Below are 55,553 nucleotides of genomic sequence, written 5' to 3'. Positions count from 1 at the left end.
CCGTGGTCACCCCGGGCTGCCGCTCGCGCAGGGCGGGCGGAGCAACGGAGCCAGGGTCGCCTGCCGTACGGCTCTGGCGGCGGGGGCGGAGGCGGTCGTCGCGCTGGCCTTCCCGCTGCACCCGCCGGGGAGGCCGGAGCGGTCCCGGGCGCAGGAACTGCGCGGGGCGGGGGTGGACGTGCTGGTGGTCAACGGGGACCGCGACCCGTTCGGGGTGCCCGAGGCGGCTGACGCCGCGCGCCTGGTGGTGCTGGCGGGAGAGGGCCACGACCTGAAGAAGGATCCCGTCCGGGTGGGCGAGGTCGTGGCGGGGTGGCTGGGGGAGAGGATGCGGCCGGACGCCGGATGAGCCCGCGGCCCGAGGGACTCAGGGGCGCGGGCGGGCGTCCGGTGCGCCGCCGGGCGGGGCCGCGCGGCGGCGGCCGACGGCTCCGGCCTTCCGGCGGGGGCCTCTCAGGAGGCGCCGACCAGGGGCCGGTGCGGCTCGATGACGCCGCCGTCGGGCAGGAGCTCACCGGTGTCCTCGAACAGCACCACGCCGTTGCAGAGCAGGCTCCAGCCCTGCTCGGGATGGGCGGCCATGGTTCGGGCGGCTTCGCGGTCCTTCGCCTCGGCGGACGGACAGGACGGCTCGTGCGGGCACATCGGCGTGCCTCCGGATCTCTCGTGTCGGCTCGCCGGGACCGGCATCGGATGAGGGGGACACCGTCACCGATGGGACCCCGTTCCCACGTGTGACGGGGACGAGCATCTGGATGGACATATGGCCGTGCGCGCCTCGAACGGGGTGGGGCGCGCACAGTGGACAAGGTCAAGTGTGCGACGGGTCACGCCCGGGCGACATAGTCAGTTAGGGCCGTTTGAGGACCACTGGGGATGGTCCTCCGGGACTCCTTCGGGGGTGTGACCTATAACACAGGGTGCCTTATGTAGACATAACAGGCCAAGTGCGACACGCCGTAACGTGGTAAATGATTGGTTACAAGTTTCTGGCATCGTGTCCTGCCTGGTCAGGGCCCTGTCGCAGACCGGTCTCGTTCATCTCTGCGCGAGACCGGCCAGCAACGCGTCGAGACCGCGCTCGAAGTCGGCGTCGGCCGCCGGGTCGCCGCCTCCCTGCGACGGAGGCCGCCAGGGCTCGCCGCCGTCGCCCGGCGGCTCGGCCCAGCCCGACTGCTGGACCTCCACCGCCACCGCGCCCAGCACGTAGGCCCGCAGCGCCCGCACGGCCTCCGGCGCGTCCGCCAGCCCGGCCTCGGCGAGCTGGTCGGTCTGCTCCCGCAGGGCCAGTGCGGCCTGGCCCTTGGGCGGTTTGGTGAGCGCGAGGGCCAGCACTCCCGGGTGCTCGCGCAGCGCGGCCCGGCTCGCCCGGCACCACGCCCGCGCGGTCTCCCGCCAGTCGGCGCCGGGCTCGGCGTGCACGGCGGTGACGTGCTCGGCCAGGGCGTCCATGAGCGCGTCCTTGCCCCGGGGCAGGTGGTGGTAGATGGCCATGGCCTCCACCTGGAGCGCGTCGCCCAGGCGGCGCATCGTCAGCCGGCGCAGCCCCTGGCCGTCGGCGATGTGCAGGGCCGCCTCGATGATGCGCTCCCGGGAGAGCGGGATCGGAGGTCGTTTCGCAGGCATGGGATCATGCTGCCACCTCTTACCTTACTGCGTAAAGGGCGACGCGCCGGACGGTGGCGTCCCCGAGTAGGTGGGACGGGGGCCCGCGGCGTAGGCTGCGGGTGTCGATGCGCCGGGAAACGCCCGGCGACGAGTGAGAGAGGGCAGACGATGGCGTTTTTCCGACCGCGGGTGAGCCGGGAGGCGGAGGTTCGCTACCACGCCGACCAGGAGGTCGGGAAGAGCTTCCCCGAGCTTCTGGAGAGGGCGCGGGTGGCCGAGGCCGTGCTGCGCCAGGTGCAGGCCTCCTCGGCCTCCGCCGAGGAGCGGCGGGCCGCCGGCCTGGTCTTCGACAAGGCGCTGACCGAGGCGCTGCGCGCGGCCGAGGCCGGCCTGCGGGCGACCTTCGGCGTCAAGTCCTACGACGACCGGATCCGCCGCCGCAAGGGCAAGGCCACGCCCAGGGGCGCCGAGTGGAGCGCGCAGGTCGAGCGCCTGCGCACCCTGCGCGAGCAGAACCGCCTCACCGGCATCGCCCGCGACCTGCTGCCCGTCGGCACCGCGCACTGACGCGCTGACCTCCGCCTCCTGATCCCCGGTACGGCCCGCCGTGCCGGGGATCGCGCGTTCCGGAGCCCCGGCGGGCGGGGCCCGCCTCTCCCCTCCGGGCTGAGCCGCCCCCGATTGTCACTCACAGTATTCGACATGTCACGATATCGACATATGGGGGTGGCCGTCGGGGGAGGGCCGCGCGCGTACGGCGCGTGCGGACGCCCGGGGCCGGTGCCCCCGGTCTGATCGCTCACGCGGCCGTACGGCCGCGCCAGGGGGGAGTCGAGCGGTGATCAACTCGTCGATGGTGGGGGCCAAGCTCTCGTTCAGGGTTCCCCGGTACCGGGAGTCGCGGGACACGGGATGGGGCGGCCGGCTGGCCCTGCGGACAGCGCTCGGCGCGGCCGTCTTCGCGGTGGTGTGGCTGCTCTGGGACTGGCCCGCGGCTCTGGTCGCCGGGGCGCTCGCCGCCCCGGCCGACCTGGTGTACCGCTGGTGCCTGGATCTGCCGGTCGTCGCCCGGTACCGGGGAGCGGCCGGGGAGCGGGCCACCGCCCGGATGCTCCGCCCCCTGTGCCGCCGCGGCTACACGGTGCTGCAGGACCGGGCGCTGCCGCACGTGGAGGGCGGCGCCTGCCACCTGGTGATCGGCCCGAGCGGTGTCTACGTGGTGGACTCCAGGAAATGGCCCAGGTGCGTCAGGGTCGCCGGGAGCCGGGGCCGGCTGTGGATCGGACGCAAACCGGCCGACCAGGAGGTCCGGGGGGTGGCGGGCGCGGCGCGCGCGGTCGCCGGCGCGCTGCGGCCGGTGCACGGCGGGCGGGTGGAGGCGGTGCCCCTGGTGGCGGTCCACGGGGCGCGGCTGCCCCGCTGGGGGGCGCTCAGGGCTTCGGGGGTCGTGCTGATGCGGGCGCCGAGGGTGCGCGCCTGGATCGTCCGGCAGAAGGTGCGGCTCGACGCCTGCCAGGTCGCGGCCCTGGGCGCGGCGGCCGAGCGGCTGCTGCCGCCGGCCGGTGCGGAGAGGACGCCGCCGGCCGGCGGCGAATGAAGATCATCGCGGCCGCGGAGGCGCCGGCGGCCGGCCCCGCCGTGCGGTCCCCAGGACGCGGAGGAGCCGCCGCGGCCACGGGCCGCGGCGGCTCCTCCTTCCCCGGGCTCAGCTGGCCCAGTCGAGCAGCGGGCGGGTGTTGCTCGGGTGACGCAGCTTGGACAGGGACTCCTTCTCGAGCTGGCGGATGCGCTCGCGGGTCAGGCCCAGGTGCTTGCCGATCTCGTCGAGGGTGTGGGGCTTGCCGTCGACGAGGCCGAAGCGCAGCGCCATGATCCGGGCCTCCCGGGGGGAGAGGTTGCCGAGCACGCCGCGCAGCTGCTCGCCCAGGAGCTGGCGGTCCACCACCTCGGAGGCCTCGGGGGAGTCGACGTCCTCGATGAGGTCGCCGATGGTGGTCTCACCGTCCTCGCCGATGGTGGCGTTGAGGCTGATCGGCTGGCGGCTGGTGCGCAGCAGCTCCTCGATCTGGTCGGGGGTCCTGTCCAGCTCGACCGCCAGCTCCTCGGGCGTGGGCTCCCGGCCCAGGCGCTGGTGCATGTCGCGCTCGACCCGCGACAGCTTGGAGAGCATCTCCAGCACGTGCACGGGCAGCCGGATGGTGCGGGCGGAGTCGGCGAAGCCGCGCTGGATGGCCTGCCGGATCCACCACATGGCGTAGGTGGAGAACTTGTAGCCCTTGGTGTAGTCGAACTTCTCCACCGCCCGGATCAGGCCGAGGTTGCCCTCCTGGACCACGTCGAGCAGGGCCATGCCGCGGTCGGTGTACTTCTTGGCGACCGAGACGACGAGCCGGAGGTTGGCCTCCAGCATGTGGTCCTTGGCGCGGCGGCCGTCCTCGGCGATCCACTCCAGGTCGTCGCGCATCGCGGCGGACAGGCCGGGCTCGGACTCCAGCTTGGACTCGGCGTACAGGCCGGCCTCGATCCGCTTGGCGAGCTCGACCTCCTGGGCGGCGGTGAGCAGCGTGCGGCGGCCGATCGACTTCAGGTAGGTGTGCACCGAGTCGCCCATGACCGAGGACTGGTCGTCCAGGTCGGCGGAGGTCTCGGCCTCCAGCTCGGCCTCGTCGGGGGCGGTCCACTCCTCGCCCTCCAGCTCCATCCCCGCCTCGAGGACGTCGGCGGGCGGGGCGCCCTCCGCCCCGGCCTGCCCGTCGGCGGCCTTCCCCCCGGAGCCGGCGGCCGTCGTGGCGGCGGCCTTGCGGGTGGCGGGCTTGGCGGCACCGGCGGGCTTGGCCGCCTTGACCGCGGGCTTCTTCGCGGCGGGCTTCTTGGCCGTGGTCTTCTTGGCCGCGGCGGCGAGCGTGGGCTCGTTCTCGGCGGCCAGGCTCACGCCCGCCTCGGTCAGCTCACGCAGGATCGACCTGCCCTCGACAGGGCTGATCCCCGCCTCGGCGAAGGCGTGACGCAGCTCCGCCAGAGAAAGGTGACCCTGAACTCGCCCTCGGTCAAGGAGCTGGTCGAGGGTCGTCGGGGCCTCGGAAGATGAGGTCGCGGCGGCGGTTTGGGGCATGAGGACACCTCCTCCGTAACGGAGTCGTCGGTTTGCAGATTGTGGCGGGTGGGGCGGCCTGGGCCGCGCGGCACACCAGTACCAATAACCCCGTCCGGGGTCTTTCTGTTCCCGGCTTGACGGGGAAAATATGATGGGTGGACCGGCCGTCGGCCGGTCCACCCAGGCGGAACGGTTCGGGGCTACTCCGTCGGGCGCCAGGCGCCTTCGCCGGTCCCCTCGAATCCGGGCATCGGCATCGGCTCGGCCTCTTCCATCCGGTGTTCGGTCCAGTAGCGCGTGACCTGCTCGGGGTCGGGGTTGACCTCCTTGGAGACCACGAAGTCCTCCGCCGGCGGGGCCGTCTCCGCGGGGGCGGGCGGGACGGGCGTCTTCTGCGAGGCGGGCTGGTGGGGCTCCGTCGCGGGCGAGGGGCGGCCGTCCTTCTCGAGCCTGCCCGCCGAGGCGGCCGCCGAGACGGACACGCCGCCGACGAGGACCGCGGCGACGACTCCGGCGGAGACCCACATCTTGCGGGTTGGGTTCATCGGCGAGTCCTTCCTGCTCCTGCTACCTCTATGACGCGCGCGGGCCCCTCACGGTTCCCGCTACTGACCATAACGGAGGGCCGAGAGGTCCGGCTTCCCGTTGGGCAAAAGTGGTATTTCGGTCAGGACGACCAGCTCGGTGGGGGCGGCATAGGCCGGCAGCCGCTCCTTGACGAAGGCCCGGAGCTCGGCCAGGGACGGCGGGCCGGGGGAGACGACGACGGCCACCACCCGCTCGCCCCACTCGGGGTCAGGGCGGCCGACCACGACGGCGTCCTCGATCGCGGGATGCTCCGCGACCGCCGCCGCGACCGCCGCCGCGACGACCTTCTCGCCGCCGGTGTTGATGACGTCGTCGGCCCGGCCCAGCACGCGGAGCCGGCCGCCGTCCAGCGCGCCCAGGTCGGAGGTGACGAACCAGCCGCCCTCGCGGGCCCCGGCGGTCAGGTCGGGGCGGAGGCGGTAGCCGGAGAACAGCACGGGGCCGGAGATGCGGATCCGGCCGTCGCCGCCGATCTCCAGCCCTACTCCCCCGAGGGGGCGGCCGTCGTAGACGCACCCGCCGCAGGTCTCGCTCATGCCGTACGTGGTGACGACCCGCCCGCCGGCGGCCCGCGCCGCGGCGAGCAGCTCCGCCGGGGCCGCCGCGCCGCCGAGCAGGATCGTCCGGAAGACCGACAGGTCCGCCGAGACGGCGAGCAGGCGGCGGAGCTGGGTCGGCACCAGCGAGACGTGCTCGGCCCCGGCGGACAGCACCGACTCGGCGGAGAAGCCCTCGTGGACGACCGGCTCCGTCCCGCCCAGCAGGGACCGGACCAGCACCTGCAGACCGGAGACGTGCGAGGGCGGCAGGCAGCAGAGCCAGCGCTCGCCGGGCGCGGCCCCCAGCCGGTCCAGGGAGGCGGAGGCCGAGGCGCGGAGGGCGGCGGCGGGCAGCTCGACGCCCTTGGGCGCACCGGTGGTACCGCTGGTGGCGATGACCACGGCCACCTCGGGGGAGACGCCGGTGCCGCCCGCCTGCCGTACCCCGTCGAGGTGGGTGGGGCGCAGCGCCGCGAGCGTGGCGCGCAGCGCGGGGGCGGGCAGAGCGGGGGAGAGGGGCAGGATGGCGGGTCCGGTGCCGTCGAGTGCGGCGGCGACCGCGCGGAACAGCCCGGGTCCGGGCGGCAGCGTGACGGCGTTCAGCTCCCTCGGCCCCCCCGAAGCGGAAGCGGGGGACGACTCCGCGTGCACGGGGGCAATCCTCACAGTCGTAAGGTTAGTGCGACGGCAGCGGAGAGCGGCCGGGGGAGCACCCCGGCGCGACGGAGGGGGCGCAACCATCGTGACCGGCGACGTGGACGGTCGCGGCGTGCGGGAGGGGACGGCGGGCCGCGACGGCGGCGCGCTCCGGGTCTTCCGGATTCCGATGCGCACGCGTTTCCGCGGGCAGACCGTCCGTGAGGGCGTGCTGATCCAGGGCCCCGCCGGCTGGGGCGAGTTCTCCCCCTTCCCCGAGTACGGCCCCGCCGAGTGCGCGCGCTGGCGGGCGTGCGCGGAGGAGGCCGCGTTCACCGGCTGGCCCGCGCCGCTGCGCGACCGGATCCCGGTCAACGCCATCGTGCCCGCCGTCGGCCCCGAGCAGGCCCACGCGATGGTGCTCCGGGCGGGCTGCGGTACGGTCAAGGTGAAGGTCGCCGAGAAGGGGCAGCCGTTCGCCGAGGACCTGGCCCGGGTGGGGGCCGTGCGCGACGCGCTCGGCCCCGGGGGCCGGGTCCGGGTGGACGCCAACGGGGCCTGGGACGTCGCGACCGCGGTGGCCCGCATCGCCGAGCTCGACCGCTTCGGCCTGGAGTACGTCGAGCAGCCCTGCGCCACCCTGGAGGAGCTGGCCGCGGTGCGCAGGAGGGTCGGGGTGCCGATCGCCGCCGACGAGTCGATCCGCCGCGCCGAGGACCCGCTGAGGGTCAGGGCGGCCGAGGCCGCCGACATCGCGGTCGTCAAGGTGCAGCCGCTCGGCGGGGTGGCCGCCGCGCTGCGCGTGGTGGAGGCCTGCGGGCTGCCCGCGGTGGTCTCCAGCGCGGTGGAGACCTCCGTCGGCCTGGCCGCGGGGGTGGCGCTCGCCGCCGCCCTGCCCGAGCTGCCCTACGCCTGCGGGCTGGGCACGCTGTCCCTGCTCGAGGGCGACGTGGTGGCCGACCCGCTCGTCCCGGCCGGAGGGATGCTCGAGGTGCGGCGCCCGGCCGTGGCCGAGGCTGCCCTGGAACGCTATGAGACGGAGTCGCCCGCCTGGGCGCGCCGTTTCGAGGAGGCGGTGCGGTGAATCCCGCGACGGCGCTCGCGACCGTGCTGGTCGATGAGCTGGTGCGCTGCGGCCTGACGGACGTGGTCCTCGCCCCCGGCTCGCGCTCGGCCCCCCTCGCCCTGGCCGTGCACGCCGACAGCCGCCTCCGGCTGCACGTGCGGATCGACGAGCGTTCGGCGTCGTTCCTCGCGCTGGGCCTGGCCCGGCGCGGCGCGCGCCCGGTGGCCCTGATCTGCACCTCCGGCACCGCCGCGGCCAACTTCCACCCGGCCGTGCTGGAGGCGCACGAGTCGGGGGTGCCGCTGCTGCTGCTCACCGCCGACCGCCCGCCGGAACTGCGCGACACCGGCGCCAGCCAGACGATGGACCAGGTCAAGCTGTACGGCACCGCGGTCCGCTGGTTCAGCGAGGTCGGCGTCGCCGAGGAGCGGCCCGGCCAGGTCGCCTACTGGCGCTCGCTGGCCTGCCGCGCCTACCAGCGCTCGCTGGGCCCGGCCGACCCCGGCCCCGTCCACCTGAACCTCGCCTTCCGCGAGCCGCTGGTCCCCGACGGCGACGCCTCCTGGTGCGAGCCGCTGGACGGCGGGACGACCGGGCCGTGGACCCGCGCCCGGGTGGCGCCCCCGGCGGTCGCCCTGCACCTGGCGCCCACCCGGCGGGGCGTGCTGGTGGTCGGCGACGGCGCCCCCAACGTGCGCCGGTACGTCGCGGCGGCGGGCATGGCCGGATGGCCGGTCCTGTCGGAGCCCAACGGCGGCGCCCGCTACGGCGACCACGCGATGTCGTCCTACCACTTCCTGCTGGGCACCTCCGAGTTCGCCGACGCGCACCGGCCCGAGGTGGTCGTCACCCTGGGACGCCCCGGCCTGTCCCGGCCGCTGCTGTCCTGGCTCAAGCACGCCGACGAGCACATCGTGGTCGTCGGCGACCTGACCCGCTGGCCCGACCCGACCCGGTCGGCCACCCAGGTGGCGCAGGCCGTGGAGATCCCGATCGCGGCGGGCGAGGACGGCTGGCTGCACTCCTGGCGCCGCGCCGACGCCGCGGCCGGGCAGGCGGTCGACGCGGTGCTGGACGCCTCGGGGCTCAGCGAGCCCAGGCTCGCCCGCGACCTGGCCGGCGCGCTGCCCAACGGGTCGCTGCTGATCTCCGGCTCCTCGATGCCCATCCGCGACCTGGACCAGGCCATGCGGCCCCGGCGGGGCCTGCGGATCATGGCCAACCGGGGCGTCGCCGGGATCGACGGGACGGTCTCGACCGCGATGGGCGCGGCGCTGGCCCACAACGGCCCGGCGTTCGCGCTGATGGGCGACCTGACGTTCCTGCACGACCAGAACGGGCTGATCCTCGGCCCCCGCGAGCCCCGTCCCGACCTGTGCCTGGTCGTGGTGAACAACGACGGCGGCGGGATCTTCTCGCTGCTGCCCCAGGCCGCGCTCCGCGACCCGTTCGAGCGGGTCTTCGGCACCGCGCACGGGGTGGACCTGGCCTACGTGGCCGCGGCCACCGGCACGCCGTACGCCTCCGTGAGCGAGCCCGAGCACCTGGACAAGGCCCTGCGCGGGGAGGGGGTGCGGATCGTGGAGGTCCGCACCGACCGCGTGGCCAACGCGGAGCTGCACGCGACCATGCGCGAGGCGGCGCAGGCCGCGATCCTCGCCGCCCTGTGAACCCGCGGCTCCCCCCGGAGGGGAGTCGGGCGGGCCGTCGCCTGAGCCGGGCGGGACGTCACCTGCGCCTTCGGGCACGGGCTCGCGCCGGAGGGGAACCGGCCGGCGCGCCCGGGGACGTCCAGTGGGCCGGGCGGGTGAGCGACGGCGGCAGCTCCGTGGCGGCGTCGCCTCCGGCCGCGTCGAGCTGGGACCGGGTGAGGAAGAGGCTCTCGGCGAGGCGGGCGCCGCGCAGGTCGGCGCCGCGCAGGTCGGCCCCGGTGAGATCGGCCAGTCGCAGGTCGGCGCCGCGCAGGTCGGCGCCGATGAGGTAGGCGCCGCGCAGGCAGGCGCCGCGCAGGTCGGCGCCTTTGAGCTTGGCCCCGATGAGGTCGGCGCCCCTGAGCTCCGTCTTCTTGCGCCGGACGGGGGCCCGCACGAGCTCGCTCGCGCGCAGCAGCAGGGCGTTGACCTGCTGCCGGTGCGCGGACACGTCCACCTCCGCGAGGGTCCCGGGGTCGCCGCCGGTGAGCCGTTCGAGCTCTGTGCGGGCGCGGGCGAGCTCCGCGTGGAGCGGGCCGGCCGCCGGCATCGCCAGTGCCTCGGTGAGGTACCAGAGCAGCTCGTGGAGGTTCCGCATGATCGGGAACACCTCGAACATCCGCTTCGCGGTCTGCGGGGCCTGCCGCCAGTCCCGTCCGCCGAAGGTGACCTGGGAGACCTGCTGCCCCGCGCCGAAGCAGTCGTAGACGGTGCAGCCCGTGAAGCCTCGCTGCCGCAGGCGGGTGTGGATGCCGCACCGGAAGTCGGAGGCCAGATTGGGGCAGGCGCGCCCGGCGGGCTTGTCGATCGCGAAGTCCGCCGAGACCGTGAAGGCCGGCACCACGCAGCACAACCCGAAGCAGCGCTCGCAGTCGGCTCGCAGGCCGGGGCGGCTCTCGTCGGAGAGGGACTGCGTGTGCTCGCGTTCGCCGGACAACCGGGGGGCCTCCTGCCGGATGGGGAACGCCGCCTTCCGGCGTTCGAGGACTGGGATCCCACTGTATTGGGGGAGACGGCCCGGCCGGACCGGTCGCGGCGGGTGGCGGAACCCGGTACGCCCGCCCGCGCCGGGTCAGCGTTCGACGAGGGTGACCTCGAGGGAGTAGTGCGAGGCGCGGTAGACGTGGGATCCGTGCTCCACGGCACGGCCCTGGTCGTCGTAGGTGGTGCGGACCATGGTGAGCAGGGGCGCGCCGCGCCGCTCGCCCAGCAGCCGGGCCTCGGCCGCGCTCGCGGCCCGGGCGCCCATCCGCTGGTTCGCCACCCGCATCCGCACGCCGGCCGAGCGGAGCAGCTCGTACAGGCCGCGCGCGGCGAGGTTCTCGGCGGTCAGTGCGGCCAGGCCCGTGGGCAGCCAGTTGTGCAGCAGCGCCAGCGGCTCCCCTGCGGCGTAGCGCAGCCGTTCCACGCGCAGGACCTCGGTGCCCGGGGCGACGCCGAGGAGCGCGGCGACCGGCTCCTCCGCGGGGACGGGCCCCAGCGCGAGCACGCGCGTGGCGGGGTCCTGCCCGGCGCGGCGCAGGTCGTCGTAGAGACTGGTGAGCTCCACCGAGCGCTTGACCTGGCCGTGCACGACCTGGGTGCCGACGCCGCGCTTGCGGACCAGCAGGCCCTTGTCGACGAGGTACTGGATCGCCTGGCGGACGGTCGGCCGGGACAGGCCGAGCCGGTCGGCGAGCAGGATCTCGTTGTCCAGCCGGGAACCGGGGGGCAGGTCGCCGCGCCGGATCGCCTCGGAGATCTGCTCGGCCACCTGGAAGTACAGCGGCACCGGACTGGACCGGTCCAGATCGATGGCGAGCTCGGCGGTCATCGGCCCCTCCCGGCGGGTACGCTCTGTGACCACGTTAGCGGACATCAGGATGTCCTGACAAATGCCGGACATCTTCGGGCGCGGGTCACCCGGCGGGAGGCCGCCGGGCCCCGAGCCCGGCATCGCGGGCGCGGGCGACGGCGGCGGCGCGGTCGCCCACGCCGAGCTTGGCGAAGATGTTCGACACGTGGTTGCGCACGGTCTTCTCACTGAGGAACAGCCGCCCGGCGATCGCGTGGTTGGTCAGGCCGGTCGCGACCAGCGAGAGCACCTCCGCCTCCCGGTCGGTCAGCTCGGGCAGCGGGCGGGCCCCGGCGCGGGAGTCCGACAGCGCCGCCAGCACCCGGTCTCCCGCGCCGCCGCCGAAGACGACCTGTCCGGCGGCGACCGCGGCCAGGGAGCGGGCGATCTCGGCCGGGGTGGCCTCCTTCAGCAGGTAGCCGCGGGCTCCGGCCCGGACGGCCTCCAGGATCGTGGCGTCGTCCGAGAGCATCGTCAGGGCCAGCACCGCCACGCCGGGATGGCGTGCCCGGATGATCCGGGTCGCCTCGATCCCGCTGATCCCCGGCAGGTGCAGGTCCATCAGGACCACATCCGGAAGCGCGGCCTCCACCAGGGCGACCGCCTCCTCGCCGGTGGCGGCGTGCCCGGCGACCTCCACGCCGTCGAGGTCGCCGAGCAGCCCGATGAGCCCCTCGGCGAACATCGGGTGGTCCTCGACCACGACGACCCTGGTCATCACGCCTCCTCCAGCGGGGGCCGCGCCCCGTGCGCGGCCGGCGGCCGGGCCGTATCCCCGGGGGACGACGGTACCGGCAGGCCGGGCGTCCGTACGGCCCGGCCGGGCGCCGCCTCCTGGAGCGGGAGCCGTACCAGGACGCCGGTCCCGCCGCCCGGCGCGGGCCGGATCTCGAAGGAGCCGCCCAGCTCGGCCGCGCGGCGGCGCATCGAACCCAGGCCGACCCCGGCGCGCGGCCGCTCGGGCACGCCCGCGCCGTCGTCGTCGACCCGGATCTCCAGCTCCCGGCCCGCGCGCAGCCGGATCGCGCAGCGGGACGCCCCGGCGTGCCGCGCCGCGTTGGAGAGGGCCTCCGCGGCGATCCGGTACGCGGCCAGTTCGACCGCGGCCGGGATCGGGGGCAGGCCGCCGCCCGCGTCCACCTCGACGGCCAGGCTCCCGGCGAAGCCGCGCCCCAGTTCCGCCAGCGCGCCCGCCAGGCCGAGACCGTCCAGGGGCGGCGGGCGCAGATCGTCGACGATGGCGCGGACGTCCGCCACCGTCGAGCGGATCCGGGCGGCCAGATCGTCCAGGAGCCGCTCGGCCTCGGGCGAGCGCCCGGCGACCAGCCTGCGGCCCCGGTCGGCCTGGAAGGCGAGGGCCGCGAGCGTAGGGCCGACGCCGTCGTGCAGTTCGCGCAGGAGCCGGCTGCGCTCCTCCTCGCGGGCGGCGAGCAGGCGCTGGTGGGAGCGGGCGAGGTCGGCGCCGAGGCGGTGCGCGCGGACCGTCACCGCGACGTGCGGGGCCAGCTCGGCCAGGACCGCCCGGTCCCGGCTCCGGAGCGGTTCGCCCACGACGAGGGCGCCGATCTCCCGGCCGCGGTGGCGGAGGGGGACGCGCTCGGCGGGACCGCCCGGTCCGCCCCACTCCGCGACGACGGCGCCGTCCTCCTCGACCGCCACGTGGCGGACGCGCAGCGTACGGCCGACGGACTCGGCGACCTGGCCGAGGAGCTCGCCGGGGTCGCCCGTCCCGGAGAGCCGGGCGCCCAGGCGGCGCAGCGCGGCCACCGGATCGTCGCGGTCGCCGAAGACCAGCTGGTTGGCGCGGGCGTGGATCCGCGTGTACGCCGGCTGGACGAGGGCCGCCGCGACGGCCACGCCCGCCGGGGACAGGCCGTCCCCGGCGTCGAGGTACCGGCCCAGCGCCAGCACGCAGCCCGCGTAGGCGGCCAGCAGGGTCGCGGTGAGGGCGGAGAGGGTCAGCGTGCGCGCGAGCAGCAGGTCGACGTCCCAGAGCCGGTGGCGGGCCACCGCGACGGCGATCGCCGCGGGCAGGGGGACCGGCGCCAGCGTGAGCAGGAGCGGCCCGCCGGGCGGGGACGTCAGCGCCGTCCCCAGCAGGGCGACGGTGACGATCCCGGCCGCCAGCACCCACTGCACCTGCCTGCGCACCGCGCCCGAGGCGGTGCGGTGCCGGTGGACCAGGGACGCGACGGCGGCGGCCGTCGCGCAGCCGCCGAGCACCAGCCCCGCCGCCTGCAGGGGAGGGGCCAGCCACGGCAGGACCGGTACCACCCCGGTATGACCGGGCGGGAACATCCCCGCCACGTCGACCTCGGCCACCGGCAGCAGCGCCCAGCCGAGCGTGGCCGACGCGACGGCGGCGGCGGCGAGCGCCGCGGCCGGCCGCCACCGCCGCGAGGGCAGGGCGCCGTCCGGGAACAGCAGCAGGAACAGCGTCGGCACGGTCAGGTACGCGGGTGCCCACAGCCAGTTCGACAACCACATCAGCGGGTCGGCCAGGGGCAGGCCGAGGCCGGGGTCGTTGATGCCGAGCAGGCCGTAGGCCCCCATGGCCAGGGAGACCGCCTGGACGGCGCCGACGCCGAGCATCAGGCGGCCGATCAGGCTCCCCGGGCGGTGGGTGACGACCAGGGCGCCCGGCAGGCCGAAGGCGAGCGCCCCCACGGCGCGGAACGCGTCGAACCGCTCGACGAAGCCGGTCACGCCCAGTTCCCGGAGCCGGGGCTCGACGGCCAGGGCGCCCGCGACGAGCACGAGGAGGCCGGTGGCGACGGCGGTGCCCGGCCAGGCGGGCCGGGCGGTTGTCCGGGAGTGCATGAGCGGCATCGTGCCACCTGCCGGTCCCGACGTCATAGGACGAGAAGTCCCGAGATGACCGTGATGCCTGGCTCATGTGGCCCGGCCGTCCCCACCGCGATCGTGGGACGTGCTCGGAACACCTGCCCGGAACACCACTGTGAGGAGAGACGACATGACAGGTGGACATCCCCACCGGGAGACGCTCGCGAGGACCGCCAGGTCCACGGGGACCACGGGGACCGCGGGAAGCACGAGGGGCACGGGGGCCACGAGGGGCACGGGGGGTCCGGGGAGCACGGAGGGCGCGGAGGGCGCGGGGACCGCCGCGGCGGCGGCCGCGAAGGGCCGGCCGTTCGTCGCGGCGGCCCTGGTGAGCGCGGCCTGCTGGTTCGCCCTGGGGATCGAGTCCCTGGTGAGCCCGCCGCCGCAGTCCTACCGCGACGCGCTGGTCCAGGTGCCCTGGGTCCTGTTCGGCGCGGTCCTGGCCGGGGTCCAGCGGGCGCAGTCCCACCGGACGGGGCGGTTCGCGGCCGCCGCGCTGGCCGTCACCCTGGCGGGTACGGCGGCCGCGACCGTCGGGACCGTGGGAGTGCTCCTGGGCCACGGGGCCGTGGCCGTCGTCGCGTTCCCCGTGGGCCCCCTGCTGTTCTCCACCGGCCTGGTGGCCTTCGGCGTCGCCACCGCCCGCGCCCGCGTCCTTCCCGCCTGGGTGGGAGCGCTGATCGCCCTCTCCCAGTTCGCCGTGATGGCCCTCGGCCTGGCCCTGTCGGTGTGGGCGCCGGTCAGCCAGACCGGCAGTTACACCGGCGGCATGTGGCACGGGGTGACGATGCTCTGCGTCGCCCTGGCCCTGCGTGGAAACGCCGCCCGGCGTTAGTGTTCCGCGGTGTTCCCCGGACCGCTGCGGAACGACGCGGCGCCCCGCGGCGGTCGCGATCCGGAGGACCGCCATGGGGCGGTCGCGGTCCGGAGAGCCGCCGCGGGGCGCCGGCGCGAGGTCAGCGGCGGGGGTGCCAGCCGTCGGTGTCGACGGCCAGGTCGTGCAGATCGGCGACCTCGTCCCATCCGACGAACTTGAAGTTCGTGTTCTCCCGGTCGCCGTCGGCGGGGAGGTTGGCGCCGTCGTGGACGACCAGGACGCCCTTGTCGAACTCTCCGCCGAGCGGCACGTTCAGCACCATCGCGCCGTCGCTGTGCTCGACGCCGTCGACGCCTCCGGCGGCGCGGACGCGGAACCGCCCGAGGTGGGCGTTGGAGCCCTCGCGCCGGTAGACCGAGAAGGTGTCGTCACCCTGGCTGGAGGCCAGCAGGTAGCCCTTGCCGCCCGCGCGGTAGTAGATGGTCAGGCCCTCGGCGTCGGCCGTGAGGTGCTCGCCGCCGAGGCCGGGGTCCTCGCCGAAGGTGCACTCCTCGGTCCCGGGGTCGTAGGTGCCCGGCACCCCGTACCCGCGCACCTTGTCCATCAGCACCGGCTCGCCGGTCAGGTCGGCGCGCATCCTCCAGATGCCGACCGTCTCCTGGGCGGCGTAGAGCACGTCCCGCTGGACGTCGACGACCATGCCCTCCACCTGGGGGAGTTCGTCCGGCTCCAGGCAGGGGCTCCAGGTGGCGCCGCCGGGCAGGTCGAAGGAGGAGGGCAGGCTGATCTGGCGGACCTTGTCGTAGCCGATCCTCCCGCCGGGGGCGGTCTTGAGCTTCAGCAGCGCGACGGTGGTCCGGTGCCTCTGGCTGACCAGGACGTAGGTGCCGGTGGAGTCCTTCCAGGCGGCCAGGCCGTAGGCGGTCTCGGCCTTGTTGACCTGCTCCTGGGTGGTGTTGAACACGAACGGCGCCGCGGGGTCGGTGACGTCGGTCAGCGGGGCGCGGCCGGCGCCGGCGCGCGCCGGGTCGACGGCGTAGAAGCGGATCTGGTCGCGGCCCCGGTCGGAGACCACGGCCAGGTCCCTGCCGCCGAAGCCGTAGACGATGTCGCCGTTGTTGAACCGGCCGGGCTCGTCGTCCCTGCCGGGAGCGGCGGGGGCCGGGACGTGCTGGAGCAGCCGCCCCCTGAGGTCGTAGGCGTACAGGCCGCCCTCCTTGGCGGTGGCGACCACGACGCTCCTGCCCGGCCTGGTGGGATGGACCCAGATCGCCGGGTCGTCGCCGTTGGCGCCGCCTCCCGCCTCGTCGTCGAAGAGGGCGGGGGTCTCCACCTCGGGACGTACGGCGGGCACGCCGGAGGCCTGGGCGGTGCGGACCGCGGGCAGGGCGGTGACCGCCAGGCACGCGGCCAGGGCGGCCAGGGAGAGTCGTGACAGGGGACGCATGGCGCCTCCACGGTGAGGGTCGGGCTGATCGGCGCTCGATCATCGTGACACCACGCTAAGGACCGGTTAACGAGTACGGAACGGCGCCGGCGCACGCCGTGACATGACGATGAAGACCGGGGCGCCGCGCCGGGACCCGCCCGGTCCCGCGGAGCCGGTCCGCCCCGGGTGCCCCGGAGCGTGCCCGCGGTCGATCCCGCGGAGCGGCATAAGTCCTAATGTCACGACAAAGCATTGACAGCACGGTGTCCCGCGGTTACAAACCATGCACGGGGGGTTCCAGCGGGACGACGCGGGAGGGCTACCCATGAAGCGGGCGACAGGGCTGGTCATAGCGGCCATGCTGGGATTCTCCGCGCTGAGCGGCTGCTCGTCGGGGCAGGGCGGGCAGGGCCAGGCGGGGCCGTCGAGCGCTCCGGCGGGCACGGCTCCGGCGGCCGGCGGCGGGAACTTCGCGGTCATCACCCACGCGGCCTCCGGCGACGCCTTCTGGGACGTGGTCAAGAACGGCGCCGAGGCCGCCGCGCAGCGGTACGGCGTCACGGTGAGCTACCAGGGCGACGGGGATCCGGCCCGGCAGTCCCAGCTCATCGACCAGGCCGTGAGCCAGAAGGCCGACGGCATCGTGGTCTCCATGGCCAACCCGGACGCGCTGAAGGAGTCGATCGGCAAGGCCGTGACCGCGGGGATCCCGGTGATCACCATCAACTCGGGGGCCGACCGCTCCCGGGAGTTCGGCGCGATCACCCACGTCGGCCAGTCCGAGGACGTGGCCGGGCGGGGCGCGGGGGAGCAGCTCAAGGCCGCGGGCGTGGGCAAGCTGCTCTGCGTGATCCACGAGGCCGGCAACGTCGGCCTGGACCAGCGCTGCAACGGCGCCACCGAGGGGCTGGGCGGCACCGTCGAGCGGCTCCAGGTGGACGTGGGCAACCTCGCCGACGCCACCTCGAAGATCGCGGCCAGGCTCCAGTCCGACACCTCGATCGACGGCGTGCTCGCGCTGAACCCGGCCGTCGCCATCGCCGCCCGCGACGCCGTCGCCGACACCGGCTCGAAGGCCGGGGTCGGCACGTTCGACCTCTCGGGCGACGTGGTGGCCGCCATCCAGGACGGCGAGATCCTGTTCGCCGTGGACCAGCAGCAGTACCTGCAGGGCTGGCTGCCGATCACCTTCCTCACCCTCTACAAGGACAACCTCAACACCGTCGGCGGCGGCCTGCCGGTGAACACCGGCCCCGGGTTCGTGACGAAGGACAACGCCGCGCAGGTCGCCGAACTCGCCGAGAGCGGCACCAGGTGACCGTCGCGGCCGACGAACGGCTCGCCGGGACCGGCCTGGTCCGGCGGCTGCTGATCCGCCCCGAGCTGGGCGCGGTGGTCGGCGCGGTCGTGGTGTTCGCGTTCTTCGCGAGCCGGTCGGAGACGTTCCGCTCGGTCGCCGGGGTGGCCAACTGGCTGGATCCGGCCTCCACCCTCGGCATCATGGCGGTCGCCATCGCGCTGCTGATGATCGGCGGCGAGTTCGACCTGTCGGCCGGGGTTCTCACCGGCACCACCGGCCTGATCACGGTCATCCTCGCCACCCGGTACGGCTTCGCGATCCCGGTGGCGATGCTCGCCGCCCTCGCCGCGGCGCTGCTGGTGGGGTTCCTCAACGGGCTGATCGTGGTCCGCACCGGGCTGCCGAGCTTCATCGTCACCCTCGGCACGTTCCTGATGCTGCAGGGGATCAACCTGGGCGTCACCAAGGCGCTCACCGGGACCGTCCAGGTGGGCGGGCTGCGCCGGGCCGAGGGGTACGAGCAGGCGCGGGCCGCGCTGGCCGGGACGGTCTCGCTCGGCGGAGCCGACTTCCGGGTGGCGATCCTGTGGTGGCTGGGCGTCACCGCGCTGGCCACCTGGGTGCTCATGCGGACCAGGGCGGGAAACTGGATCTTCGCGGTGGGCGGCGACGAGCGGGCCGCCCGCGCGGTCGGCGTGCCCGCCGGGCGCACGAAGATCGCACTGTTCATGACCACCGCCGGGGCCGCCTGGCTGGTCGGCTCGATCCTGGCGCTGCGCTTCACCTCGGTGCAGGCCAACGCGGGACTGGGCCAGGAGTTCGTCTACATCATCGCGGCGGTGATCGGCGGCTGCCTGCTCACCGGCGGGTACGGCTCGGCGGTCGGCGCGTCCATCGGAGCCGTGATCTTCGGCATGGCCGACAAGGGCATCGTCTTCGCCGGCTGGGACGCCGACTGGTTCACGTTCTTCCTGGGCGCGATGCTGCTGCTGGCCACCCTCGCCAACCGCCTGGTCCGCCGCTACGCCGAGGAGGTGCGGCATTGACCGGGACGGACGAGGCGGCGCACGGAGCGGTGGACAAGGCGCCCGCCGGGACGGAGGAGGCGGGGAAGGCCTCGCCCGGGGCGGGAGGGACGGGCTCCGCCGTACCGCTGCTGGAGACCCGCGGCTGCGGCAAGACCTTCGGCGGCGTGATCGCGCTGCGCGACGTCTCGACCCGGGTGCACGCGGGCGAGGTCACCTGCGTGCTCGGCGACAACGGGGCGGGCAAGTCCACGCTCATCAAGATCCTGTCGGGTGTGCACCCGCCCGACTCGGGCGCGTACCTGGTCGACGGGGCTCCCGCCGCCTTCGCCGGCCCCCGCGACGCCCTGGACCGGGGCATCGCCACCGTCTACCAGGACCTGGCGATGATCCCGCTGATGTCGGTCTGGCGGAACTTCTTCCTCGGCTCCGAGCCGACCCGGGGCCGGGGCCCGCTGCGCAGGCTCGACGCGGCCCGCGCCAGGCGGACGGTCCGCGAGGAGCTGCGTTCCATGGGCATCGACATCCGCGACGTCGACCAGCCGGTGGGCACCCTGTCCGGCGGCGAGCGCCAGTCCGTGGCCATCGCCCGCGCGGTGCACTTCGGCGCCCGGGTGCTCATCCTGGACGAGCCGACCTCCGCGCTGGGCGTCAAGCAGGCCGGAGTGGTGCTGCGCTACATCGCCCGGGCCCGCGACCGCGGCCTCGGCGTGGTGTTCATCACGCACAACCCGCACCACGCCTACCCGGTCGGCGACCGCTTCCTGCTGCTCAACCGGGGCGCGAGCATGGGCGAGTACGGCAGGGCGGACGTCACCCGCCAGGAGCTCACCTCCCTGATGGCCGGAGGAGCGGAGCTGGAGCAGCTCACCCACGAGCTGGGCCGCGACGAGCCGCCGGTGACGCCCTGAGGGCGCGGGCGGTCAGCGGGGGAACAGCTCGAAGGCGACGGCCGGGCGGCCGCCGAAGCGGGCGGCGGCCGCGGAGGTGACCTGGTCGACGAAGGCGCGGCAGTAGCCCTCCGGTTCCTCGTCGGTGAGCGCCTCGATGTAGGTGCGGTGCTCCAGCAGGGAGCGGACCGCGCGCTCCACGCCGCCGCTCACCTCGACGGCGTGGGTCGGGCGGGGGGAGCCGCTCACGGCCACCCAGCGCACGCCGTCCCAGGGGGTCAGCCCGCCGGCGGACAGCTCGGGGAAGATCCACCGGTTGCCCGCGTCGCCGGCGGCGTCCAGGACGGCCCGGCCGACCGCCCGGTGGTCGGGGGTGTTCCAGGCGACTCCGCCCCAGGTGTCGTGGTGGTTGATGGTCAGCACCAGCTCGGGCCGGTGCCTCCTGATCGCCGCGGCGAGGTCCCTGCGCAGCGCCGGACCGTACTCGATCACCCCGTCCGGGTGGTCGAGGAACTCCACCGAGGTCACCCCGACCACCTCGGCGCTGGCCCGCTGCTCGCGCTCGCGCACGGCGGCGGCCTTGACCGGGTCCATGGTGGCGATCCCGGCCTCGCCGCGGGTGACCAGCAGGTAGGAGACCTCGCGGCGCTCGTCGGTCCAGCCCGCGATCGCGGCGGCCGTGCCGTACTCCAGGTCGTCGGGATGGGCCACGATCGCCAGGGCCCGCTGCCAGTCGGTGGGCATCGCGTCGAGCTGTTCGGTCATCATGGCCTCCAGAATGAATCTACATTGTAAAGGAAGCGGGCCGGTCCGGACATCACCGGTCCGGACATCACCGGTCCGGCAAGCCAATCACGCCGCCACAACGGAAGCGAGGCTCCGGGCGGGCCGGGGAGGCGGCGTCGCGGTGCTCTCCCGCCGGGACGGACCGGTGCTCCCCACCGGGCGGCTCCCGCCTGGAGGGGAGGCCGCCCGGCTCACGGCCCTTTGGCCCCGCCGGTACCCTGCGAGGGTGGCCGAGCCGTACCTGACGCTGGATGAGCAGATCGAGCACGAGATCGAGATCAAGGGGTCGCGGTTCATCTGCCTGCTGGTCCCGGTCTCCGCGGAGGAGGACGCCCGCGCGGTCGTCGCCGGGCGCAAGGAGCTGCACGCCGACGCCACGCACAACTGCTCGGCCTACGTGATCGGCGGTGACCGGCGGGTCCAGCGCTCCGACGACGACGGCGAGCCCGGGGGCACGGCCGGGGCGCCGATGCTGGAGACGCTGCTGCGCCGGGGGATCGGCGACGTGGTGGCGGTGGTCACGCGCTACTTCGGCGGGGTGAAACTCGGCGCGGGCGGGCTGGTGCGCGCCTACGGCGGCGCGGTCGCCAAGACCCTGGACCTGGCGGTCCCGGTGACGATGGTGCCCGCGAGGGTCATGACGGTGACGGTGGACCACGTCCTGGCCGGGCGGCTGGAGAACAGCCTCCGGGCCTCGCCGTACGAGGTCAGGGGAGTCCGCTACGGCGCGCGGGTGGGGCTGGAGGTGGCGGTGCGCGAGCCGGAGCTGGCGGCCTTCCCCGACTGGGTCGCCACGCTGACGGCCGGCCGCGCGGACGTCGAGCCGGGGGAGGCGGTCCATCTCCGGCAGGAGGGCGGCTGAGGCCGGCTCCCGCCCGCAGGGACGGGCGGGAGCGTCACGGCGGGGAGGTCACGGCAGGGCGGCGTAGAGCCGGGGGAGCTCCTCGGCGACCTCGTCGGAGAACGCGGTGAACGGCGCCGCGGCCAGGGTGCGCCTCGCGCCGCGGCCGGTGTGATTCCAGGTCCCCACGACCCGGCCGTCGCTCACCACGGTGGGCCGGAACACGCCGTTGCCGCCCGGCACGATGCGGCCGGCGAACTCGGCGGGCAGCGCCGCGCCGCGGTCGCCGTAGCCCAGCATGAACTCGTCGAACCCGGGGAGCAGGAAGACGCCGCGCGCGCGGGACCGGCAGGAGTCGAGCAGCTCGGGGGCCGCGGGGTCCATGAAGTACTCGGCGCCGCCGGACTCCAGGCGGGCGAGCCGGGGGAGGGCGAGCGCGAGCCCGGTCCGGGCGTCGGCCATCAGGAGGTTCGTCCACCGGGCGAAGTCCTTGAGGGTGGCCGGGCCGTGGCCGCGGAAGTAGCGCAGCGCCAGCTCGCCGAGGGCCTCCTCGCGCTCCGGCCGCCGGGGCGCGGGGATCCACTCCTCGGTGAGCACGATGAGCTGCTCGTTCTCGTGCACCGGCCCGAGGCAGAGGACTCCGGTCTGCGCCAGGTGGCCGAGCATGTGGTAGCCGCGCTGCCCCTTGGTGGCCAGGCCGCCGGCGTCCCACACGGCCATCAGGTCGTCGCGGCGCAGCCGGCGCCCGCCGGACAGGGCGTCCACGGCGAGCGTGCGGGCCTCCTCGAAGGAGGAGGCGTCGAGGCCGAGCTCGGCGTGGCGGGCCCGGGTGGCGGCGATGATCCGCGGCGTCATCGTCTCCAGCATCCAGGGCAGGTCCTCGGCCGCGACGACGTGCAGGGTGCCGCGCATCGGCCAGGACCTGACGATCTCGCCGGCGTCGAGCGCGGCCTCGACGGCCCCGCGGGTCCCCTCCGCGGTGCGCAGCGCGATCGAGGTGAGGGCCCCCGCGTAGTCCTGCGCCTGCACGGCGGTCAGCAGGCGGACGGCCTCGGCCGGGGTGGCCGGGCCGGGGGCGGCGAGACGCTGCGCCGCCAGCCTGAGCAGTGCGAGCTCGTGCGGGGTCGTCATGGCTGCGCCGATGGTGTGCCCCGGGTCACTGCTGCGGTCATGAGCCCTCCTTCGCGCGGTCCGGACGCCGCACAGCCTAGATCGTCCGGCCGCCGGGCGGGCGGTCGCGGAACCGCGGGCAGGGCCCGCACCCCGCGTTCCGCGAAACTATGAGATAAGTCACACCGGCCTGCGCCCGGGCGGCCGCCGACGGCCGCGGCGGCGGGCTTCGCCTCTCCCCGGTGGGCCGCCGGCCCCGCCCACCGCTGCCGCCGGGAGCGGGCTGCAACCGTTCTGACGTGCGGAAACATCGACGATGATCCAACCGTCCCGCCGACCGGCGCGGAACGTGCGCCCGTACGGCGGGCGCCTGGGGTTTTCCGCACCCCCGGCCTGGGGCGCACGCCAGGGGAGTCTGGCGGCACGCCTCATGCACGGCATATCCCCGGGTCCCTAGCCTTGTGCCATGAGTTCAACGACTGTCGAAGAGGTCTCAGGAGTCGCCGGGTGGGCGATCAACCTCATGGAGACCCTGGGAGCGCCCGGGGCGGGGATCGCGATCGCGCTGGAGAACCTGTTCCCCCCGCTGCCGAGCGAGGTGATCCTGCCGCTGGCCGGGTTCACCGCCAACAAGGGGGACATGGGCCTGTTCGACGCCGTGCTCTGGACGACGCTGGGTTCGGTGATCGGCGCGCTGGTGCTCTACGGGGTCGGCGCGCTGCTCGGCCGGGACCGGGTGATCGCCATCGCCTCCCGGCTGCCGCTGATCAACGTCTCCGACATCGAGAAGACCGAGGCGTGGTTCGCCAGGCACGGGAAGAAGACGGTCTTCTTCGGGCGGATGATCCCCATCTTCCGGAGCCTCATCTCGATCCCCGCCGGCGTCGAGCGCATGCCGATCTCTATCTTCACCATCCTCACCCTGGCGGGGAGCCTCATCTGGAACACCGCCTTCGTGATGGCCGGGTACCTCCTCGGTGAGAACTGGGACCTGGTCGAGCGGTACATGGGCATCGTCTCCAAGGCCGTGCTGGGCGTCGTCCTGCTCGCCATAGTGATCTTCATCTGGGTCCGGGTCGTGGACCGGCGCAAGGGCAAGCACCACGCCGGATGACGGCACGGGCGGCGCGTTCGACGGTGGCGCGTTCGACGGTGGCGCGTCCGACGGTGGCGCGGGCCGCGGGGTCGCTGGCCGGCCTCGCCCTCGGGGTCGTCTCGGCCCTGGCCGGCCTCGCCTTCCTCGCCGGGGCCGCCCCGCTCCTGCTCTCCGCCCGGGCGAGGCCCCGCGCGCTGGCCGGAGCCGTACGGCTGGCCGCCCTGGAGACCCGGAGGCTGGAGCTGCTGGGCGGGGTGGAGGTCTCCGGCTACGACGGCCGCCGGGCACTGGGCTACCTCGCCCGGCGCGTCCCGCTCGGGCTGCTCGCCGCGGCGGTCCTGCTGCTCCTGGTCTTCGGGATCGGCACCGGGGTGACGATCGCCTGGCAGTGGGGCCGGGGGGAGCCGTTCGACGGCATACCGCCGGATCCGGGGGTGGTGGCCTACATCGCGTTCGCCGGGCTGGTCCTGCTCTTCCTGGAGATCATGGGGTTCCTCGGCCTGGTCGCCGTGGAGCGCAGGCTCGCCCTGGCGGCGCTCGGCCCCAGCCCCACCGAACTGCTCCGGCGCCGCATCGCCGAGCTGGCCGATACCCGCGCGGGCGCCGTGGCCGCCGTCGACCAGGAACGCCGGCGGATCGAGCGCGACCTGCACGACGGGGTCCAGCAGCGCCTGGTCGCGCTGGCCGTGCTGATCGGCAGGGCCCGCAGGGGCCGCTCGCCCGAACGGCTCGACGAACTGCTCGCCCAGGCCCACGCCGAGGCGCAGGAGGCCCTGAGCGAGCTGCGGGAGGTCGCCTGGCGGGTCTACCCGAGCGGTCTGGACGCCCTCGGCCTGCAGGACGCGCTGGCCGGCGTCGCCGAGCGGGCCGCCGTGCCGGTCACGGTCCGGTACGGCCTGCGCGGGCGCCCGCCGGGGCCGGTGGAGACGGCCGTCTACTTCGTGGTCAGCGAGGCGGTCACCAACGCCGTCAAGCACGCGCGGGCCGGCGCCGTCACCGTGGACGTCGGCCTGGAGACCGCCGGGAGCGGTGCGGCGGTCGTGGTGCGGGTGGCCGACGACGGGCGGGGCGGCGCCGATCCCGCGGGCGGCGGCCTGTCCGGCCTGGCCCGGCGGGTCGCCGCGCTGGACGGCCGGCTGCGGGTGGACAGCCCGCCCGGCGGGCCCACCGTGATCGCGGCGGAGCTGCCGTGCGGCTGAGCTCCGTTCCCCCGGCCCCGCTACCGTGATCGTCATGGAGGTGCCATGCGGGTGATCCTGGCCGAGGACTCGGCGCTGCTGCGCGAGGGCCTGGTCCGGCTGCTGGTGGAGGAGGGCCACGAGGTCCCGGCCGCGGTCGGCGACGGCGAGGCGCTCGTCGCGGCGGCGGCCGAGCACGGGCCCGACATCGTGGTCGCCGACGTGCGGATGCCGCCGACCCACACCGATGAGGGGCTGCGGGCGGTGCTGGAGATCCGCCGCCGCCGGCCGGAGACCCGCGTGCTGGTGCTCTCGCAGTACGTCGAGAAACGCTACGCGACCGAACTGATGAGCGGTGAGGTGGAGGGCGTCGGCTACCTGCTGAAGGACCGGGTGGCGCAGGTCGCCGACTTCCTCGACGCGCTGGAGCGGGTCGGCGCCGGGGGAGCGGCCTTCGACCCGGAGGTGGTGCGCCAGCTCCTGGCCCGCACCACCCACCTGGACCCGCTGGCCAGGCTCACGCCCCGTGAACGGGACGTGCTCGACCAGATGGCGCAGGGCCGTACGAACGCCTCCGTCGCCGAGCGGCTGCACGTCTCGCAGAGCGCGGTCGAGAAACACGTCAACGCGATCTTCGACAAGCTCGGGCTGCTGCACGTCACCGGCTACAGCCGCCGGGTGCTCGCCGTGCTGCGCTACCTGGAGTCGTGACCGCCCCTCCTCGGAAGAGGGGATTCCCGCCCGGTCCTCTGCGCGGCGAGGGCGGTGGCCGCGCTGTACGGCGTCATGGCGTGCGGCGGGAGCTGGGGCGGTCACCGGCTGCTGTCGGCCGGAGCCGTCGAGCGCGCCCGGCAGGGACAGGGCGCCTGCGTCGACCTCGTGCTCGGCGCGGGCCTCGGCGGCGAGACCGAGATCGCGCTGGGCTACTGGCTGAGCGGGGAGCGCGGCTCGTACGGCCCCAACCCGCGGGCGTTCGGCCACGACGGCTACGGCGGCTCGTGCGGACTGGCCGACCCCGAGGCGGGGGTCTCCATCGGCTACGTGATGAACCGGATGGGACCGCTGATCTCCGACGACCCCCGGAAGACGGCGCTGGTCGAGGCGGTATACGCCGCGCTGTGACCGCCGGTCCGGGGTCGCCGGTCGGCGACCCCCATCCGGTCGGTGGGGGCGACACCCGGTCATCGACCAGGAGCTCGCATGCTTCGGCCCGAGGGCCGTCCTCGCCGGCGCGCGCCGGACACGGCGGCCCTCAGCCCTCCAGGGCGTACTGCATGACGCGGATCTTGGCCTGGGCCTCGGCCAGCTCGGCGGCCGGGTCGGAGCCGGCCATGATGCCGCCGCCGGCGAACAGCCGGGCCCGGGATCCGGAGATCTGGGCGCAGCGCAGGGCGATGCCCCACTCGCCGTCGCCGCGGGCGTCGACCCAGCCGACCGGCCCGGCGTAGCCGGCGCGGTCCATGCCCTCCAGCTCGCGGATGACCTCCAGCGCGGTCCGCGTGGGAGTGCCGCCCACGGCCGCGGTGGGATGCATGGCCGCCACCACGTCCAGCACCGAGATCCCCGCGGTCAGGCGGCCGGTGACCGGAGTGGCCAGGTGCTGGACGTTCGGGAGCACGAGCAGCTCGGGCTCCTCGGGCACCTTCAGCTCCGCGCAGAGCGGGCCGAGGGTCTCGCGGACCGACTCCACCGCGCAGGCGTGCTCCTGGCGGTCCTTCTCCGAGGCGAACAGGGCCGCGCCGCGGGCCACGTCGTCGGCGGTGCCGGTGCCGCGGGCGGTCGTTCCGGCCAGGACCAGGGACTCGATGGTCTCGCCGGTGTGGCGGACCAGCAGCTCCGGGGTGGCGCCGACCAGGCCCGCGCAGGAGAAGGCGTAGCACTCGGGGAAGCGCGCGGCCAGGCGGGACAGGAGCAGCCGGACGTCGATGGGGCGCTCGGCCACGGCGGTCAGGTCGCGGGCGAGGACGACCTTCGCCAGGCGGCCGGAGCGGATCCGCCGCACGGCCTGGGCCACCGCGTGCTCCCACTCCGGGGCGGTCAGGCTGCCGTCGCCGTACCGGATCCTGCCGGGGTCGCGGATGGGGGCGACCGGGTCGAGGAGCTCCTCGCCGATGGTGGTGAGCCAGGCCCGGCCGCCGCGGCGGGCGAGGATCGTCCGGGGCACGACGAGGACCGAGCCGGGGGAGTCCGGGTCGAAGGTGAAGGAGCCGAAGGCGACCGGGCCGGAGCCGGGAGCGCGCACGTCGTCGTCGACGTGCGCCTGGTCGAAGATCTCCGAGAGCCGGTCGCGGGCCCACTCGAAGCGGCCGGGGCCCGGGGGCACCGTCACCCGCGCGGCCTCTCCCCAGGCGACCAGTCCCTCTCCGCGCCTGATCCAGGCGTAGGGGGCGGTGCCGGGAAGTCGCGAGATCAGGTCGCCGGGGTCTCCGACGAGGGTGCTTCTCACCACGAGAGGACGGGTCAGTCCGGGTGCGACTCTCACCCACAACACTCTATGCGGAAACTGAACGTGTTCGACGGGGGCCCCCGGGCAAGCACGCCCGCTGCGGTGTGTCAAGGAAACCAAGGGAGTCGGTCAAGTCCGGGCGTGTCCCTGTCCTGCGGTGATACATCCGGATCAGTAGCGATCTCGCGACCGGAGGCGCCATGACCCGCAGGACTGTGACCACATTCACAGGGGCGGCGGCCCTCGTGGCCGCACTGCTGACCCCCGCGGCGGCGAGCGCCGCCGAACCGTGGAGACCCGTGGTCATGGCCGCGCTGGGCGATTCGATCAGCGCGGGGTTCAACGTCTGCGGCTGGTACGTCGCGTGCACCTCGCGGTCCTGGACGGCCGGGGACCATCCGGAGGTGCGCAGCCACTACCTGCGGCTGCGCGCCGCGGACGGGGCGATCGACGGCAACAACGTCAACCTGGCCGTCCCCGGGGCGACCAGCGCCGACCTCGCCGGCCAGATGGAGCGGGCGGTGGCGCGGCGGGCCGACTACGTGACGATCCTGATCGGCGCCCAGGACGCCTGCATGTCCGAGGAGCGGAGGATGACGCCGGTCGCGGTCTACCGGCAGCGGGTGGCCGAGGCGCTGCGCCTGTTCCGGCAGGGCAGGCCCGCCGGGCGGGTCCTCCTGGCGAGCATCCCCGACCTCAAACGGCTGTGGCAGGTGGGCAAGGACAGCCCGGTGGCGCGCGGTTTCTGGTCGGTCGCCCGGATCTGCCAGACCATGCTGGCCAAGCCGACCTCCATGGCCGCCGCCGACCGGGCGCGCCGGGACCGCGTGCGCGCCCGGGTGGCGGACTACAACACGGCCCTGGCCCGGGTCTGCGCCGCGTACGGCCCTGCCTGCCGGTTCGACGGCAACGCCCTGTTCGACTACCGGTTCACGCTGGAGCACGTCAGCGGGTGGGACTACTTCCATCCCAATGCCGCCGGCCAGCGGCTGATCGCACGGGAGACCTTCGCCGCGGTCGACGACTGGATCGGTGCGCCCGACCGGGAGCCCGCCCGTCCCTGAGGGGCGCGGCCGGGGAGTTCGGCGACCTGAGGCCCACCGCCCCGTCCGGCCGTCCCCGCCGCGCTCATCCGGCCAGGGCGGCGAGCGCGGCGGCGGTCTCGGCGGGCTTGGAGAGCATCGGCCAGTGGCCGGTGGGGACCTCGGCGAAGCTCCACTCCGGGCCGCCCAGCGCGGCGAAGAACGGGTGGCCGGCGGCGATCATCGCGTGCACCTGCTCCAGCGGGAAGGAGCACGTGATCAGCGTCTTGGGCAGCCCGTCCGCGCCGCCGGTGAGGGACAGCGGCCGGGTCATGCTCCCGTACGGCTGCGGCGTGGCGCGGGAGGCGAACCACTCGCGCTCGGCCTCGCCCAGCCCCTCCACGCTGGCGCCGGCCTTCTCCTGCTCCTCCCACGAGATCAGCGGATAGCCGGTCCCGCCGCCCTGCCCGGCGACGCGCTCCCGGACGAAGGCGCTCCACTCGGGCTCGTTCATGTCCATCAGGGCCATGCCGTCGGGCAGGGGGCCGCTCTCGATGTAGACGACCCGGGCGATGCGCTCAGGGATCCGGTCGGCGGCTCCGGTGACCGGCGCGCCGCCGCCGCTGTGGCCGACGAGGACCACCTCGTGCAGGTCGGCGTAGACGATGGTGTTGACGATGTCCTGGATGTGGGTCTCCAGGTCGGTCTCGGCGGTGGCCAGGTGCGCCCGGTCACCGAGCCCGGTGAGGGTGACGGGGTGCACGTCGTGGCCGGCCGCGCGCAGGTGCGCGGTGACCTTCTCCCAGGCCCAGCCGCCGAGCCAGAAGCCCGGGACCAGGACGTAGGCGGCCCTGCCCCGGGAGCGGGCGGTGCCGTCGGTGCGCTCGTTCATGCTCTCTCCTCCGTCGTTCCGGTCTGGTTCCACCGTAGGATCGAATCCGGGCAGAATCGGTCCGGATTTCCAGGGGAATTTCATGACGGTCACCCGTGTGCTCGCGCTGCTGGAGTTGCTGCAGGCCAGTCCCGGTCTGACGGGTCCCGAACTCGCCGCCCGGCTGGAGGTGGACGAGCGCACGGTGCGCCGCTACGCGGGGAAGCTGGCCGAGCTCGGCGTGCCGGTCGAGGCCGAGCGGGGCCGCTACGGCGGTTACCGGCTGCTGCCGGGGTACAGGCTGCCGCCGCTGATGCTCACCGACGACGAGGCCACGGCCGTCGTGCTGGGGCTGCTGGCCGGGCGGCGGACCGGGCTGGCGGTGGGGGAGACGGCGACCGGGAGCGCGCTGGCGAAGATCCAGCGGGTGCTGCCCCAGGCGCTGCGCGAGCGCGTCGAGGCGGTCTCGCAGACGCTGGAGCACACCCGGGCGGCCCCGGCGGCCGTGAGCGCGCCCCGGGCCGGAGCGCTGCTGGCGCTGGCCGACGCGGTCCGGCGGGGGTGCACGGTACGGCTGGCCTACCGGTCGTGGAAGGGGGAGCCGTCGGAGCGCGACCTGGACCCCTACGGCATCGTCTTCCACTCCGGCCGGTGGTACGTCGCGGGCTTCGACCACCGCAGCGGAGAGGTCCGGACCTTCCGGATGGACCGGGTGGCGGGCGCGGTCCGGACGGAGCGGGCCTTCACGGTCCCGGAGGACTTCGACGCGGCCGGGCACGTGGCGGCGGGGCTGTCGGCGGTGCCGTACCGGTACGAGGTGCGGGTGCTGCTGGAGACCACGCTGGAGGAGGCCCGCCGCCGGATCCCGGCCGAGGCGGCCGCGCTGGCCGGGACCCCCGGAGGGGTGCTGCTGACGGCGCGGGCCGAGCGGCTGGACGGGATGGCGCAGATGCTGGCCGGTCTGGGCTGGCCGTTCACCGTGCTGGAGCCGGACGGCCTGCGCGCGGAGGTCGGGGCGCTGGCCGCCCGGCTGGCGGAGTACGCGGACCCGGGCGGCGACTGAGGAGGGGCTCCGCGCGGTCACGGCTCGGACATGCGCCGGCTGCGGCCGCCGCAACGGGGCCCCGCGCGGCCGGGTGCGGCTCGCCCGGCGGGACCGGCCCCCGCCGGGCGCCCGTGTCAGCGGGGCGGCAGGCCGGGGACGGTCGGCCGGGGGCGGTCGGCCAGGTCGGGTGTGTGTGGCGGGTGGGTGGCCAGGCGTTCCAGGGCGACGTCGATGGCCTTCTCCAGCTGGGTGTCGATGCCGCGGGCGTAGTCCTGCGGGGTGATGTCCACCTCGATGTCGGGATCGGTGCCGTAGTTCTCCACCTTCCAGCCCACGTCGTCGAAGGCGAAGGAGAACTCCGGCTGGGTGGTGACGGTGCCGTCGGCGAGCTGGTGGCGGGGCCAGATCCCGATCACGCCGCCCCAGGTGCGCTTGCCGATCAGCGGGCCCAGGCCGAGCAGCTTGAAGGTGTGGCTGAAGATGTCGCCGTCGGAGCCGGCCCACTCGTTGGTGATGGCGACCATCGGGCCGCGGGGCGACTCGTCGGGGTAGGGCTCGGGTGCGCCCCAGCGCGGGAAGTTGTAGCCCAGGCGGCGCCGGGAGAGCTTCTCCATCAGCAGTGAGGAGACGTGGCCGCCGCCGTTGAATCGCACGTCGACGATGAGGCCCTCCCGGTCGTACTCGGCGAGGTACCCGCGGTGGAACTCGGCGTAGCCGTCGGGGCCCATGTCGGGGATGTGCAGGTAGCCGAGCCGGCCGTCGCTGCGCTCGTGGCAGCGGGCGCGGTTGGCCCGCACCCAGTCGCGGTAGCGGCCGGGCTGCTCGTCGGAGATCGCCCGGACGCTGACGGTCCTGCGTTCCCCGTCGCGGCCGATGGTGAGCTGGACCTCCTGGTCGGCCTGGTTGACCAGGCGTTCGCCGGGGCTGGTCGCCAGGCCGACGGGCTGGCCGTTGACGGCCAGGATCGTGTCGCCGGGCCGTACGTCCAGCCCGAGGCGGTTGAGCGGTGAGGTGGCGTCGGGGTCCCAGCGGTCTCCGTCGACGATCCGCCGGATGCGGTAGACACCGCCCTCGAAGGCGAGGTCGGCGCCGAGCTTGCCCTGGCGGTAGTGCGGGCGGGAGCGGTAGGCGCCGCCGCTCTCGTAGGCGTGCGAGGTGCCGAGCTCGCCGAGCAGTTCCCAGAGCAGGTCGGAGAACTCGCCGCGGGTCGTGATCTTGTCCACCAGCGGCAGGTAGCGGTCGTAGACGCCGTCCCAGTCGACCCCGGCCATGTCCTCGGTCCAGAAGTTCTCCCGCTGCAGCCGCCAGGCCTCGCGGAACATCTGCCGCCACTCGGCCTCCGGGCAGATCGAGACCTTCACCCGGGACAGGTCGATCCAGCCGCTGGCGCGGCTCGGCTCGGAGCCGTCGTCGTCGGGCTCCTCGCCCGCCTTGATCACCCGGAGCCGGTTCCCGGACCGGTAGAGCATGGTGGCGCCGTCGCGGCCGATCCGGAAACCGGAGACGTCGGTGGCCAGGACCTCCTGCTTCTGCTTGGCGAAGTCGTAGGCGTGCAGGGTGCCGTCGGAGGTCTCGGCGTACTCGTCGCCGAGGGCGCCCTCGACGGGGAAGGTGAGGTAGACGGCCTTGCCCTTGACGGCGGCGATCGTGTCGTAGTGGCATTCGGGCACGGGGAAGGCGACGAGGCGGTCGGTCAGGCCGTCGGTGTCGATGACGAACTCCACCTCCTCCTCGTCGTCATCGTCGTCGTCGCCCTTGAGCGGCCGGGGTTCGGGGACGAACGGAGAGCCGACGTCGGCGCGGAGCGCGACGGCGTAGGGGCGGGAGCCGAGCGGGAATCCCAGGTCGAACTGGAGCTCGTCGTAGACGGGGTTGAAGACGCGCCGGCCGATGAAGTAGAGGTACTTGCCGGCGGGGTCGAAGGCGGGGCTGGAGTCCCGCAGGACCGGGCGGGTGGCGGGGAACGTCTCGCGGGTCTCGACCCGGTACAGCTTGATCGCCGTGGTCTGCGCGGTTTCGTGGCAGACGTAGGCGAGCCAGCGGCCGTCGGGGGACCAGGTGAGGTCCTCGATAGCGCCGAACCCGCTGGAGTCGATCACGGCGGCGGTGGCCGGTTCCTGGGCCAGGTCGACCAGGAGCAGCTGGTTGCGGTGGTTGGCGACGGCCACCAGGTCGGCCTTGGGGGAGACCTCGAGGGCGATGGTGCGGCCGGTGTCGAGGTGGTCCAGCCGGAGGGGGTCGTCGCCGCCGTCGGCGGTGATCACGGTCAGGAGTTCGCGGTCGCCGTCGTCGCTGGCCGCGGTGATCAGGCGTGCTCCGTCGTTGAGCCAGGTCAGCAGGCGGTAGCGGACGCCGTAGGCGGCGCCGTGCTGGCGGACCGGGCCCTCCCAGGCGGCGAAGGAGAAGGCCTTGCCCCGGGTGGTGATGGCCACGCCGCTGCCGTCGGGGTCGAGGGTGGCGCTGTCGAGGAAGCCCGAGGCGGAGGCGAAGCGGCGGTTGCGCTGGGTGCGGGAGCTGCGCAGGTTCACCCCGACGTGGTGGGGGTCGCCGTTCTCGAGGAGGTAGAGCTCGCCGCCGGCGTGGTAGACCAGCCTGCGGCCGTCGCCGGACAGGTTGCGGGCGTAGTAGTCGCGGTGGTCGGTGTGGCGGCGCAGCTCGGTGCCGTCGGCGGTGCAGGAGTAGACGTTGCCGATGCCCTCGTGGTCGGAGATGAAGTAGACCCGGTCGCCGATCCAGCAGGGCGAGGCGAGGTTGCCGGGCAGGGCGATCAGCCGCCGGAACTCCTCCGCTCCCGCCGCGCCCGTCCCCGTGCCGATCCACAGGTCGCCCACGGTGCCGCCGCGGTAGCGCTTCCAGCGGGCCGGGTCGGCGGTGTTGCGGCCGAGCACGGTCTGCGGGCCGTAGGCGACGGTGTTGGCGGGGCCGTACGGCAGGCGCTCTGGCACGCCGTGCGGGAGCACCCGGTGCAGCCACCTCTGGCCGTCGAAGGGCTGGCCCTCGTCGCTGGCGTAGACGACCGCGCCGCCGGGGTCCCAGCCGGTGACGGTGGAGCGGACGCCGTGGTAGGTGATGCGCCGGGCGGAGCCGCCGTCGGCGGGCATCACGTAGACCTCTTCCGGGCCCTCCTCCCGGCCGGCGAAGGCGAGCTGCTCGCCGCGGGGGGAGAAGCGGGGGTAACCCGCCTCCGCCACCCCGGCGGTGAGGCGGAAGGCCCGCCCGCCGGCGGCGGGCAGCATCCAGAGGTCGTCCTCGGACGCGAACACGACAACGTCACCGAAGATCGTCGGGAATCGCACATAGGCGGACATCGTGGTACTCCGTGATCGGGGTGGCCGGGATGTTCACCGGCCGCCTGATCGTGGTCTCTCCTCGGCGGGCGGCGGGCGGCGGGCGGCGGGACGGGTGTGGGTGCGGCGGCGCCCCGGCGGGTCCCGCGGGCGGGGCCCGTCACGGCCGCATGCGGTCTTCGGGGCCGCCGGGGCGCCGCCGCGGCGTCACTCGGCGTTCTCGGGACGCCTGGCCTGCTGCTTGGCCTGCTTGGCCTGGCGGGTGGCCTTGATGGCGGCCTTCTTCTGCTTGCCCGAGGCCTTGGCGGGTTTCTTCTTCTCTGCCACGGTTCTCCCCCGTTGAGATTCGTACGGCGATGTGGCTGATCGACACATCGAGGCCGTTAATACCCTTTGCGGGCATCAATCACCCGTCGCCCGACAGGGGAGAAACCGATCCCTCCGCCCGTGCGGCCGGAAGGAAAAGAAGCGGTAAATCGCAGCCCTCGGAACGGATAATGATCTCCACGATTGGGCAGAACGTCGGCACACGCCTTGCGTCCCGGGGAGGTGCGGCATGGCCTGGTCGCAAGACGAGGAGCGAATGCTGCTGCAGATCGAACGTCACCTCATCGACGAGGACCCGCGGCTGGCCGCGCGGTTGGAGTCGTTCAACGAGCGCGTCCAGCGCCGTGAGAACGGCCGCCGCGGACGGGAGCGCGGGCAGGAGGGGAGTCGTCCGCGCAGACGCCCCCGGCGCTCCACGGTCATCATCATGATCAGCTGGCTGGTCATCGCGACCCTCATCGCCACGCTGCTCATCATGGTCCTGCGCCACGACGCCGCGGCGCTTCCCCTGTGAGTCCCCTCCCGGCCTGAGCGCGGCCGTACGGCACCGCCCCCTGACGCCGGCCGGGGAGCCGCCGGATCCTCGTGGCGAGGTCTTCGGCATCAGCGAAGGCGCCACCGTCGTCTCCGGCCTCGCCCCGTCCGGCGGGTGCAGCCTCACCACCTCGTCGCCCGCGCCGGACGCTGGTACCCCGTCGCCTGGGAACCGGGACGCCGGGACTGGCGCATCTACCGCGCCGACCGGATGGCGGTCCGCAGCCCCGGCGGCCCCCGCTTCACCCGCCGCGAGCTGCCCGGAGGCGACGCGGCGTCCTTCGTGGCCGCTCGCTTCAAAGGCTCGCAGGGAGCCGACGCCTGGCCCTGCCAGGCCGGCGTCATCGTCCATCTCCCGGCCGGCGGCGTCCTTCCTTTCGCCGGGGACGGCATCGTCGAGGCCGTGGGGCCCGACCGCTGCCGGGCCAGACTCGGTTCGTGGTCCTGGAACGGCCTGGCCGCGGCACTGCTCCGGTTCGACGCCGACGTCGAGGTGGCGGACTCCCCGGCCCTCCGCCGCGCCTTCGCCGCCGTGGCCGCGATCGCCACAAGTATTTCGTGTCTGTTACGATCGTTTTTATGACGAGCGTTTTAGATATGAGCGATTTCCGGAACGTGGACGTGCTCATCGTCGGAGCGGGCCTGTCCGGCGTCGGTGCCGCGTGGCACGTGCAGCGCAACGGCTGGACCTACGCGGTGCTGGAGGCCAGGAACCGCCTCGGCGGCACCTGGGATCTGTTCCGCTATCCGGGCGTCCGCTCGGACTCGGACATGTTCACCCTCGGTTACCCGTTCCAGCCGTGGCGGGGCGCGAAGTCGCTGGCCGACGGTGACAGCATCCGCCGCTACATCGAGGACACCGCCCGCGAGCACGGGATCGACCGGCACGTCCGCCACGGAGTCAGGGTGGTCTCCGCCGCGTGGTCGTGGAAGGGGTCCCGGTGGGTGGTCGAGACGCAGGAGGGCGGCCGCTCCCGGGTGTGGACGTGCTCGTTCCTGTACGTCTGCGCCGGTTACTACGACTACGCGCGGGGCCACCAGCCGGACTTCGAGGGCGTGGAACGCTTCGGCGGCCGGTTCGTGCATCCGCAGTTCTGGCCGGAGGACCTCGACGTGGCCGGCAAGCGGGTGGTGGTGATCGGCAGCGGCGCCACCGCGGTCACCCTCGTCCCCGCACTGGCCGAGACGGCGGCGCACGTCACGATGGTGCAGCGGTCACCCGCCTACCTGGTCTCCCGGCCCGGGACCGATCGCACGGCCGACGTACTGCGCCGCCTTCTCCCCGCCCGGTTCGCGCACGCGCTCATCCGCGGCAGGAACGTGCTGGGCGGCCAGCTGACCTACTGGCTGAGCCGGCGCTTCCCCGAGCGGACCAAGCGGTACCTGCGCGGGGGACTCCTGCGGCTCCTGCCGGATCCGGCCTATCTGGACAGGCACTTCACCCCCCGGTACCAGCCGTGGGACCAGCGGCTGTGCGTGGTGCCCGACGGGGACTTCTTCCGGCCGCTGTCCGCCGGGCGGGCCTCGGTGGTCACCGACGGGATCGCCCGCTTCACCGCCGGCGGGATCGAACTGGAGTCGGGGGAGTCCCTGGACGCCGACGTGGTCGTCTCCGCGACGGGGCTGTCGCTGCTCCCCCTCGGCGGGATCCGCCTGTCGGTGGACGGACGGGCGGTCGACCTGGCGCGCACCACCGCCTACCGCGGGCTGATGCTCAGCGGCGTGCCCAACCTGGCCTTCTGCGTCGGATACGTCAACGCCTCGTGGACGCTGCGGGCCGACCTGTCCTCGCGCTACGTCGTCCGGCTGCTCGATCACATGCGGCGGCGCGGCCTCACCACCGCGATGCCCGGCCTGCCGCCCCGGCAGTCCGGGCGGCCCCTGCTCAGCCTGACCTCCACCTACGTTCAGCGCGCCGCGCACCTGTTCCCCCGGCAGGGCGAGCGCGACCCCTGGACCGTCACCCAGAACCACCTCCTCGACCGGGCGCGATTCGCCTTCCTCGATCTCCGTAAAGGCATGGTCTTCGATGACTGAACCGGACAAGCGCACAGTGGTCGCCCTGGGCGGAGCCGGAGCGATGGGCGCGCCCGCGGTCGAAGTGCTGGCCGCCCGCGGCGACATCGCGGAGCTGGTGATCGCCGACCGCGACCTGGACGCCGCCGAGCGGCTGGCCGCCCGGCTGGCGGGCGGCTCCACGCCGCTGACCCCGTACGCGGCCGACGCGACGGACCCCGTACGGCTGCGCGCCCTCTTCCGGGACGCGGACCTCGTCATCAACACCACCGGGCCCTTCTTCCGGCTCGGCGTACCCGTCCTGCGGGCGGCGATCGACACGCGCACCGACTACGCCGACATCTGCGACGACTGGGAGCCGACCCTGGAGATGCTCGCGCTGGACGCCGAGGCGCGCAGGGCGGGCGTGACCGCCGTGATCGGCGCCGGGGCGAGCCCGGGCACCAGCAACATGCTGGCCGCGCTCGCGGCACGTGAGCTGGACACCGTCGACGACCTCCACACGGCCTGGCCGGTGGACGTGCCCTTCGTCGGCGACGACCGGGCCCAGGACTCGGCGGTCGGCCTCTCGGCCGCCACCGTCCACTGGATGCAGCAGCTGTCCGGGACGATCAGGACCTGGAGCTCCGGAGGGCCCGCCGAACGCCCGCCCCTCGAAGCGATCACCCTGGACTACCCCGGACGGGGCAAGGGCACCGCCTACACGGTCGGCCACCCCGAGCCGGTGACCCTGCCGCGGACCCGCTCGGTCACCCGCGACTCGACGTGCGTCATGGTGGTCCGGCCGTTGACCGCCGCCTACCTGATGACCCTGCGCGACGACATCGACCGCGGGAGGCTGACCCTGGAGGAGGCCGCCGCGGCGCTCGACGACCCGGCCGCGCGCCGCCTCGCCCGATCCGTCGCCAACCGGCTCTCGCTGCGCGGCCCCGGTGCGCTGCCCGCCTTCTTCGCGCTGGCCGCCGGGAGCCGCGACGGCCGGCCGCACACGATCGGAGCACGGCTCGTCGCCTCTCCCCGGGGGATGGCCAGAGCGACCGGGATCCCCCTGGCCCTCGCGGCGGGGCAGATCCTCGACGGGTCGGTCCGCGTGCCCGGTGTCCACGCGCCCGACGCGGTGCTCGACCCCGAGCGGTACTTCGACGAGCTGGCCGCCCACACCGATCCTCCGCGAGGCGGGCGCGGCGAGGTGGTCGCGGTGGACCGCGCCTGACGGCCGCCCCGGGCGCCGGGGCGGTGATCGGCGCGGCTGCGACCGGCACGGGCACGACGCGGACGATCCGCTTCGTCATAGGTTAGGTCAACGATCGAGCCGGATACGATAGTTGTCTACATGTTAGCGAGAGGGCGGTGGGCTCGTCCGCCCCGTCGTGGAAGGCCGCAGCATGAACGCCGCACCCCACCCGCCGGGCCCGGACGTCCAGGTCCCCACCCGGATGCTCGTCGAAGCGCTCGTGCGCGCGGACCTCACCGTGGATGCCGGCGAGCTCTACGCGACGGCCGGGTCGCTCGGCATGACCGACCAGCAGGTGCGCCTGTGCATCAAGCGGCTGGTGGCGGAAGGGCGTTTCGTCCAGGAGGGGCGCGGACGCAAGGCGCTGTTGCGGGCCACCGGCAGCACCGGACGCGCCATGGGCCTCGACGTCGAGTTCGTCGCCCACTCCTTCCGCCAGGACGCCGGGCTGGCCCCGTGGGACGGTGTCTGGCACCTGGTCGCCTTCGCCGTGCCCGAGACCGCCCGCACCGCCCGCGACGCCCTGCGCACGGCGCTCACCGACCTGGGGGGAGCGCCCGTCCAGGGCGGCCTCTACCTCAGCGCCAACCCGTGGGAGCCCTACGTCGAAGAGCGGGCCCGCCACCTGGGCGTCTTCGACCACGTCACCTTCCTCACCACGCGGGACCTGCGCCAAGGCGACCAGGACGATCCCGTGGAGCTGGCCCGTGCGCTGTGGCCGCTGGAGGAGATCGCCGAACGCCACCGCCGGCTCGCCGAGGTCGCGCGACCGCGGCTCGACCGCCTCCTCGGGCAGGACCTGCCCGAGCCGCAACGGCTGACCATCGCGGTGGAGCTCGCCACCGCGTTCACCCGCGCGATGGAGCCCGACCCGCTGCTGCCTTCGGAGCTGCTGCCGCAGCCCTGGGCCGGAGCGGAGGCGCGAGCGCTGGTCGCGCGGTGCTGGACGCTCCTGGAGAGGAGCGCCGAACCGGACGGCGGGAACATCCGGCTCTTCCGCCTCTACGGAGACCTGGCCCGCGCATCGGCCCGCTGAGCGATCCCGTCAACCGACCCTGGCCCCTGCGGTCCGCCACGTGGAACGACCGTCCCGCTCGCTCCGTCCCCGTCTACGGCAGTTCCAGGTCGGGTTCGCCGAGTTCCGCCCGTACGTGGGCCACCAGGCGGCGCAGCGCGCGGAAGCGTTCCGAGGCGCGGGCGGTCAGGAGCGTGTCGAGGAGTCGCTTCTCGCTCGCCGAGAGCGGGACCCTGTGCAGGTAGGCCATGCGCCGTGAGCCCGCGGCCCGGGGGACGTCGTGGATCGCGAACAGTGCGTCGATGACCGTCTCGGTGAACACCGAGGCCCAGAAACCCTGTTCTCGCGCGTCGTCCAGACGGGCCGCCCGGTCGAGCTTGGCCTGGCCGTGCCACAGGAGCGACGCCAGGTTCTGGCGGAGCTCGGCCGAGGTCCGGTAGGTCTCCAGCACCACCCGCGCCTGTGCGGCCAGTCGTTCCGCCGGTCCCGAGTCGTACATCACCTCGCCTTCCAGGAACGCGAAGAGCCACGACGTGCGCGGCCGGTCGAACCGGGCGAGCCAGGCGTCCTCGGTGCGGGCGATCCACTCGACCAGCAGACCGCCGCGAACGGTGCGCCGCGAGACGGGAAGGGACGTCTGCTCGCCGGTGACCACCAGCAGGTCGACGTCGGAGGCCGCGAGATGCTCACCGCGCGCCACCGAGCCACCGATCAGAACGGCCAGCACGTCGTCACGCGCGCCGAGTTCCCCGGCGACTTCCGCGGCGAGCTCGCGATGAGGATCCATCCGCAGATCTTCGCTCTGGTCACCGCCGGGTGCAATCGCTCCGCCCGGCGGATGCGACGGCCGGGGGATCGCCGGGCGCGACGGCCCGGGGCCTTCAGCGGAAGGAGCGGCGGTAGGCGGCCGGGGTGGTGCGCAGGGCGGTGTGGAAGCGGCGGCGGAGGTTGACCGCGGAGGAGAGGCCGACGCGGGTGGCGATGGTCTCGACGGGCAGGTCGGTCTCCTCCAGCAGGGCGCGGGTGGCGGCCAGGCGGCGTTCCAGCAGCCAGCGGGCGGGCGGGACGCCGAGCTGGTCGGTGAACTGGCGGGTGAGGGTGCGGGGGGAGACGCCCGAGTGGGCGGCCATGTCCCCGACGGTGATCTGGTCGGGCAGGCGGGAGAGGAGCCATTCGAGCAGGGGGGCCAGGGAGTCCGGCATGGGGCCGGTGGTGGGGAGGGGCGGGTACTGGCGCTGGCAGCCTTCGCGGTGCGGACCGGCGGCGAGCTGGCGGCCGATGCGCATGGCGTGGGCCGCGCCGTACTCCTGCAGGACCTGGTGGAGGCAGAGGTCGAGGGTGGCGGCCGAGGCTCCGGCGGTGGCGATGTCGCCGTGGTCGACGTAGATGACGGTGTCGTCGGGGATGACGCGGGGGTGGCGGGCGGCGAGCTCGGCGGAGAGCTCCCAGTGGACGGAGGCGCGGCGGCCGTCCAGGAGGCCCAGGGCGGCCGGGACGAAGATTCCGGCGCAGACGCCGACGATGCGGGCGCCCCGGGCATGGGCCTGGGACACCGCGTGGAGTACGGCGGGCGAGGGGGTGAGGGTCCAGCTCGCGATGAGCACGGTGTCGGCGTCGTCGAGGGCTTCGAGGCCGCTGTCCACCTGGATGGGGCCGCCGAGGGTGGTGGGCAGGGAGCCGGGGTGCTCGGCGCACAGGCTGAAGCTGTAGTGCTGGGCGATGCCGGGGCCGTGGTAGCCGAAGACGGCCGCGGCGGAGGTGACCGGATAGAGCTCCTGCTTCGGGGCGACCAGGGCGACCACGCGGTGCGGAGCGGGAGGCGTCGGAGGTGTTTCCGGGCAGTCCAGGGGCATGGCGTAAATGTACTCAATGATGTCATCTGGGACACCGGTGCTCTGATCTGGAAAAATCAAGAATTGGGGCTCATGTGGACGAGGAACTTCACCCTCTACTTCGGGGCCCGCACGATCTCGCTGCTCGGTGACGCGATGATGCCCGTCGCCTCGGCGCTGGCGATCGGGAAAGTCTATGGGATAGCAGGCGTCGGCTACGTGCTCGCGCTCTGGACCGCGTCGGCCGTACTGGTCATGTTGTTCGGCGGGGTCGTCGCCGACCGGATCGGCGCCCGGCGCTTGATGATCGGCGCGGACGCGGTCAGGGCCGTCACCCAGGGGGTGGTGGCCGTCGCCTTCCTGGACGGTGCTCCGCCGTACGCCCTGCTGCTGGTGACGGCGTTCCTGTCGGGCATGGCCGCCGGGATGTTCGAACCGGGTGTCAACGGCATGGTCCCCATGGTCGCGGAGGATCCGCAGCGGGCCAACGCGACGTTGAAGATCGCTGAGGCGGTCACCCACCTGGCGGGCCCCGCGCTGGCCGGCGTCCTCATCGTCGTGGCCGGGCCGGTCTTCGTCTACACGGTGGACGCCGCGACGTTCCTGGTCAGCGGGGTGTGCCTGCTGCTGGTCCGGGTCGCCGTACCCAGGCCGGAGCCCTCCGACGTGCTGAGCGACCTGCGCAGGGGCTGGGAGGAGTTCAAGGCCAGGACGTGGATGTGGTCGGTCATCCTGGTCTGGGTGTTCTGGGGCGTTCTGGTGGTCGGGCCGTACGTGCCGATGTCGTCGCAGGTCATCGGGGCCGACTACGGCTGGGTGATGGCGGCGCTCGGCCTCGGCACCGTGCTGGGCGGGCTGGTGGCGATCAGGCTCAGGCCGCGCAGGCCGCTGGCGGCCGGGGCGGCGGCGCTGAGCGGGTACGTGGCGGTGCCGCTGACGGTCGCGCTCGGGCTGCCGCTGCCGCTGCTGATGGCCGGGCACCTGCTCGGCGGGTGCGCGCTGGCGTTCTGGTCGGTGATGTGGTCGACCAGCGTGCAGACGCAGGTCGCCCCGGACGTGGTGAACCGGGTCAACGCCTACCAGGTGGCCGGGTCGGTCGCGGGCATGGCGGTCGGGCAGGCGCTGGCCGGTCCGGTCGCCGCGCTGGTCGAACCGCGCGCCTTCATGCTGGGGTCGGCCCTGGTGACGGCCGGCGTGGTGGCGGCGCTGCTGCTGATCAAGCCGGTCAGGCGGCTGGGCCGGGAACCTCGGGAGGCCGGAGACCGGCAGGTCCCGGTTCCGGCCGGCGCGTTGACGTAGCCGGTCGCCGTCCGCGGCGGGACGGGGGCGGGCGGAAGGCCGTGATCATCCGGGAGGGCCCCGCCGGTCGTTCCGCCCGCCGCCGGCGTGCGGGCGGGCCGCGGGGTCTTGCACGTCGATACCGCGCGCCATAAGTTACTCTTCAGTAGCCTCATGGACGAGGCATCGATCACCGGCGCCGGAGGGCGCGGTACGTCCGGCGGCCGGTCCGCCCTGAGGAGCCTCCATGCCCGAACTCGACCGCCGGGACGACGTGTTCGTCCTCGACCTCGGGGACACCGAGAACCGGTTCCACCCCGACTGGATCGCCTCCGTCGGCGCCGCTCTCGACGAGGTGGAGAAGGCGGAAGGCCCCCGTGCCCTGGTGACCGCCGCCACGGGGAAGTTCTACTCCAACGGCCTGGACCTGGACTGGCTGTTCGCCCACGCCGACCGGCACCGCGACTACGTCGTCTCCGTCCACGAGCTCCTGGCGCGGATGCTGGCCCTGCCCGTGGTCACCGTGGCCGCCCTGCAGGGGCACGCCTTCGCGGCCGGGGCCATGTTCTCCCTGGCCCACGACTTCCGCGTGATGCGCGCCGACCGCGGTTTCTGGTGCCTGCCCGAGGCCGACATCGACATCCCCTTCACCCCGGGCATGTCCGCCCTCATCCAGTCCCGGCTGACCCCGCAGACCGCGCACGAGGCCATGACCACCGCCCGCCGCTACGGCGGCCACGACGCCCTGGCCGCCGCCGTCGTCGACCGCGCGGTGGACGAGGACGCGGTGCGCCGGACCGCGGTGGAGATCGCCCGGTCCCAGGCGGGCAAGGCCGGGCCCACCCTCGGCACCATCAAGGCCCGCATGTACGCACCCGCTCTGGCCGCCCTGCGCGACAGGGACGACCCCCTCGGCTGAGGCCCGGCGAGGGGGCCGTCCGCGGCCCCTTCCGGACGTTCCTCAGTCCAGGGCGCGCAGGAAGGCGGCGGCCACCGGGGCGGCGTCCGAGCCCCCGCCCTTGCCGTCCTCGACGATCACCGCGAAGGCCAGGTCGCCGCGGAAGCCGATGAACCAGGCGTGGGTCTTCAGGTCGCCCGCCGGGCCGTACTCGGCGGTTCCGGTCTTGCCGCGGGTGCCCGGCGGCAGGCCCGCGTCCTTGGCGGTGCCCCTGGTGACCACCGCGGACATCATCGGCCGCATCTTGGCCGTGACGCCGTCGGGCAGGGCCTGCGGCTCGATCTTCTGCTCCACCGAGGGGACCAGGGTCGGCGGGCGCCAGGTGCCGTCGGCGAACGCGGCGGCGACCGAGGCCATCAGCAACGGGCTGGCGGTGATCCGCCCCTGGCCGAAGGACTCGGCGGCCAGCTCGGCGTCGCTCTCGGCACGGGGGAAGCTTCCCTTCGCCGCCGGGACGCCGATGTCGAGGCGCTTGTTGAAGCCGAACAGCTCCGCGGTCCGTACCAGTTCGTCGGCGCCCAGCCGCTCCTTGGTCAGCGGGGCGAAGGTGGTGTTGCAGGAGTGGGCGAAGGAGTCGGAGAAGGTGACCGAGCCGTAGGCGGCGTGGCCGGAGTTGCGGATCGGCAGGCCGCCGACGTTGACGTCCTTGGGGCAGGTGACCCGGTCGCCGGGGTCCACCCCGGCCCCGAGCAGGCCGACCGCGGTGATCGCCTTGAACGTGGAGCCGGGCGGGTAGTTGCCGTCCAGCGCCCGGTTGAAGCCGCCCCGGTTGTTGACCACCGAGAGGATCTCGCCGGTGGACGGCTTGATCACGACCATCGAGGCGGTCTTCTCCAGGTCGCGCACGGCGCCGACCGCGGCCTGGTGGACCCGCAGGTCGAGGGTGGTCTCCAGCGGCTCCCCCTCCTCACCGTCGATCTTGCCGAGGACCTTGACGCTTTTCTTGTCGGCGCCGACGAGCCGGATCTCGGTGGCGGGGATGCCGGCCAGGCGCTGCTGGAACCTCTCCTGCAGGCCGCCGCGCCCGATCGCGTCACCCGTGCGGTAGGAGGAGCCGAGTTTCTTGACGTCCTTGGCGGTGGCCTTGTCCAGGAAGCCGACCAGCTGCTGGATCGAGCCGCTCACGTCGGCGCCGTCGATGCGCTCGCCTCCGGCGGCGGTGATCGCCGCCCGCTGCGGCCACCCGGCCTTCAGCGCGAAGGAGGAGCCCGCGGCGAGGTCGGGGTGGGCGGCCCGGGGGGACCAGTCGACCCGCCAGTGCCGGTCGACGACCGCCAGGTCGACCGTCCCGGAGTAGCTCCACTCGCCGACGTTGCGCAGCTTCAGCGTGGCGGTGTAGGCGGCCTGGGCGGTGCCGTCGCCGGTCTCGCGCACCGCGTCGAGCCGTACGGCGGTGCTCTCCACCGCCCAGCCCTTGTTCATGTCCTGGTAGGTCTGGTCGAAGCCGGGGGCGGGCGCGCCCAGCTCGGCGCGCATGGCGGCCAGGTCGCCCCGCTGCCAGGCCTGGGTGAAGCGCTGCGCGGTCTCCTGCGGGGTTCCCCGGGTGTGCAGATACCACCACGCGCCGCCGCCGGCGGCCCCCGCCGCCAGCGCGACGCTGACCGTAGTGATCGCGATCGTCCTGCCGCTCGGCACCCCGTCCACCCCCAGCTCGTGCGCTCCGGCCGGCTCCCGCCGCGGCGGGGAGTCCGGCGGACCCACCCTAGCGTGGGTAATCGGACATATGCCGGAAAACGATCAACCGGTCTCCGTACGGCCGGGCGCGTAGCGCGGTACGTACTCCTGCCCGGAGAGCTCGTGGATCGCCGCCATGATCTCGTCGGCCACCCTGCGCCGGTCCCGGGCGCTGCTCTCCGACCCGGTGAACGTCATCGGCTTGCCGATCCGCACTCCCACCCGGCCCAGTCTCGGCGTCGAGGCGCCGATCGGCAGCACCTTGTCGGTGCCCGACATGGCGATCGGGACCACCGGGGCCCCGGTGGCCAGCGCGAGCCAGGCGACCCCGACCTTGCCCCGGTAGAGGCGGCCGTCGGGGGAGCGGGTGCCCTCGGGGTAGATGCCGAACAGGCCGCCCTCCCTGAGCACTCCGGCGGCGGCGTCGAGCATGTCCTGGGCGGCGGTGGGGCTCTGCCGGTCGATGGGAATCTGGCCGGTGGCCCGCATCCACGCCGCGGTGACGGGGTTGCCGGTGAAGTACTCGGCCTTGGCGACGAAGCGCACCTGGCGGGTGAGCACCAGCGGCAGGAACGTCGAGTCGAGGACCGACAGGTGGTTGGAGGCCAGGATGGCCGGGCCGGAGGCGGGTACGTGCTCAGCCCCGGTGACCTCGGTCGGCCAGAGCAGGTGCAGGAAGGGGGCACTGACGATCTTGGTCAGGCGATAGAGCACGGACTCTCCTCACGGGACGGGATCACCACACTAGGTGGTGCTCCGGCGACCGGCGGGTGTGCGCACCCGCACAAGCGGGGCCCGGCCGTTTGTAGGCCTCCTCCAAAAAATCGCCGGTCTCCCCGCGGGCGCGGCGGGACGGGTGGGGTGGAGGCACGGGTGGGGCGGAGGCAAACGAAACGCCCCGCCGGGCGCGGGGCCTGGCGGGGCGGGACGTTTAGCGCCGATGTGGCGGTCGCCTCCTCGGCGAGAGGCACAACACGGCTCCAGCCGAACGGTATTCCGTGAAGGCGGTAATTTGCGGCCCGGGGGACACAAACCACATCGGCACGATGACTCTAACGGACATCGGGGGGTGGTTATTCCACTTCCCGATTACCGGTGCGGCCGACGGGCCGTGCGGACCACGCCCGACGGGCGCATCCGCCGGTCGGCGCGGGCATCGCGACCCGGACCGGAGAGCGGAAGATTTTTTCCGGTGCGGCCGCCTCCGCCGCCGGTCCGGGCGGGAGCCGTCCGGGCGGAAGGGGACGGACCGGTGCGGCACCGGCGATCGGGGCCCGGCCGGGGGTGGCGCGCCCCGCACCGCCCGTGCCACACTCACTGTTATAGAACTCTTTCCAGAGTTATAGAACGAGGTGAGCGTGAGATGAGAGATGTGCCGCCATGGCGTGAGCCCGTCCCGGCGGCCGGGGTGATGGGCGAGCCCCGGGAGCGGGGCCGGTTCGGCGGGTACGGCGGACGGTACGCGCCGGAGTCCCTGGTGGAGGCGTGCCGCGAGGTGGACGAGGCGTTCCGGGAGGCGCGGGCGGATCCGGGCTTCCGCGGCGCCCTGGCGGAGCTGCTCGCCCTGCACGCCGGGCGGCCGACCCCGCTCACCCCGGCCCGGCGGCTGTCGCGGGAGCTGGGCGTGCGGCTGTACCTCAAGCGCGAGGACCTCACCCACACCGGGTCACACAAGATCAACAATGTGCTGGGCCAGGCCCTGCTCGCCGCGCGGATGGGGCGGCGCAGGCTGATCGCCGAGACGGGGGCGGGCCAGCACGGGGTGGCCACCGCGACCGCCGCCGCACTGCTCGGGCTCGAGGCCACGGTCTTCATGGGCGAGCGCGACATCGAACGGCAGGGGCTGAACGTCTTCCGGATGCGCATGCTGGGCGCCGAGGTGGTCCCGGTCACCACGGGAAGCCGCACGCTCAAGGACGCGACCAGCGAGGCCATGCGGCACTGGGTGGGTGCCACCGTCGACTCCCATTACTGCGTCGGCTCGGTCATCGGGCCGGACCCGTACCCGTGGATGGTCAGGGAGTTCCAGCGGGTCATCGGCGACGAGGCCCGCGGGCAGTGCGCCGCCGAACTGCGGACCGGCGTCCCGGACCACGTGGTCGCGTGCGTCGGCGGCGGCTCCAACGCGGCCGGCACGTTCGCCGGATTCGCCGACACCCCGGCGCGCCTGGTCGGTGTCGAGGCGGAGGGCGGCGCCGGGGCGGCCCGCGGCCGGCTCGGCGTCCTGCACGGCTGCCGCTCGCTGTTCCTGCAGGACGACGACGGGCAGATCGTCGAGCCGCACTCCATCGCCGCCGGGCTCGACTACCCGGGGGTCGGCCCGGAGCACGCCCACCTGCGCGACCTGGGCCGGGCCCGCTACGCCACGGTGACCGACGAGGAGGCGGTCGGCGCGGCGGTACGGCTGGCGCGCACCGAGGGCATCGTCCCGGCGCTCGAATCGGCGCACGCCCTCGCCTGGGTGATCCGCGAGGCGGGCGGCGGCGAACTGCCCGCCGGGTCGACGGTCCTGATGACGCTGTCCGGCCGGGGCGACAAGGACATCTCCACCCTGAAGGAGCTGGTATGACGGACATCCTGGCCCCGGGCGCGGTCGAGCGCCACCTGCGCGCCCGCCGGGACACCGGCCGCGGCCTGCTCATGCCGTACGTCACCGGGGGCATCGCGCCCGGCTGGACGCGGTACCTGGAGGCGTTCGCCGAAGCCGGTGCGGACGCGATCGAGGTCGGCCTGCCGTTCTCCGACCCCACGCTCGACGGCGCCACCATCCAGCAGGCGAGCGAGACGGCGCTGGCGCGGGGGGCGAGCACCCGCCGGATCCTCGCCGACCTGGCCGAGGGCCGGGACCCGGGGGTGCCGCTGGTCGCCAGCACCTACTACAACCTGGTGCTGCACGACGGGCCCGAGGCGTTCTGCGCCGCGCTGCGCCGGGCCGGCGTCGGCGGCCTGATCGTGCCCGACCTGCCGGTGCACGAGGCGGACGAGCTGGCGGACGCGGCCGCCGCCGCCGGGATCGACCTGGCCCTGCTGGCGTCGCCGGCGACGCCGCAGCCGCGGCTGGCGGAGATCTCGCGCCGCAGCCGCGGCTTCGTCTACGCGGTGTCGCTGATGGGCACCACCGGCGAGCGGGCCGCCCTCGCCGCCTCGGCGGCGGAGCTCACCGCGCGGATCAGACGCGGCACCGACCGGCCGGTCTTGCTAGGATTTGGCATTTCCACCCCGGACCAGGCGCGCGAAGCCCGCCGGCACGCCGACGGCGTGGTGGTCGGCGCCGCGGTCATGCGGCGGGTGCTCGACGGGGCGGGACCGGACGACCTGCGAGACTTCCTCGCGACCCTGAGGCAGGCCCTCGACCAGGAGTGACGCACCACGATGACCCCCGACGCCGGGCACGAGGCGAGATACCGCGCCATCGCCGCCGACCTCGCCGCGAAGATCCGGTCGGGACACTACGCCCCCGGCGAGGCCCTGCCCCCGCAACGGGAGCTGAGCGCCTCCTACGGGGTGACCCTCATGACGCTGCGCCAGGCGCTGCGGGGCCTCAGCGACGAGGGGCTGATCGTGCAGCGGCCCGGCAAGGGCACGTTCGTGGCCCCGCCCCACCTGGCCTACCAGCTCGGCTCGCTCCGCAGTCTGGCCGACGACCTGCGGGAGCAGGGCCACGACGTGCGGACCGCGGTGGCCGGGCGGGCGCTGCGCCGGGCCCCCGCCCGGATCGCCGCGGAGCTGCGGCTGCGTCCCGGCGACACCGCCCTGCGGCTGGAGCGGGTCCGCGAGTTCGCGGGACGTCCCGCCGTCCACCAGGTGTCCTGGGTCCGCCGGCCGGTGGCCGACCGGATCCGCGACCGCGACTTCACCGCCGTCTCCCTCTACACGGCGCTCGCCGACGCGGGGGTGGCGGTCGCCCGGGCATCGGAGGTGGTCCGGCCCGGCCTGCTCGACCCCGCCGCCGCCCGCCACCTCCACGAGCCGCAGGGCAGCGCGGTGCTCGTCAGCACCCGGATCACCTACACGCTCGACGCCACGCCCGTGGTGTCCGACCATGCCACCATCCTCGGCAGCATGATGGAGATCCGCACCGAACGCGCCGCCACCGGCCTCTCCCTCACCTGGGGGGCCACCAGCTAGCGCCCGGCCGCACGTCACCGGGCCGGTGCGGCGCCGCTGAGGGCACCGGCGCCGCACCAGATTTGAATCTACAAAGTAAAGACGGTCGGATCGTATACACATCTACCGACCCCCAAATACCCCTCACCGGACGGACAGCTCCGCCCTGCGGGACAGCAGGAAAGCCCGCTCCGGATCGGTGCCGACGACCTCCAGCGCCCGGCCGTAGGCGTCCAGGGCCTCCCGTTCCCGACCGAGGCGGCGCAGCAGCTCCGCGCGGGCGGCGTGGAGCAGGTGGTGGCGGCCCAGTTCGTGGTCCAGCCCGTCGAGGAGCGCCAGCCCGGCCCCGGGCCCGTCGGCCTCGGCGACCGCCACGGCACGGTTGAGCCTGACCACCGCCGACCCGGTGAGCCGCTCCAGTTCGCCGTAGAGCCGGGCGATCGCGGACCAGTCGGTGTCCGCGGCGCGGGTGGCGGTCGCGTGTTCGGCGGCGATCGCCGCCTGCAGCAGGTAGGGGCCGGGGAAGGGGTCCGCCGTGTGCTGCGGCCGGGAGGACTCCAGCAGGGAGACCGCCTCGGCGATCTCCCCGCGGTGCCAGCGCGAGCGGTCCTGGTCGGGCAGGCGGACCAGCTCACCCGAGGGGCCGAGCCGGGCGTCGCGCCGGGCGTGGTGCAGCAGCATCAGCGCCAGCAGCCCGTCCACCTCCGGGTCGGCGGGCAGCAGCTCGCGGAGCATCCGGCCCAGCGCGACCGCCTCGGCGGCGAGGTCCTCGCGGATGAGCCGGTCGCCTCCGGTCGCGGCGTACCCCTCGGTGAAGACGAGGTAGACCACGGCCAGCACGCCGTCGCGGCGCTCGGCCAGTTCGGGTCCGGCCGGGACCCGGTAGGGGATGCCGGCCTGGGCGATCTTCTTCTTGGCCCGGGTGATCCTGGCGGCCATGGTGGCCTCGGGAACCAGGAACAGCCGGGCGATCTCGCGGGTGGTCAGGCCGCCCACGCAGCGCAGGGTGAGGGCCACCCGGGCGTCCGCGGACAGCGCCGGGTGGCAGCAGGTGAAGATCAGCCGGAGCCGCTCGTCGGGGATGGAGGAAGGCTCCGGCCGGTCGTCGACGATCAGCAGCGGCAGTTTCCCGGCCGCGACGGCGACGCGCCGGAGCCGGTCCAGTGCGCGTCTGCGCGCCGTGGTGAGCAGCCAGGCCGGCGGGTTGGCGGGCTCCGGCGGCCAGGCGGTGACGGCCGCGGCGAAGGCGTCCTGCAGCGACTCCTCGGCCAGGTCCAGATCCCGCAGTTCTGCGGTGAGCAGGGCGAGCAGGCGCGCCCAGTGCCGCCGGTACGCCTGCTCGACCGCTGTCACGCTCCTGCTCATCCCTGGTATTCGACCACGGGGCGGATCTCCACGATCTCCTCGGGGCAGGCCGTGGCGAACTCGATCGCCTCGTCCAGGTCCCGGGCCTCCACGAGGTAGAAGCCGCCCAGGTGCTCGGCGGTCTCGGCGTAGGGGCCGTCGGTGCGCAGTGTCCGCCCTCCGCCGGTGCGCAGGGTGACGGCGGTGGAGGAACCGTCCAGTTCCTCCCCGCCGAGGTAGGCCCCGCGTTCGGTGAGCAGATCCATGAACCGGCCGTGCGCGGCGTAGGCCTCCTTGATCTCCTCCTCGGTGGCGGCGGCCCATCGGCGCTCGTCGCCGTACATCAGCAGCGCGTACTTCACGGCGCGCTCACCCCCTGTCCGGGACGGGGCGGATCTCCACGACGTCCGACGGGCAGGCCCGGGCGAACTCGATCGCCTCGTCCATGCCCGCCGCCTCGATCGTGACGTACCCGCCGATCTGCTCGGTCGCCTCCGCGTAGGGGCCGTCGGTGACGATCACCTTTCCCCCGGTCTTCCTGACCGTGGTGGCGGTGCCGGAGTGGGCCAGCTCGTCGCCGCCCCGGCCCGCGTCCCGGGCCGTCAGCATCTCCTCGAACCGGCCCCACCGGGCGTAGACCTCCTCCCGTTCGGCCGGTCCGGCCTCCGCCCAGGGCCTCTCGTCCCCGACGGCCAGCAGCACGTATCTCATGCGTTTTCCCCTTCGGTGTCGTCCGGCCGGTGCCGTACATATTCCTATGACGTACGGCACCGGCCGGAATCGACAGCCGCGGGCGGATTTCTCTCCTGCCGCGGCCTCCACCGGAGGCAGAGGCCGGCTTCCGGGTCCTACCGGCGCGCCTCGTCCGCCGCCGTCGCGACCAGGCAGTCCACGAGGTGGGCCGTCGGCGCGCCGGGGCCGCCCCGGGTGGCCGCCCACCTCCGGCGCGGCGGCGGCGCCGGGTGCAGCGGCCGGATCGTGGCCCCGGCCGGCGGATCGCTCAGCGCGGAGGCCGGTACGAGGGCGATGCCGTGCCCGGCCGCCACCATCGCCAGCGTCGTCGGGTAGCGGTTGGAGCTCAGGGCGACCACCGGGGTGAATCCGGCGGCTCCGCAGATGGCGCGCAGCGACTCCGCGCAGGCGAAGGAGGTGCCGCCGATCCATGCCTCTCCGGCCAGGGCGGCGACGTCGACGACGGGTGTCGGGGCGAGCGGATGGTCCGCGGGCAGCACGAGCGTCAGCGGGTCGTCCGGCAGCGGCTGCACGGCCAGATGGCGCAGGTCGATGGGGTGAGCGGCGTAGTCGTAGGTGAGCGCGAGGTCCGCCTCTCCCCGCCGGACCAGCTCCAGTGCCTGGTCGGCGTCGCATTCGACGAACTCGAACGGCAGCGCGGGGTGGCGGCGCCGCCACAGCGCGACCGCCCGGGGCAGCAGGCGGCTGCACGCCGTGGGGAACGCGGCCACCCGCACGGTCGCGAAATCGCCGGAGCGGAGCTGGTCGAGCTCGCGGCGGGCCTCGTCGCAGGAGGTCAGGATCCGCAGCGCGTGCCGGAGAACGATCTCACCTTCCGGGGTCAGCCGGGCGCCGCGGGTGGTGCGCTCGACCAGCCGGGCGCCCAGCTCGCGTTCGAGTGCGCCGACGTGCTGGGAGACGGCGGGCTGCGACATCGCGAGCGCGCCGCCGGCCGCGGTGAACGAGCCGTGCTGCGCGACCGCCCGGAGCACCCTCAGCCGCTGGAGGTTCTCCACGCGCCGACCATAACCATCGCTTATGGGTACGGCAACAGATCGGGGGTTCTGGTCCACGGAGCGGGGCCGTACGGTCTTCTGGAGCCGGTCGGAGAGATGGTGATCGACGTCCGGCGCGGGTGCGCCGGGGCGCCGGTCCGGTGCCGGGCTCTGGTGGACGTCGACGGACGGGAGAGGACGGTATGGACAGTATGGACGGCGGCAGGCGGGAACGGGCGGAACGTTTCGTCGGGCTGCACCGGGAGGGCTGCTTCCTGCTCCCGAACGCGTGGGACGTGGGAAGCGCCCGGATCCTGGAGTCGGCGGGCTTTCCCGCCGTGGCGACGACCAGCGCGGGCGTCGCGTTCTCCCTCGGGCGCCCGGACCACGACTTCTTCGCCGAGCAGAAGCCGGAGGGCAGGGTCGGCCGTGAGGCGATGATGCGCCGGATCCGTGAGATCGCCGCCGAGGTCGCGGTGCCCGTGAGCGCGGATCTCGAGGAGGGGTACGGCGAGGCGCCCGAGGCGGTGGCGGTCACGGTCGCGATGGCGCTCGCGGCCGGAGCCGCGGGCGGCAACATCGAGGACTTCACCGGTGACCGCGCCCGGCCGCTCTACGACACGGCGCTCGCGGCGGACCGCATCGGCGCGGCCCGAGCCGCCGTAGACGCCGGGGGAGAGCCGTTCGTCCTTGTCGGGCGGACCGACGCGCTCCAGGTCGGCGCCTCGCTGGAGGAGTGCGTGCGGCGGGCCAACGCGTACCTGGCGGCCGGAGCGGACTGCGCCTTCGTCCCGGGCGCCGCCGACGCCGCCACCATCGGCACGCTGGTGCGCGAACTCGACGGCCCGCTCAACGTGGTCATGGGCCTCACCGGCAGCGCCCTGTCGCTGGACGATCTGCGCGGGCTCGGGGTGCGGCGGGTCACGGTGGGCGGCAGCATCGCCCGCGCGATGTACCGCCACCTGCTGCGCGCGGCCCGGGAACTGGCCGAGCGGGGCACGTTCTCGTACGCCGACGACCAGCTCTCCCAGGCGGAACTCAACGACCTCTTCCGGTACGGAACCGGATGAGACCGGTCCTGTGAGGCGGGCATCGGCCTCTTCGGCACCTCGGACGTGTACGGCGGCGCGCGGAGTCCGGTGTCAGGTGTCGGGAAACTCCAGCTCGACTGTTTGCCCGGCGCCGAGGAGGAAGTACGCCAGGAACGTCACTCCGTCGTCTTGCGCGTCGAAGCGGGCGATGCGGGTGCCCTCCGGTTCGTAGAACGTGTCGCCCGGGGTGAGCACGGACTCCGGCCGGCCGTCGATCTGGTACACCACGGAGCCGGTCTCGATGTTGCCGAACACGGGGCAGTTGTGGACGTGCAGTCCGGCGGGCAGGCCGGCGGCGATGCTGATGCGCCGCACTTCGACGCGATGGGTGGCCGACGGCGCCGCCAGCGGTTGGTCGAGTACGACGGTACGGGTGACCGGCGGGGTGCCCGTGGCCGGGACGACGTGCTGGGAGCCGACGACGTGCTGGGAGCCGCGGTATTCGATGTCGGTGACCGGCCGGTCGGGCTCCGGTCCGGCGCCGTCGCCGGGGATCTCCCCGGTCGCCGGAGTTCTCGGGGCGGGCATGACGTCGCAGTCCTTCCGGTCGGGTTCCCTGCTCACGCGCGTTGCCGGGCGGTCTCGGGGGCGTGGGCCGCCAACAGCGCGAGCACACCCGATACGGCCTGATCGAACGGGTCGGTGGTGCCCGAAGCGCGGGCGAGCACGTATCCGCCTTGCAGGACCGCGACGATGGCCGCGGCCGTGGCCGGCGGGTCGAGCCGGCGATCCAGTTCGCCCGCGGCGCGGCCCTCGTCCAGCACCTGCGCCAGGCGGGTGCGAAGCCACGCAAGGGTGTCTTCGACCGGCGCCCGTAGGGCGGGATCGGCCATCACGTCGGGGTCCTGGGTGAGTCTGCCGACCGGGCAGCCTTTCAGCACGTCGCGTTCGCGACGCAGGTAGGCGGTGATGCGTTCGAGGGCCGTGCCGGGAACCGACAGCCGGGCCTCCGCGACGGCCTGCAGTTCCTCGGCGGTGCGGCGGATGGCCGTCAGCGCCAGGCCGTGTTTGCCGGCGAAGTGGTGGTACATGCTGCCCTGTCCGGCGCCGGCCCGCTGCTGGATGGCTTTCGGACTGGTGCCCAGGTAGCCGCGCTCCCACAGCAGGGCACGCGTGCTTTCGATGAGGCGTTCTTCCGTGTTCACCTCTCTACTGTACATACTAGTAGGTACAGTAGAGGAGGCCCCCGTGGCCGGGATCGGGGTCCCGGTAGCAATGGAGAAATTTCTAACGGATATGCCACTCTAAGCTGATCTGCGCAGGTCAACCGGTTTCCGAGAAGATCGTGCTCTCGGAAGCGGAGACGGTCACGACTTTGAGAACACGCACAGCTGAGAGGCAAAACCCCAGCTTGGCGCCTCGGTGAACAGGGCTGCGTCGCTAGATGGCCGACTGGGGCCACCTCCGAGAGAAGGACGCCGGAGATCCAGGTCTCGAGCAACCCACCAGTAGCCGTCCAGGACGGCGATCTTCATTCGGACATCGTGCGACTACGATCACCGGGTGACGTTCGCGGGAAATTGGGATTATCTGGAACCGGCTACCAAAGAGGCCTACCAGCGCTTCGACGCCCTCACCGAGCAGGGCCTCGACCCCGGCCCTGGCACCGATTGGCGCCTCTACGGCACCTACGCCCACACCAAGCTCTGGCTCAGCCCGCAGGGCGGCCACGACTACGACGAGCGCGTCCTGCGCCTGGTCCGCACCGTGGCCGCGCGCGCCGTCGACTGGACTCCCGACGACGCCTGGAACCTGGCCGAACGCGCTGGCTACTGGGCCCGCCAAGGCCACACCCGCCACGAGGAGCTCTATCGGATTCCGCTGTCGGCCGCCCACCTGCTCCATCCGCAACAGCGCCGTGACCTGTTCGGCCACCTGACGGACCTCGGAGAGCTCCAGCCGCTCCTGGAGAGTCTGCTCACCGAAGATGGCCCAGACGGTGCGGTCAGAAACGTGATCGGGGAGGCCGACCCCTTCGCCACGATGCTGGCCGAGGAGTACGGCCTCCGCTTGGCCGGAATGCTGCCGCTGCTGCGTCACTGGGCCACCGCCGGCACGCCGGCCCCAGGCGACGGCTGGTTGCCGGTCGTCTGCGACCTGCTCACTCCTGAGGCCATCGCCCTGGTCCACGAGCTGGTCATCCGCCTGGCCGCCTACCGGGGCGGCCCGTTCGTCTGCCATCACGCCGACATCAGCTGGAGAGAGGACCGCTTCCTGAAGGGCCGGACCGTCTCGGTGGTGCGCGGCCTGATCTGGACCTGCGAGGTCATTGACGAACCCTGGGTCCCGTCGCTGCTCGCCGACGCCGCCGTCACCTGCGGCACCGGCCACGATGGCCCCGGCTCCACCTGCCGCAGCGAGACCGTCGCCAACGGGGCTGTCAGCGTGCTGGCCCGCCGTGGCGGACCCGAGACAGTCACCCCGCTGGCGCTCATTCAGGCGCGGGTGCGGGTGGCGTCCGTACAGGAGAATGTCACTCGCGCGCTCGATGCGCTCGTCGACGCGGCCGTGCTGACCCGCGACCAGTTCCTCGACCGCACTCTGTCCGCCGCCGCCACGCCCAGAGAGGTCGAGCAGGCGCGCACGGCCGCGCGCTACCGCCTGGAGCAGGCGCTCATCCACCAGCGCGAATGGACCTGGCATGAGGTCGGCGAGTACCTCCTCGACCACCCCGTCACTGGCCCCGACGCACGCACCCTGGTGTGGCGGATCCCCGGCGGCCCCTCTGGCCTGCCAGTCAGAACCGTCGACGGCTGGGAACTGGCCGGGCACCGCCCCGAGGGCCCTGTCGCGTTGTGGCACCCGGCCGGCGCAAGCGCCGAGGAGGTGGGCGCGTGGCGCGAGAGGGGTCTGGCGCAGCCGTTCGAACAAGTCCTCCGCGAGGTGTACGTGGAAGAGCCGGACCGTGTCGCCGGTCACGTCGTGCGCTACGACCTGGCCCGGACGGAGCTGATCCGGCACGGCTGGACCGGCGTGTCGATCGGCTACTGGGAGCATGACTGTCACGAAGGGCAGGGCGAGGTGGTGCGCGACCTTGCGGGCTGGCAGGCCCGCTGGCTCCTGCGCGTCGTCGAGGGCATGTCCGACGAGGGCTGGGACCTGGACGCGCTGTGCGCGACCAACCCAATGACCTTCCACCGCGACGGCCAGAAGGTGCCCGCAGCGTCGGTGCCGCTACTGGTGCGGTCGGAGATCCTCCGAGAGGCCGACCTCACAGTCGCCGCCGCTTCGGCCGGCCCAGACGCCCAGCACCTGGTCGACCACTACGACGGATATTGGCACTAGGAGACTACTGAAGATGTAGGGGCTGACCTCGCCGTGAACACCGGCGGGGTCAGACTGGTGTTATGCAAGGTCAGTGGGCTGGTGAACC

53 protein-coding genes (1 of these 53 running past the window's edge) are annotated in these 55,553 nt (G+C 74.0%); 28 read left to right on the top strand and 25 right to left on the bottom strand.

The window, feature by feature from the left end:
• Positions 1–349: the 3' portion of an alpha/beta hydrolase family protein gene (locus tag FHS22_RS31045; RefSeq protein WP_184947645.1), read on the top strand. It extends 257 nt beyond the left edge of the window; the window shows 349 of its 606 coding nt (coding positions 258–606); the start codon falls outside the window, past its left edge; the stop codon is at positions 347–349.
• Between the two features lie 104 nt (positions 350–453).
• Here the strand turns inward: FHS22_RS31045 and FHS22_RS31040 are convergent, their stop codons facing one another.
• Positions 454–645 (bottom strand): DUF5999 family protein, encoded by a 192-nt coding sequence (locus FHS22_RS31040; RefSeq protein WP_184947643.1) that lies wholly within the window; start codon positions 643–645, stop codon positions 454–456.
• 393 nt (positions 646–1,038) lie between these two features.
• A complete protein-coding gene (locus FHS22_RS31035; RefSeq protein WP_184947641.1) occupies positions 1,039–1,626 on the bottom strand; it encodes a TetR/AcrR family transcriptional regulator C-terminal domain-containing protein in 588 nt (195 codons plus the stop codon).
• Positions 1,627–1,776: 150 nt separating this feature from the next.
• On the opposite strand from FHS22_RS31035, the gene FHS22_RS31030 reads away from it, so the two are divergent.
• Positions 1,777–2,175 carry a hypothetical protein gene (locus FHS22_RS31030; protein ID WP_184947639.1) on the top strand — a complete coding sequence of 133 codons (399 nt, stop codon included), beginning with the start codon at positions 1,777–1,779 and terminating at the stop codon, positions 2,173–2,175.
• A 271-nt stretch (positions 2,176–2,446) separates the two neighbouring features.
• On the top strand, positions 2,447–3,205 hold the full coding sequence (locus FHS22_RS31025; protein WP_184947638.1) for a nuclease-related domain-containing protein: 759 nt from the start codon (positions 2,447–2,449) through the stop codon (positions 3,203–3,205).
• Positions 3,206–3,313: 108 nt separating this feature from the next.
• Here FHS22_RS31025 and FHS22_RS31020 read toward each other — a convergent pair whose 3' ends face one another.
• The 3 genes from FHS22_RS31020 to FHS22_RS31010 all read right to left on the bottom strand — a co-directional run bounded on the left by FHS22_RS31020 (position 3,314) and on the right by FHS22_RS31010 (position 6,489).
• The gene (locus FHS22_RS31020; RefSeq protein WP_260408460.1) at positions 3,314–4,720 is read right to left on the bottom strand and encodes an RNA polymerase sigma factor; all 1,407 of its coding nucleotides are present in this window, start codon (positions 4,718–4,720) and stop codon (positions 3,314–3,316) included.
• 182 nt (positions 4,721–4,902) lie between these two features.
• Positions 4,903–5,247: a hypothetical protein gene (locus tag FHS22_RS31015; protein ID WP_184947636.1), complete on the bottom strand. Its 345-nt coding sequence runs from the start codon at positions 5,245–5,247 to the stop codon at positions 4,903–4,905.
• A 60-nt stretch (positions 5,248–5,307) separates the two neighbouring features.
• Positions 5,308–6,489, bottom strand: a complete 1,182-nt coding sequence (locus FHS22_RS31010) for an AMP-binding protein (RefSeq protein WP_377297374.1) — start codon at positions 6,487–6,489, stop codon at positions 5,308–5,310.
• Between the two features lie 166 nt (positions 6,490–6,655).
• Here FHS22_RS31010 and FHS22_RS31005 point away from each other — a divergent pair, with 166 nt between their 5' ends.
• Positions 6,656–7,549, top strand: coding sequence for an o-succinylbenzoate synthase (locus tag FHS22_RS31005; protein WP_184947747.1), 894 nt, complete (start codon positions 6,656–6,658; stop codon positions 7,547–7,549).
• Positions 7,546–9,201, top strand: a complete 1,656-nt coding sequence (menD, locus tag FHS22_RS31000) for a 2-succinyl-5-enolpyruvyl-6-hydroxy-3-cyclohexene-1-carboxylic-acid synthase (protein ID WP_184947634.1) — start codon at positions 7,546–7,548, stop codon at positions 9,199–9,201. The genes FHS22_RS31005 and menD overlap by 4 nt, the downstream gene beginning before the upstream one ends.
• A 58-nt stretch (positions 9,202–9,259) precedes the next feature.
• On the opposite strand, the gene FHS22_RS30995 is transcribed toward menD, so the two are convergent.
• The 4 genes from FHS22_RS30995 to FHS22_RS30980 all read right to left on the bottom strand — a co-directional run bounded on the left by FHS22_RS30995 (position 9,260) and on the right by FHS22_RS30980 (position 13,876).
• Complete coding sequence (locus FHS22_RS30995; protein WP_184947632.1) at positions 9,260–10,159, bottom strand: pentapeptide repeat-containing protein; 900 nt, start codon at positions 10,157–10,159, stop codon at positions 9,260–9,262.
• Between the two features lie 135 nt (positions 10,160–10,294).
• Positions 10,295–11,035 carry a GntR family transcriptional regulator gene (locus FHS22_RS30990; RefSeq protein WP_184947631.1) on the bottom strand — a complete coding sequence of 247 codons (741 nt, stop codon included), beginning with the start codon at positions 11,033–11,035 and terminating at the stop codon, positions 10,295–10,297.
• A gap of 85 nt (positions 11,036–11,120) precedes the next feature.
• Complete coding sequence (locus tag FHS22_RS30985; protein ID WP_184947629.1) at positions 11,121–11,774, bottom strand: response regulator; 654 nt, start codon at positions 11,772–11,774, stop codon at positions 11,121–11,123.
• On the bottom strand, positions 11,774–13,876 hold the full coding sequence (locus tag FHS22_RS30980; RefSeq protein WP_184947627.1) for a sensor histidine kinase: 2,103 nt from the start codon (positions 13,874–13,876) through the stop codon (positions 11,774–11,776). The genes FHS22_RS30985 and FHS22_RS30980 overlap by 1 nt, the downstream gene beginning before the upstream one ends.
• Positions 13,877–14,030: 154 nt before the next feature.
• On the opposite strand from FHS22_RS30980, the gene FHS22_RS30975 reads away from it, so the two are divergent.
• Complete coding sequence (locus FHS22_RS30975) at positions 14,031–14,735, top strand: hypothetical protein (protein WP_184947625.1); 705 nt, start codon at positions 14,031–14,033, stop codon at positions 14,733–14,735.
• Between the two features lie 121 nt (positions 14,736–14,856).
• Here the strand turns inward: FHS22_RS30975 and FHS22_RS30970 are convergent, their stop codons facing one another.
• Positions 14,857–16,164, bottom strand: a complete 1,308-nt coding sequence (locus FHS22_RS30970; RefSeq protein WP_184947623.1) for a phytase — start codon at positions 16,162–16,164, stop codon at positions 14,857–14,859.
• Positions 16,165–16,471: 307 nt separating this feature from the next.
• Between FHS22_RS30970 and FHS22_RS30965 the strand changes: the two genes are divergently transcribed.
• The 3 genes from FHS22_RS30965 to FHS22_RS30955 all read left to right on the top strand — a co-directional run bounded on the left by FHS22_RS30965 (position 16,472) and on the right by FHS22_RS30955 (position 19,382).
• Complete coding sequence (locus tag FHS22_RS30965) at positions 16,472–17,464, top strand: sugar ABC transporter substrate-binding protein (RefSeq protein ID WP_184947621.1); 993 nt, start codon at positions 16,472–16,474, stop codon at positions 17,462–17,464.
• Positions 17,461–18,492 carry an ABC transporter permease gene (locus tag FHS22_RS30960; RefSeq protein ID WP_184947619.1) on the top strand — a complete coding sequence of 344 codons (1,032 nt, stop codon included), beginning with the start codon at positions 17,461–17,463 and terminating at the stop codon, positions 18,490–18,492. Before FHS22_RS30965 ends, FHS22_RS30960 begins: the two co-directional genes overlap by 4 nt.
• Before the next feature lie 107 nt (positions 18,493–18,599).
• On the top strand, positions 18,600–19,382 hold the full coding sequence (locus FHS22_RS30955) for an ATP-binding cassette domain-containing protein (RefSeq protein WP_260408467.1): 783 nt from the start codon (positions 18,600–18,602) through the stop codon (positions 19,380–19,382).
• Positions 19,383–19,394: 12 nt separating this feature from the next.
• Here FHS22_RS30955 and FHS22_RS30950 read toward each other — a convergent pair whose 3' ends face one another.
• Positions 19,395–20,126 carry a PIG-L deacetylase family protein gene (locus tag FHS22_RS30950; protein WP_184947743.1) on the bottom strand — a complete coding sequence of 244 codons (732 nt, stop codon included), beginning with the start codon at positions 20,124–20,126 and terminating at the stop codon, positions 19,395–19,397.
• 247 nt (positions 20,127–20,373) lie between these two features.
• Here FHS22_RS30950 and FHS22_RS30945 point away from each other — a divergent pair, with 247 nt between their 5' ends.
• Positions 20,374–21,009: a YigZ family protein gene (locus tag FHS22_RS30945; RefSeq protein ID WP_338048032.1), complete on the top strand. Its 636-nt coding sequence runs from the start codon at positions 20,374–20,376 to the stop codon at positions 21,007–21,009.
• Positions 21,010–21,057: 48 nt separating this feature from the next.
• Here the strand turns inward: FHS22_RS30945 and FHS22_RS30940 are convergent, their stop codons facing one another.
• On the bottom strand, positions 21,058–22,119 hold the full coding sequence (locus FHS22_RS30940) for a winged helix DNA-binding domain-containing protein (RefSeq protein WP_184947615.1): 1,062 nt from the start codon (positions 22,117–22,119) through the stop codon (positions 21,058–21,060).
• A 445-nt stretch (positions 22,120–22,564) separates the two neighbouring features.
• Here FHS22_RS30940 and FHS22_RS30935 point away from each other — a divergent pair, with 445 nt between their 5' ends.
• From FHS22_RS30935 to FHS22_RS30920, 4 genes are read left to right on the top strand one after another with little or no spacing between them, the layout of a single operon-like run.
• Positions 22,565–23,212, top strand: coding sequence for a DedA family protein (locus FHS22_RS30935; protein ID WP_184947613.1), 648 nt, complete (start codon positions 22,565–22,567; stop codon positions 23,210–23,212).
• 38 nt (positions 23,213–23,250) lie between these two features.
• Entirely contained in the window at positions 23,251–24,393 is a 1,143-nt protein-coding gene (locus tag FHS22_RS30930; protein WP_338048031.1) for a sensor histidine kinase, read from the top strand.
• A 45-nt stretch (positions 24,394–24,438) separates the two neighbouring features.
• The gene (locus tag FHS22_RS30925) at positions 24,439–25,083 is read left to right on the top strand and encodes a response regulator (protein ID WP_184947610.1); all 645 of its coding nucleotides are present in this window, start codon (positions 24,439–24,441) and stop codon (positions 25,081–25,083) included.
• Positions 25,084–25,137: 54 nt separating this feature from the next.
• Complete coding sequence (locus tag FHS22_RS30920) at positions 25,138–25,494, top strand: serine hydrolase (protein WP_221474333.1); 357 nt, start codon at positions 25,138–25,140, stop codon at positions 25,492–25,494.
• A 130-nt stretch (positions 25,495–25,624) separates the two neighbouring features.
• Here FHS22_RS30920 and FHS22_RS30915 read toward each other — a convergent pair whose 3' ends face one another.
• Positions 25,625–26,854 carry an isochorismate synthase gene (locus FHS22_RS30915; protein ID WP_184947608.1) on the bottom strand — a complete coding sequence of 410 codons (1,230 nt, stop codon included), beginning with the start codon at positions 26,852–26,854 and terminating at the stop codon, positions 25,625–25,627.
• Positions 26,855–27,033: 179 nt separating this feature from the next.
• On the opposite strand from FHS22_RS30915, the gene FHS22_RS30910 reads away from it, so the two are divergent.
• Positions 27,034–27,882 (top strand): GDSL-type esterase/lipase family protein, encoded by an 849-nt coding sequence (locus FHS22_RS30910; RefSeq protein WP_338048030.1) that lies wholly within the window; start codon positions 27,034–27,036, stop codon positions 27,880–27,882.
• Positions 27,883–27,946: 64 nt separating this feature from the next.
• Here FHS22_RS30910 and FHS22_RS30905 read toward each other — a convergent pair whose 3' ends face one another.
• The gene (locus tag FHS22_RS30905) at positions 27,947–28,732 is read right to left on the bottom strand and encodes an alpha/beta fold hydrolase (RefSeq protein ID WP_184947605.1); all 786 of its coding nucleotides are present in this window, start codon (positions 28,730–28,732) and stop codon (positions 27,947–27,949) included.
• 82 nt (positions 28,733–28,814) lie between these two features.
• Here FHS22_RS30905 and FHS22_RS30900 point away from each other — a divergent pair, with 82 nt between their 5' ends.
• The gene (locus FHS22_RS30900) at positions 28,815–29,774 is read left to right on the top strand and encodes a helix-turn-helix transcriptional regulator (protein ID WP_184947603.1); all 960 of its coding nucleotides are present in this window, start codon (positions 28,815–28,817) and stop codon (positions 29,772–29,774) included.
• A gap of 116 nt (positions 29,775–29,890) precedes the next feature.
• Here the strand turns inward: FHS22_RS30900 and FHS22_RS30895 are convergent, their stop codons facing one another.
• Positions 29,891–33,064, bottom strand: coding sequence for a S41 family peptidase (locus tag FHS22_RS30895; protein WP_184947601.1), 3,174 nt, complete (start codon positions 33,062–33,064; stop codon positions 29,891–29,893).
• Positions 33,065–33,599: 535 nt separating this feature from the next.
• On the opposite strand from FHS22_RS30895, the gene FHS22_RS30890 reads away from it, so the two are divergent.
• The 5 genes from FHS22_RS30890 to FHS22_RS30870 all read left to right on the top strand — a co-directional run bounded on the left by FHS22_RS30890 (position 33,600) and on the right by FHS22_RS30870 (position 38,190).
• Positions 33,600–33,884: a DUF3040 domain-containing protein gene (locus tag FHS22_RS30890; RefSeq protein ID WP_184947599.1), complete on the top strand. Its 285-nt coding sequence runs from the start codon at positions 33,600–33,602 to the stop codon at positions 33,882–33,884.
• A 135-nt stretch (positions 33,885–34,019) separates the two neighbouring features.
• Positions 34,020–34,487, top strand: a complete 468-nt coding sequence (locus FHS22_RS30885; protein ID WP_184947597.1) for a helix-turn-helix transcriptional regulator — start codon at positions 34,020–34,022, stop codon at positions 34,485–34,487.
• 14 nt (positions 34,488–34,501) lie between these two features.
• The gene (locus tag FHS22_RS30880; RefSeq protein ID WP_184947595.1) at positions 34,502–35,941 is read left to right on the top strand and encodes a flavin-containing monooxygenase; all 1,440 of its coding nucleotides are present in this window, start codon (positions 34,502–34,504) and stop codon (positions 35,939–35,941) included.
• On the top strand, positions 35,934–37,133 hold the full coding sequence (locus FHS22_RS30875; RefSeq protein WP_184947593.1) for a saccharopine dehydrogenase family protein: 1,200 nt from the start codon (positions 35,934–35,936) through the stop codon (positions 37,131–37,133). The genes FHS22_RS30880 and FHS22_RS30875 overlap by 8 nt, the downstream gene beginning before the upstream one ends.
• A gap of 172 nt (positions 37,134–37,305) precedes the next feature.
• On the top strand, positions 37,306–38,190 hold the full coding sequence (locus FHS22_RS30870) for a PaaX family transcriptional regulator C-terminal domain-containing protein (RefSeq protein WP_221474332.1): 885 nt from the start codon (positions 37,306–37,308) through the stop codon (positions 38,188–38,190).
• Between the two features lie 73 nt (positions 38,191–38,263).
• Here the strand turns inward: FHS22_RS30870 and FHS22_RS30865 are convergent, their stop codons facing one another.
• Both FHS22_RS30865 and FHS22_RS30860 read right to left on the bottom strand, forming a co-directional pair.
• The gene (locus tag FHS22_RS30865; protein ID WP_184947591.1) at positions 38,264–38,956 is read right to left on the bottom strand and encodes a nucleotidyltransferase domain-containing protein; all 693 of its coding nucleotides are present in this window, start codon (positions 38,954–38,956) and stop codon (positions 38,264–38,266) included.
• A gap of 94 nt (positions 38,957–39,050) precedes the next feature.
• Positions 39,051–40,022, bottom strand: coding sequence for a GlxA family transcriptional regulator (locus FHS22_RS30860; RefSeq protein WP_184947589.1), 972 nt, complete (start codon positions 40,020–40,022; stop codon positions 39,051–39,053).
• A 72-nt stretch (positions 40,023–40,094) separates the two neighbouring features.
• Between FHS22_RS30860 and FHS22_RS30855 the strand changes: the two genes are divergently transcribed.
• Positions 40,095–41,300 carry an MFS transporter gene (locus FHS22_RS30855; RefSeq protein WP_184947587.1) on the top strand — a complete coding sequence of 402 codons (1,206 nt, stop codon included), beginning with the start codon at positions 40,095–40,097 and terminating at the stop codon, positions 41,298–41,300.
• A gap of 226 nt (positions 41,301–41,526) precedes the next feature.
• On the top strand, positions 41,527–42,198 hold the full coding sequence (locus FHS22_RS30850; protein ID WP_184947585.1) for an enoyl-CoA hydratase-related protein: 672 nt from the start codon (positions 41,527–41,529) through the stop codon (positions 42,196–42,198).
• 42 nt (positions 42,199–42,240) lie between these two features.
• On the opposite strand, the gene FHS22_RS30845 is transcribed toward FHS22_RS30850, so the two are convergent.
• Together FHS22_RS30845 and FHS22_RS30840 are read right to left on the bottom strand one after the other, a co-directional pair.
• Complete coding sequence (locus tag FHS22_RS30845; protein WP_338048029.1) at positions 42,241–43,938, bottom strand: penicillin-binding transpeptidase domain-containing protein; 1,698 nt, start codon at positions 43,936–43,938, stop codon at positions 42,241–42,243.
• A 36-nt stretch (positions 43,939–43,974) separates the two neighbouring features.
• Entirely contained in the window at positions 43,975–44,625 is a 651-nt protein-coding gene (locus FHS22_RS30840; protein WP_184947583.1) for a lysophospholipid acyltransferase family protein, read from the bottom strand.
• 649 nt (positions 44,626–45,274) lie between these two features.
• Here FHS22_RS30840 and trpB point away from each other — a divergent pair.
• From trpB to FHS22_RS30825, 3 genes are read left to right on the top strand one after another with little or no spacing between them, the layout of a single operon-like run.
• Positions 45,275–46,480: a tryptophan synthase subunit beta gene (gene trpB / locus FHS22_RS30835; RefSeq protein ID WP_260408459.1), complete on the top strand. Its 1,206-nt coding sequence runs from the start codon at positions 45,275–45,277 to the stop codon at positions 46,478–46,480.
• On the top strand, positions 46,477–47,274 hold the full coding sequence (gene trpA / locus FHS22_RS30830) for a tryptophan synthase subunit alpha (RefSeq protein ID WP_184947581.1): 798 nt from the start codon (positions 46,477–46,479) through the stop codon (positions 47,272–47,274). The genes trpB and trpA overlap by 4 nt, the downstream gene beginning before the upstream one ends.
• A 9-nt stretch (positions 47,275–47,283) precedes the next feature.
• Entirely contained in the window at positions 47,284–48,039 is a 756-nt protein-coding gene (locus tag FHS22_RS30825; RefSeq protein ID WP_184947579.1) for a GntR family transcriptional regulator, read from the top strand.
• A gap of 123 nt (positions 48,040–48,162) precedes the next feature.
• Here FHS22_RS30825 and FHS22_RS30820 read toward each other — a convergent pair whose 3' ends face one another.
• The 4 genes from FHS22_RS30820 to FHS22_RS30805 form a co-directional block, all read right to left on the bottom strand.
• On the bottom strand, positions 48,163–49,383 hold the full coding sequence (locus tag FHS22_RS30820) for an RNA polymerase sigma factor (protein ID WP_184947577.1): 1,221 nt from the start codon (positions 49,381–49,383) through the stop codon (positions 48,163–48,165).
• Positions 49,380–49,724, bottom strand: a complete 345-nt coding sequence (locus FHS22_RS30815; RefSeq protein WP_184947576.1) for a YciI family protein — start codon at positions 49,722–49,724, stop codon at positions 49,380–49,382. Before FHS22_RS30815 ends, FHS22_RS30820 begins: the two co-directional genes overlap by 4 nt.
• 7 nt (positions 49,725–49,731) lie before the next feature.
• Entirely contained in the window at positions 49,732–50,073 is a 342-nt protein-coding gene (locus FHS22_RS30810; protein ID WP_184947574.1) for a YciI family protein, read from the bottom strand.
• A 137-nt stretch (positions 50,074–50,210) separates the two neighbouring features.
• Entirely contained in the window at positions 50,211–51,110 is a 900-nt protein-coding gene (locus tag FHS22_RS30805; protein WP_184947572.1) for a LysR family transcriptional regulator, read from the bottom strand.
• A gap of 182 nt (positions 51,111–51,292) precedes the next feature.
• Between FHS22_RS30805 and FHS22_RS30800 the strand changes: the two genes are divergently transcribed.
• Positions 51,293–52,159 (top strand): isocitrate lyase/PEP mutase family protein, encoded by an 867-nt coding sequence (locus tag FHS22_RS30800; RefSeq protein WP_221474331.1) that lies wholly within the window; start codon positions 51,293–51,295, stop codon positions 52,157–52,159.
• A 72-nt stretch (positions 52,160–52,231) separates the two neighbouring features.
• On the opposite strand, the gene FHS22_RS30795 is transcribed toward FHS22_RS30800, so the two are convergent.
• Entirely contained in the window at positions 52,232–52,708 is a 477-nt protein-coding gene (locus FHS22_RS30795; RefSeq protein ID WP_221474330.1) for a cupin domain-containing protein, read from the bottom strand.
• 32 nt (positions 52,709–52,740) lie between these two features.
• Complete coding sequence (locus FHS22_RS30790) at positions 52,741–53,325, bottom strand: TetR/AcrR family transcriptional regulator (RefSeq protein ID WP_184947571.1); 585 nt, start codon at positions 53,323–53,325, stop codon at positions 52,741–52,743.
• Positions 53,326–53,683: 358 nt separating this feature from the next.
• Between FHS22_RS30790 and FHS22_RS30785 the strand changes: the two genes are divergently transcribed.
• A complete protein-coding gene (locus FHS22_RS30785; RefSeq protein WP_184947569.1) occupies positions 53,684–55,465 on the top strand; it encodes a DUF4132 domain-containing protein in 1,782 nt (593 codons plus the stop codon).
• Positions 55,466–55,553: the final 88 nt, after the last annotated feature.

Source organism: Thiemannella venezuelensis (genome assembly GCF_014203605.1).
Taxonomy (GTDB): Bacteria; Actinomycetota; Actinomycetes; order Streptosporangiales; family Streptosporangiaceae; genus Planomonospora_A; species Planomonospora_A venezuelensis.
Note: the sequence above shows the minus strand (reverse complement) of the source record. Positions and strands in the feature narration are given on the sequence as shown.

Bases quoted from the DNA above. Each gene is read 5' to 3' on its own strand.
- FHS22_RS31040 (WP_184947643.1), bottom strand. From the start codon at position 645: ATGTGCCCGCACGAGCCGTCCTGTCCGTCCGCCGAGGCGAAGGACCGC.
- FHS22_RS31035 (WP_184947641.1), bottom strand. From the start codon at position 1,626: ATGCCTGCGAAACGACCTCCGATCCCGCTCTCCCGGGAGCGCATCATC.
- FHS22_RS31030 (WP_184947639.1), top strand. From the start codon at position 1,777: ATGGCGTTTTTCCGACCGCGGGTGAGCCGGGAGGCGGAGGTTCGCTAC.
- FHS22_RS31020 (WP_260408460.1), bottom strand. From the start codon at position 4,720: ATGCCCCAAACCGCCGCCGCGACCTCATCTTCCGAGGCCCCGACGACC.
- FHS22_RS31015 (WP_184947636.1), bottom strand. From the start codon at position 5,247: ATGAACCCAACCCGCAAGATGTGGGTCTCCGCCGGAGTCGTCGCCGCG.
- FHS22_RS31005 (WP_184947747.1), top strand. From the start codon at position 6,656: ATGCGCACGCGTTTCCGCGGGCAGACCGTCCGTGAGGGCGTGCTGATC.
- FHS22_RS30990 (WP_184947631.1), bottom strand. From the start codon at position 11,035: ATGACCGCCGAGCTCGCCATCGATCTGGACCGGTCCAGTCCGGTGCCG.
- FHS22_RS30985 (WP_184947629.1), bottom strand. From the start codon at position 11,774: ATGACCAGGGTCGTCGTGGTCGAGGACCACCCGATGTTCGCCGAGGGG.
- FHS22_RS30980 (WP_184947627.1), bottom strand. From the start codon at position 13,876: ATGCACTCCCGGACAACCGCCCGGCCCGCCTGGCCGGGCACCGCCGTC.
- FHS22_RS30975 (WP_184947625.1), top strand. From the start codon at position 14,031: ATGACAGGTGGACATCCCCACCGGGAGACGCTCGCGAGGACCGCCAGG.
- FHS22_RS30970 (WP_184947623.1), bottom strand. From the start codon at position 16,164: ATGCGTCCCCTGTCACGACTCTCCCTGGCCGCCCTGGCCGCGTGCCTG.
- FHS22_RS30965 (WP_184947621.1), top strand. From the start codon at position 16,472: ATGAAGCGGGCGACAGGGCTGGTCATAGCGGCCATGCTGGGATTCTCC.
- FHS22_RS30950 (WP_184947743.1), bottom strand. From the start codon at position 20,126: ATGACCGAACAGCTCGACGCGATGCCCACCGACTGGCAGCGGGCCCTG.
- FHS22_RS30940 (WP_184947615.1), bottom strand. From the start codon at position 22,119: ATGACGACCCCGCACGAGCTCGCACTGCTCAGGCTGGCGGCGCAGCGT.
- FHS22_RS30935 (WP_184947613.1), top strand. From the start codon at position 22,565: ATGAGTTCAACGACTGTCGAAGAGGTCTCAGGAGTCGCCGGGTGGGCG.
- FHS22_RS30925 (WP_184947610.1), top strand. From the start codon at position 24,439: ATGCGGGTGATCCTGGCCGAGGACTCGGCGCTGCTGCGCGAGGGCCTG.
- FHS22_RS30905 (WP_184947605.1), bottom strand. From the start codon at position 28,732: ATGAACGAGCGCACCGACGGCACCGCCCGCTCCCGGGGCAGGGCCGCC.
- FHS22_RS30900 (WP_184947603.1), top strand. From the start codon at position 28,815: ATGACGGTCACCCGTGTGCTCGCGCTGCTGGAGTTGCTGCAGGCCAGT.
- FHS22_RS30895 (WP_184947601.1), bottom strand. From the start codon at position 33,064: ATGTCCGCCTATGTGCGATTCCCGACGATCTTCGGTGACGTTGTCGTG.
- FHS22_RS30890 (WP_184947599.1), top strand. From the start codon at position 33,600: ATGGCCTGGTCGCAAGACGAGGAGCGAATGCTGCTGCAGATCGAACGT.
- FHS22_RS30880 (WP_184947595.1), top strand. From the start codon at position 34,502: ATGAGCGATTTCCGGAACGTGGACGTGCTCATCGTCGGAGCGGGCCTG.
- FHS22_RS30875 (WP_184947593.1), top strand. From the start codon at position 35,934: ATGACTGAACCGGACAAGCGCACAGTGGTCGCCCTGGGCGGAGCCGGA.
- FHS22_RS30870 (WP_221474332.1), top strand. From the start codon at position 37,306: ATGAACGCCGCACCCCACCCGCCGGGCCCGGACGTCCAGGTCCCCACC.
- FHS22_RS30865 (WP_184947591.1), bottom strand. From the start codon at position 38,956: ATGGATCCTCATCGCGAGCTCGCCGCGGAAGTCGCCGGGGAACTCGGC.
- FHS22_RS30860 (WP_184947589.1), bottom strand. From the start codon at position 40,022: ATGCCCCTGGACTGCCCGGAAACACCTCCGACGCCTCCCGCTCCGCAC.
- FHS22_RS30855 (WP_184947587.1), top strand. From the start codon at position 40,095: ATGTGGACGAGGAACTTCACCCTCTACTTCGGGGCCCGCACGATCTCG.
- FHS22_RS30850 (WP_184947585.1), top strand. From the start codon at position 41,527: ATGCCCGAACTCGACCGCCGGGACGACGTGTTCGTCCTCGACCTCGGG.
- trpB (WP_260408459.1), top strand. From the start codon at position 45,275: ATGAGAGATGTGCCGCCATGGCGTGAGCCCGTCCCGGCGGCCGGGGTG.
- trpA (WP_184947581.1), top strand. From the start codon at position 46,477: ATGACGGACATCCTGGCCCCGGGCGCGGTCGAGCGCCACCTGCGCGCC.
- FHS22_RS30825 (WP_184947579.1), top strand. From the start codon at position 47,284: ATGACCCCCGACGCCGGGCACGAGGCGAGATACCGCGCCATCGCCGCC.
- FHS22_RS30820 (WP_184947577.1), bottom strand. From the start codon at position 49,383: ATGAGCAGGAGCGTGACAGCGGTCGAGCAGGCGTACCGGCGGCACTGG.
- FHS22_RS30810 (WP_184947574.1), bottom strand. From the start codon at position 50,073: ATGAGATACGTGCTGCTGGCCGTCGGGGACGAGAGGCCCTGGGCGGAG.
- FHS22_RS30800 (WP_221474331.1), top strand. From the start codon at position 51,293: ATGGACAGTATGGACGGCGGCAGGCGGGAACGGGCGGAACGTTTCGTC.
- FHS22_RS30795 (WP_221474330.1), bottom strand. From the start codon at position 52,708: ATGCCCGCCCCGAGAACTCCGGCGACCGGGGAGATCCCCGGCGACGGC.